At 71.2% G+C, this 56,750-nt stretch carries 48 protein-coding genes and 1 tRNA gene; 13 read left to right on the top strand and 36 right to left on the bottom strand.

Translation table 11 applies throughout. From position 1 onward, the window contains the following. Window positions 1–226 precede the first annotated feature (226 nt). Window positions 227–787 carry a hypothetical protein gene (locus AB0B39_RS31930; RefSeq protein WP_357497994.1) on the bottom strand — a complete coding sequence of 187 codons (561 nt, stop codon included), beginning with the start codon at window positions 785–787 and terminating at the stop codon, window positions 227–229. Window positions 788–2,011: 1,224 nt separating this feature from the next. Here AB0B39_RS31930 and AB0B39_RS31925 point away from each other — a divergent pair. After that, window positions 2,012–2,308 (top strand): DUF1540 domain-containing protein, encoded by a 297-nt coding sequence (locus AB0B39_RS31925; protein WP_234588739.1) that lies wholly within the window; start codon window positions 2,012–2,014, stop codon window positions 2,306–2,308. A 15-nt stretch (window positions 2,309–2,323) separates the two neighbouring features. Here AB0B39_RS31925 and AB0B39_RS31920 read toward each other — a convergent pair whose 3' ends face one another. Further along, window positions 2,324–4,324 (bottom strand): protein meaA, encoded by a 2,001-nt coding sequence (locus AB0B39_RS31920; protein ID WP_357576140.1) that lies wholly within the window; start codon window positions 4,322–4,324, stop codon window positions 2,324–2,326. 151 nt (window positions 4,325–4,475) lie between these two features. Here AB0B39_RS31920 and AB0B39_RS31915 point away from each other — a divergent pair, with 151 nt between their 5' ends. Both AB0B39_RS31915 and AB0B39_RS31910 read left to right on the top strand, forming a co-directional pair. Next, the gene (locus AB0B39_RS31915; protein WP_234588737.1) at window positions 4,476–5,327 is read left to right on the top strand and encodes an ABC transporter ATP-binding protein; all 852 of its coding nucleotides are present in this window, start codon (window positions 4,476–4,478) and stop codon (window positions 5,325–5,327) included. After that, a complete protein-coding gene (locus tag AB0B39_RS31910; RefSeq protein WP_234588736.1) occupies window positions 5,324–6,169 on the top strand; it encodes an ABC transporter permease in 846 nt (281 codons plus the stop codon). The genes AB0B39_RS31915 and AB0B39_RS31910 overlap by 4 nt, the downstream gene beginning before the upstream one ends. 40 nt (window positions 6,170–6,209) lie before the next feature. Here AB0B39_RS31910 and AB0B39_RS31905 read toward each other — a convergent pair whose 3' ends face one another. Then, window positions 6,210–7,058, bottom strand: a complete 849-nt coding sequence (locus AB0B39_RS31905; RefSeq protein ID WP_234588735.1) for a 3-hydroxyacyl-CoA dehydrogenase family protein — start codon at window positions 7,056–7,058, stop codon at window positions 6,210–6,212. A 210-nt stretch (window positions 7,059–7,268) separates the two neighbouring features. Between AB0B39_RS31905 and AB0B39_RS31900 the strand changes: the two genes are divergently transcribed. Continuing rightward, entirely contained in the window at window positions 7,269–7,913 is a 645-nt protein-coding gene (locus tag AB0B39_RS31900) for a hypothetical protein (RefSeq protein ID WP_357576139.1), read from the top strand. On the opposite strand, the gene AB0B39_RS31895 is transcribed toward AB0B39_RS31900, so the two are convergent. Then, a complete protein-coding gene (locus AB0B39_RS31895; RefSeq protein ID WP_357576138.1) occupies window positions 7,904–9,349 on the bottom strand; it encodes a serine/threonine-protein kinase in 1,446 nt (481 codons plus the stop codon). The two genes, AB0B39_RS31900 and AB0B39_RS31895, sit on opposite strands and share 10 nt — an antisense overlap. Window positions 9,350–9,393: 44 nt before the next feature. On the opposite strand from AB0B39_RS31895, the gene AB0B39_RS31890 reads away from it, so the two are divergent. Then, window positions 9,394–9,942 (top strand): RNA polymerase sigma factor, encoded by a 549-nt coding sequence (locus tag AB0B39_RS31890; protein WP_357496017.1) that lies wholly within the window; start codon window positions 9,394–9,396, stop codon window positions 9,940–9,942. Between the two features lie 50 nt (window positions 9,943–9,992). Here the strand turns inward: AB0B39_RS31890 and murA are convergent, their stop codons facing one another. Further along, entirely contained in the window at window positions 9,993–11,435 is a 1,443-nt protein-coding gene (gene murA, locus AB0B39_RS31885) for a UDP-N-acetylglucosamine 1-carboxyvinyltransferase (RefSeq protein ID WP_357496015.1), read from the bottom strand. On the opposite strand from murA, the gene AB0B39_RS31880 reads away from it, so the two are divergent. Beyond that, window positions 11,434–12,006 (top strand): cob(I)yrinic acid a,c-diamide adenosyltransferase, encoded by a 573-nt coding sequence (locus AB0B39_RS31880; protein ID WP_357576137.1) that lies wholly within the window; start codon window positions 11,434–11,436, stop codon window positions 12,004–12,006. The two genes, murA and AB0B39_RS31880, sit on opposite strands and share 2 nt — an antisense overlap. Window positions 12,007–12,376: 370 nt before the next feature. Here the strand turns inward: AB0B39_RS31880 and AB0B39_RS31875 are convergent, their stop codons facing one another. From AB0B39_RS31875 to glyA, 13 genes are all read right to left on the bottom strand, one after another. Then, window positions 12,377–12,832 carry a DUF2550 domain-containing protein gene (locus AB0B39_RS31875; protein WP_357496012.1) on the bottom strand — a complete coding sequence of 152 codons (456 nt, stop codon included), beginning with the start codon at window positions 12,830–12,832 and terminating at the stop codon, window positions 12,377–12,379. A 12-nt stretch (window positions 12,833–12,844) separates the two neighbouring features. After that, window positions 12,845–13,126 (bottom strand): F0F1 ATP synthase subunit epsilon, encoded by a 282-nt coding sequence (locus AB0B39_RS31870; RefSeq protein ID WP_234588727.1) that lies wholly within the window; start codon window positions 13,124–13,126, stop codon window positions 12,845–12,847. 89 nt (window positions 13,127–13,215) lie between these two features. Beyond that, window positions 13,216–14,358: an LCP family protein gene (locus AB0B39_RS31865; protein WP_357496010.1), complete on the bottom strand. Its 1,143-nt coding sequence runs from the start codon at window positions 14,356–14,358 to the stop codon at window positions 13,216–13,218. A 221-nt stretch (window positions 14,359–14,579) separates the two neighbouring features. Next, window positions 14,580–16,016, bottom strand: coding sequence for a F0F1 ATP synthase subunit beta (gene atpD, locus AB0B39_RS31860; protein WP_357496008.1), 1,437 nt, complete (start codon window positions 16,014–16,016; stop codon window positions 14,580–14,582). Beyond that, entirely contained in the window at window positions 16,016–16,945 is a 930-nt protein-coding gene (locus AB0B39_RS31855) for a F0F1 ATP synthase subunit gamma (RefSeq protein ID WP_234588723.1), read from the bottom strand. The genes atpD and AB0B39_RS31855 overlap by 1 nt, the downstream gene beginning before the upstream one ends. 4 nt (window positions 16,946–16,949) lie before the next feature. Continuing rightward, window positions 16,950–18,602: a F0F1 ATP synthase subunit alpha gene (atpA, locus tag AB0B39_RS31850; protein WP_234588722.1), complete on the bottom strand. Its 1,653-nt coding sequence runs from the start codon at window positions 18,600–18,602 to the stop codon at window positions 16,950–16,952. 141 nt (window positions 18,603–18,743) lie between these two features. Continuing rightward, window positions 18,744–19,565, bottom strand: a complete 822-nt coding sequence (locus AB0B39_RS31845; protein ID WP_357496004.1) for a F0F1 ATP synthase subunit delta — start codon at window positions 19,563–19,565, stop codon at window positions 18,744–18,746. Then, a complete protein-coding gene (locus tag AB0B39_RS31840; RefSeq protein ID WP_112584053.1) occupies window positions 19,565–20,104 on the bottom strand; it encodes a F0F1 ATP synthase subunit B in 540 nt (179 codons plus the stop codon). Before AB0B39_RS31840 ends, AB0B39_RS31845 begins: the two co-directional genes overlap by 1 nt. A 32-nt stretch (window positions 20,105–20,136) precedes the next feature. After that, the gene (locus AB0B39_RS31835) at window positions 20,137–20,364 is read right to left on the bottom strand and encodes an ATP synthase F0 subunit C (RefSeq protein WP_074314047.1); all 228 of its coding nucleotides are present in this window, start codon (window positions 20,362–20,364) and stop codon (window positions 20,137–20,139) included. Between the two features lie 63 nt (window positions 20,365–20,427). Next, a complete protein-coding gene (gene atpB / locus AB0B39_RS31830; RefSeq protein ID WP_357496002.1) occupies window positions 20,428–21,225 on the bottom strand; it encodes a F0F1 ATP synthase subunit A in 798 nt (265 codons plus the stop codon). An 11-nt stretch (window positions 21,226–21,236) separates the two neighbouring features. Beyond that, a complete protein-coding gene (locus tag AB0B39_RS31825; protein ID WP_124773539.1) occupies window positions 21,237–21,473 on the bottom strand; it encodes an AtpZ/AtpI family protein in 237 nt (78 codons plus the stop codon). A gap of 193 nt (window positions 21,474–21,666) precedes the next feature. Then, complete coding sequence (locus AB0B39_RS31820) at window positions 21,667–22,092, bottom strand: hypothetical protein (protein ID WP_234588719.1); 426 nt, start codon at window positions 22,090–22,092, stop codon at window positions 21,667–21,669. Further along, on the bottom strand, window positions 22,085–23,374 hold the full coding sequence (gene glyA, locus AB0B39_RS31815) for a serine hydroxymethyltransferase (protein WP_308195402.1): 1,290 nt from the start codon (window positions 23,372–23,374) through the stop codon (window positions 22,085–22,087). Before glyA ends, AB0B39_RS31820 begins: the two co-directional genes overlap by 8 nt. Window positions 23,375–23,409: 35 nt before the next feature. Between glyA and AB0B39_RS31810 the strand changes: the two genes are divergently transcribed. Then, window positions 23,410–24,873 carry an SDR family oxidoreductase gene (locus AB0B39_RS31810; protein WP_357576136.1) on the top strand — a complete coding sequence of 488 codons (1,464 nt, stop codon included), beginning with the start codon at window positions 23,410–23,412 and terminating at the stop codon, window positions 24,871–24,873. Window positions 24,874–24,891: 18 nt separating this feature from the next. On the opposite strand, the gene AB0B39_RS31805 is transcribed toward AB0B39_RS31810, so the two are convergent. From AB0B39_RS31805 to prmC, 4 genes are all read right to left on the bottom strand, one after another. Next, window positions 24,892–27,006, bottom strand: coding sequence for a transglycosylase domain-containing protein (locus AB0B39_RS31805; protein ID WP_357495996.1), 2,115 nt, complete (start codon window positions 27,004–27,006; stop codon window positions 24,892–24,894). A 106-nt stretch (window positions 27,007–27,112) separates the two neighbouring features. Continuing rightward, a complete protein-coding gene (locus AB0B39_RS31800) occupies window positions 27,113–27,724 on the bottom strand; it encodes a phosphotyrosine protein phosphatase (RefSeq protein WP_234588716.1) in 612 nt (203 codons plus the stop codon). Next, window positions 27,725–28,372, bottom strand: coding sequence for an L-threonylcarbamoyladenylate synthase (locus tag AB0B39_RS31795; protein ID WP_234588740.1), 648 nt, complete (start codon window positions 28,370–28,372; stop codon window positions 27,725–27,727). Further along, complete coding sequence (gene prmC / locus AB0B39_RS31790) at window positions 28,372–29,319, bottom strand: peptide chain release factor N(5)-glutamine methyltransferase (protein ID WP_234588715.1); 948 nt, start codon at window positions 29,317–29,319, stop codon at window positions 28,372–28,374. Before prmC ends, AB0B39_RS31795 begins: the two co-directional genes overlap by 1 nt. A gap of 72 nt (window positions 29,320–29,391) precedes the next feature. On the opposite strand from prmC, the gene AB0B39_RS31785 reads away from it, so the two are divergent. Further along, a complete protein-coding gene (locus AB0B39_RS31785; protein WP_357576135.1) occupies window positions 29,392–30,939 on the top strand; it encodes a GGDEF domain-containing protein in 1,548 nt (515 codons plus the stop codon). 30 nt (window positions 30,940–30,969) lie between these two features. Here AB0B39_RS31785 and prfA read toward each other — a convergent pair whose 3' ends face one another. Together prfA and rpmE are read right to left on the bottom strand one after the other, a co-directional pair. Beyond that, window positions 30,970–32,058: a peptide chain release factor 1 gene (gene prfA / locus AB0B39_RS31780; protein ID WP_234588711.1), complete on the bottom strand. Its 1,089-nt coding sequence runs from the start codon at window positions 32,056–32,058 to the stop codon at window positions 30,970–30,972. A gap of 126 nt (window positions 32,059–32,184) precedes the next feature. Further along, window positions 32,185–32,409 carry a 50S ribosomal protein L31 gene (rpmE, locus tag AB0B39_RS31775; protein WP_007464546.1) on the bottom strand — a complete coding sequence of 75 codons (225 nt, stop codon included), beginning with the start codon at window positions 32,407–32,409 and terminating at the stop codon, window positions 32,185–32,187. A gap of 275 nt (window positions 32,410–32,684) precedes the next feature. Here rpmE and AB0B39_RS31770 point away from each other — a divergent pair, with 275 nt between their 5' ends. Beyond that, window positions 32,685–33,581, top strand: coding sequence for an AAA family ATPase (locus AB0B39_RS31770; RefSeq protein ID WP_357576134.1), 897 nt, complete (start codon window positions 32,685–32,687; stop codon window positions 33,579–33,581). Between the two features lie 48 nt (window positions 33,582–33,629). On the opposite strand, the gene AB0B39_RS31765 is transcribed toward AB0B39_RS31770, so the two are convergent. The 10 genes from AB0B39_RS31765 to argS form a co-directional block, all read right to left on the bottom strand. Then, window positions 33,630–37,142 (bottom strand): phosphodiester glycosidase family protein, encoded by a 3,513-nt coding sequence (locus AB0B39_RS31765; RefSeq protein WP_357576133.1) that lies wholly within the window; start codon window positions 37,140–37,142, stop codon window positions 33,630–33,632. A gap of 320 nt (window positions 37,143–37,462) precedes the next feature. Further along, entirely contained in the window at window positions 37,463–39,652 is a 2,190-nt protein-coding gene (rho, locus tag AB0B39_RS31760; RefSeq protein ID WP_357576132.1) for a transcription termination factor Rho, read from the bottom strand. Window positions 39,653–39,947: 295 nt separating this feature from the next. After that, entirely contained in the window at window positions 39,948–40,889 is a 942-nt protein-coding gene (gene thrB, locus AB0B39_RS31755) for a homoserine kinase (RefSeq protein WP_357576131.1), read from the bottom strand. A gap of 65 nt (window positions 40,890–40,954) precedes the next feature. Further along, a complete protein-coding gene (locus tag AB0B39_RS31750; protein ID WP_357576130.1) occupies window positions 40,955–42,199 on the bottom strand; it encodes an MFS transporter in 1,245 nt (414 codons plus the stop codon). Between the two features lie 11 nt (window positions 42,200–42,210). Next, entirely contained in the window at window positions 42,211–43,026 is an 816-nt protein-coding gene (locus AB0B39_RS31745; protein ID WP_357576129.1) for a polysaccharide deacetylase family protein, read from the bottom strand. A 159-nt stretch (window positions 43,027–43,185) separates the two neighbouring features. After that, a complete protein-coding gene (locus AB0B39_RS31740; RefSeq protein WP_357576128.1) occupies window positions 43,186–46,485 on the bottom strand; it encodes an efflux RND transporter permease subunit in 3,300 nt (1,099 codons plus the stop codon). A gap of 119 nt (window positions 46,486–46,604) precedes the next feature. Beyond that, window positions 46,605–47,654, bottom strand: coding sequence for a threonine synthase (thrC, locus tag AB0B39_RS31735; protein ID WP_357495978.1), 1,050 nt, complete (start codon window positions 47,652–47,654; stop codon window positions 46,605–46,607). A 135-nt stretch (window positions 47,655–47,789) separates the two neighbouring features. Then, window positions 47,790–49,100 carry a homoserine dehydrogenase gene (locus AB0B39_RS31730; protein ID WP_357576141.1) on the bottom strand — a complete coding sequence of 437 codons (1,311 nt, stop codon included), beginning with the start codon at window positions 49,098–49,100 and terminating at the stop codon, window positions 47,790–47,792. 8 nt (window positions 49,101–49,108) lie between these two features. Further along, window positions 49,109–50,494: a diaminopimelate decarboxylase gene (gene lysA / locus AB0B39_RS31725; RefSeq protein ID WP_238687368.1), complete on the bottom strand. Its 1,386-nt coding sequence runs from the start codon at window positions 50,492–50,494 to the stop codon at window positions 49,109–49,111. Between the two features lies 1 nt (window position 50,495). Beyond that, entirely contained in the window at window positions 50,496–52,163 is a 1,668-nt protein-coding gene (gene argS, locus AB0B39_RS31720) for an arginine--tRNA ligase (protein WP_234585883.1), read from the bottom strand. A 97-nt stretch (window positions 52,164–52,260) separates the two neighbouring features. On the opposite strand from argS, the gene AB0B39_RS31715 reads away from it, so the two are divergent. From AB0B39_RS31715 to AB0B39_RS31700, 4 genes are all read left to right on the top strand, one after another. Then, entirely contained in the window at window positions 52,261–53,061 is an 801-nt protein-coding gene (locus AB0B39_RS31715; protein WP_357576127.1) for a DUF3105 domain-containing protein, read from the top strand. Between the two features lie 8 nt (window positions 53,062–53,069). Then, the gene (locus tag AB0B39_RS31710; protein WP_357576126.1) at window positions 53,070–53,738 is read left to right on the top strand and encodes a DUF305 domain-containing protein; all 669 of its coding nucleotides are present in this window, start codon (window positions 53,070–53,072) and stop codon (window positions 53,736–53,738) included. Between the two features lie 370 nt (window positions 53,739–54,108). Continuing rightward, window positions 54,109–54,804, top strand: a complete 696-nt coding sequence (locus AB0B39_RS31705; RefSeq protein WP_234585888.1) for a winged helix-turn-helix domain-containing protein — start codon at window positions 54,109–54,111, stop codon at window positions 54,802–54,804. 91 nt (window positions 54,805–54,895) lie between these two features. Then, window positions 54,896–54,970 (top strand) — tRNA-Arg (locus AB0B39_RS31700). A gap of 137 nt (window positions 54,971–55,107) precedes the next feature. Here the strand turns inward: AB0B39_RS31700 and AB0B39_RS31695 are convergent. Both AB0B39_RS31695 and AB0B39_RS31690 read right to left on the bottom strand, forming a co-directional pair. Continuing rightward, window positions 55,108–56,475, bottom strand: a complete 1,368-nt coding sequence (locus AB0B39_RS31695; protein ID WP_357576125.1) for an integrase — start codon at window positions 56,473–56,475, stop codon at window positions 55,108–55,110. Next, on the bottom strand, window positions 56,472–56,693 hold the full coding sequence (locus AB0B39_RS31690) for a helix-turn-helix domain-containing protein (protein ID WP_357576124.1): 222 nt from the start codon (window positions 56,691–56,693) through the stop codon (window positions 56,472–56,474). Before AB0B39_RS31690 ends, AB0B39_RS31695 begins: the two co-directional genes overlap by 4 nt. Between the last annotated feature and the right edge of the window lie 57 nt (window positions 56,694–56,750).

The raw sequence follows: 56,750 nt of genomic DNA, 5'->3' as shown, positions 1-56,750 counted from the left end.
CCGATCTGCTCCCGCTCCAGCGGACTCAACCTCGACGCCATAACCACCCCAACGACGATCACGAAAGGGTGTTGCAACCATCGGTTGAGCCCGCCCTGATGACGGGAACTGTCCAAGATCTCTCTCGGGCACGACGGTGGCCGGCACCCCGGGGTTCGGGGTGCCGCCAGGTATGCCGATGGCCGGCGCCCGTTGTCGGGTGCCGGCCATCGGTCGGTGCGGTGGGTCAGCTGTTCCAGTGCTGGGCAACCAGGTCGGTGGCCTGCTGCTCCCACTGGGCGTACGCGTCCGGGTACGCCGAGACCTGCACGGTCTGCGCGGCGTCGGTCAGCGGCATGTCCTGCCAGCCGTCAACCTGGCGCAGGCCCTTGAGGAACGCGGTCGTGGAGTACTCCGGGTTGGTGATCTGCTCCGGCGTGCCCCAACCACTGGTCGGGCGCTGCTGGAACAGGCCCAGCGAGTCGTGGTCGTTGGCGTCGCCGAGGTGACCCAGGTTCTCCAGCTTCGACTCCTGCAGGCTCGTCGCGATCGAGATGACCGCAGCGCGCTCGGGCAGGCCGGCCTTCTTCGTGGCGGCGATGATCGCCTTGACGTTGCCGGTCTGCTCACCGTTCAAATCGATGTGCGACTGCGCGCCCTGCGGCTTCGGCGCCGTGGTCTGCACGGCGACGGCGGCGGGCTTGGCGTCGACGGGGTTGGCGTGGGCGGCGATCGGGCCGGCGAAGACTCCACCGGCGAACGCGAGACCGGCCACGGACAGCATGCTCTTACGCAAGATCGTGTTCATGGGGGTAGCTCCTTCGGGGGTAGGAACACCCGCCTCACCGCCGGGGAGCGGCGACGCGGATGTGAGCACCTCGTCCGGCGCTGCACAAAACAAGGGGAAAAGATGTGGGGGGGGCCTGCGGGCTGATCGCCTCGTAGCGCCCGGGGGCGGCAGCCGGCGAGCGGGGGGCTCGCGGCGCCTGGACGGTGTGTAACGACCCGCGATCCGGGGTCATTCCCGGCGGCCTGCGAGGGGGGCTCGCGGCGCCGGACCCTGTGTAACGACCCGCGATCCGGGGTCATTCCCGGCTGCCCGCGAGGGGGGCTCGCGGCGCCGGACCACGTGTAACGGCCGACCGTCCGGGGTCATTCCCGCGGCGGCCCGCGAGGGGCTCGCCGCGCCGGACCGTGTGTAACGGCCGGCTGTCCGGGTCATTCCCGCGGCGGCCCGCGAGCGGGGCTCGCGGGGCCCGGACCGTGTGTAACGGCCGCCGGGCTGGGGTCATTCCCGGGCCCTCGCCGGGGCCCCGGGGCGGGGTCACGGGTTGTTCGGGTGGTCTGCGACGACCCGGCCCGACCGGCCATTTCCCACCCGGTCGAGCGGACGGGGGCGGGCCGTGGTCCTGCGATCGTCAGGGTATGCAACGACCCCCGGCCCGCCACGATTCCGGCCCACGGATGCGACCGGTCACAACCCAGCGACCGCCCAGAAACGGACATCCCGCCTATTCCGACGCAGCGGACGCGGCGGACGCGGCGGACGGGGTGTGGCTGGGTGGTGATCGACTCGGGTTCGCCGATATCGGGGTATCCGGGACCGGTTGATACCCCGATATCGGCGAACCCGTGTTGATCACGCCCGTTTCGGCCTGCCGAAACCGGCAGACACCCCGACATGGCCGACCGCGCGCTTCGATCACGCCGACCGGTCGACACCCGACATCGGGGACCTCGTGTCGATCACCTCGGTGCGGGACATCCGGCGGCTTTGACACCCGACATCGGTGATCCCGCGTCGATCCCGGCCCGCCGGTTGGCACCCGACACCGGCGAGCACGTGTCGATCGGGTCCGACATGGGATATCCAGGCGCTGGCACCCGACATCGGGGACCTCGTGTCGATCTCGTCGGCGCGGGTACCCGGCCCGGACGCCGGGGGCCACGGCTGATCGTCAGGCGGACATATCGGGCCTTCGGCGACTGACAAATGCCTAGGATCGTGACAAGAAGCCTAGAGGAGGTCGGCATGACCACAGCGATGGAGATGCCCCGGGTCCAGGAATGTGTGGTCGCGGCATGTGCGTACAACCAGGGCGGTGACTGCCACGCCTTCGCGATCACCATCGGCAGCATGGACCACGCGCACTGCCACACCTTCGTCGAGTCGCCCGTCCGGGGCGGGGTGGACGGCCTCACCGCCCAGGTGGGTGCTTGCCAGCGTTCCGACTGTCGGCACAACGAGCAGTTGGAGTGCCACGCGTCGTCCATCAAGGTCGGCCCGGACAACGACATGGCCGACTGCATGACGTACGCCAATCGCTGACCCGCGAAGGCGGGCTCAGGGCAGGTCGTTGGCCTGCCGGATGACAGTCACCAGGTCGTCGATGATGCCGGTGAGGGCGAAGTCCTTCGGGGTGAAGACCCGGGCCACGCCCGCCGCCCGCAGGGTGTCCGCGTCACCGGCCGGGATGATGCCGCCGACCACCACCGGCAGGTCCGCCCGGCCGGCGGCGCGCAGCCCGTCGAGGACGGCGGGTACGGCGGCCAGGTGTGAGCCGGACAGCACGGAGAGCCCGACCAGGTCGACGTCCTCCTCGACGGCGGCGGCCACGATCTCCCCGGCGGTCAGCCGGATGCCCTGGTAGACGACCTCGAAGCCGGCGTCGCGGGCGCGTACCGCGATCTGCTCCGCGCCGTTGGAGTGCCCGTCCAGGCCGGGTTTGCCGACCAGCAGCCGCAGCCGGCCGGTGCCCAGCTCACGGGCGGTGGCGGTGACGCGCTCCCGCACTGCCGCGAGGCCCGGGTCGCCTCCGCTGCCGGTGGCGCCGGCCAGGCCGGTGGGCGCCCGGTACTCGCCGAAGACCTGGCGGAGCGCGCCGGCCCACTCGCCGGTGGTCACCCCGACGCGCACGCACTCCAGGGTGGCCGGCATGAGGTTGGCGGTGGTCGCGGCGTCCGCGCGGAGCTGGGCCAGCGCCGCGTCGACGGCGTCGTCGTCCCGACCGGCACGCCATTGACGTACGGAGGCGACGGCGGCCGCCTCGACCGCGGGGTCGACCTGTTCGACTGCCTCGGCGCCGGCTGCGGTGAGCGGGGAGGGCTCGGTCTCGGCGTACCTGTTGACGCCGACCACCACGTCGGCGCCGGACTCCATCCGGCGGCGGCGTTCGGCAAGCGAGGCGACGAGCGCGCTCTTGAGGTAGCCGGTCTCCACAGCGGCTACCACGCCGCCCAGTTCCAGCACCTTGTCCAGCTCGGCGCGCGCTCCGGTGACGATCTCGTCGACGAGTGCGGTCATGACGTGCGAGCCGGCGAAGAGGTCGGGATATTCGAGCAGGTCAGACTCGTACGCCAGGACCTGCTGCATCCGCAGCGACCACTGCTGGTCCCAGGGGCGGGGCAGGCCGAGCGCCTCGTTCCAGGCGGGCAGTTGCACGGCGCGGGCGCGGGCGTCGCGGGACATCGTCACGCCGAGCATCTCCAGCACGATGCGCTGGATGTTGTTCTCCGGTTGCGCCTCGGTGAGGCCGAGGGAGTTGACCTGCACGCCGTAGCGGAACCGTCGCTGCCGCGCCTCGGTCACCCCGTACCGGTCCCGGGTGATCTCGTCCCAGAGCACGCCGAACGCGCGCATCTTGGCGATCTCCTCGACGAAGCGCACCCCGGCGTTGACGAAGAACGAGACGCGCTGCACCACGTCACCCATCCGCTCGGCGGGCACCTGGCCGGAGTCGCGGACCGCGTCGAGGACGGCGACGGCGGTGGCCAGGGCGAAACCGACCTCCTGTACGGGAGTGGCGCCGGCTTCCTGGAGGTGGTACGAGCAGATGTTCACCGGGTTCCACCGGGGCATCTCCCGCAGCGTGTACGCCACCACGTCGGCGGTGAGCCGCAGGGAGGCCGCCGGCGGGAAGATGTACGTCCCCCGGGACAGGTACTCCTTGATGATGTCGTTCTGGGTGGTGCCGGCGCAGCGGGCCAGTTCCGCGTCCTGTTCGAGGCCGACGGTGCCGTACAGGGCCAGCAGCCACATCGCCGGGGCGTTGATGGTCATCGAGGTGTTCATCTCGGCGAGCGGGATGCCGTCGAAGAGTGCCCGCATGTCCCCGAGGTGGGCCACCGGCACGCCGACCCGGCCGACCTCACCGGCGGCGAGTTCGTGGTCCGGGTCGTACCCGGTCTGGGTGGGCAGGTCGAAGGCGACCGACAGGCCGGTCTGCCCCTTGGCGAGGTTGCGGCGGAAGAGCGCGTTGGTGGCCGCGGCCGACGAGTGACCGGCGTACGTGCGCATCACCCACGGGCGGTCCCGCTCGGGCAACCGGCTCGGCGTCTCATCCATGGCCGGAGTCTAAGTTACCGTTCAGTAAAAGGAGCTGTGGAAAACCACACAGGTCCATGTCGCGGACGACCGGGTCCGAACGGCTCGCGGTGGCGCTGACCGCCACACCCTGGGCAGCGGGGTGTGGCGGTCAGGGCGCACACTGGACGGCATGCATGACGAGCTGGCCATCTCTGTCCGAGGGCTGCGCAAGGCGTACGGCGACAACGTGGCCGTGGCGGGCGTGGATCTCGACGTCCACCGCGGTGAGGTGTTCGCGTTGCTCGGCCCGAACGGCGCCGGCAAGACCACCACGGTGGAGATCCTGGAGGGCTACCGGCGTCGCGACTCGGGCGAGGTGACGGTGCTCGGCACGGACCCGGCCCAGGCCGATCCGGGCTGGCGGTCCCGCGTGGGCATCGTGCTGCAGGGCACCGGGGAGTTCGACGAGCTGACGGTGGCCGAGGTGGTCCGGCACTTCTCCGGCTTCTATGCCGACGCCGACGACCCGGACAAGGTGATCGAGCGGGTCGGGTTGGCCGACAAGGCGAAGGCCCGGACGCACACCCTCTCCGGCGGGCAGAAGCGCCGCCTGGACGTGGCGCTGGGCATCGTCGGCCGCCCCGAGCTGCTCTTCCTCGACGAGCCGACCACCGGCTTCGACCCGGAGGCCCGCCGCGAGTTCTGGGAGCTGATCCGCGACCTCGCCGCAGCGGGCACCACCATCCTGCTCACCACCCACTACCTGGACGAGGCCGAGGCCCTCGCCGACCGGGTCGGCGTGATCGCTGGCGGTCGGCTGGTCGAGGTGGCCGCTCCCAACCTGCTGGGCAATCGGCAGGAGGCCCTGGCCACGGTCTCCTGGCGTACCCCGGAAGGGACGGTGGAGAGCGCGCAGAGCGCGACGCCGACGGCCTTCGTGGCCGACCTCGCCGTGCGTTACGGCGGTGAGGTCCCCGGGCTGACGGTGACCCGGCCGACTCTGGAGGACGTCTACCTCACCATGATCGGACACGCGCGATGACGACCACGACCAAGCCGGCGACGCCGGTCGCCACGACCCGCGGCCGGCGGCCGGGTGCGGCTGCGCTCGCCCTGCGCCAGGGCCGGTTGGAGACCACCCAGTTCCTGCGCAGCCGGGAGTCGGTGGTCTTCACGATGGGTTTCCCCATCATCATGATCCTGATCTTCGCGTCGATCTTCCACGGCACGATCGGCGGCGGGGTCAAGTTCACCCAGTACTTCATCACCGGCATGATCGCGACCGGTCTGATGACCGTGAGCTTCCAGAACCTGGGCATCTGGATCCCGGTCGAGCGGGACCGGGGGGTACTCAAGCGTTACTGGGGCACGCCGATGCCGAAGTGGGTCTGGTTCGCCGGCAAAGTGATCATGGTGGTGGTGATCGGCATCGCCGAGACGGCGCTGCTGTTGGCCGCCGCGGTGGCGCTGTTCGACCTCGACCTGCCCAGCACCGCCGAGAAGTGGTTCACCTTCGGCTGGGTAGCCGTGCTCGGGGTGACCGCGTGCACCCTGTGCGGCATCGCGATCTCGTCGCTGGCCCGCAGCGCCCGCAGCGGCTCGGCGGTGGTCACCCCGATCGCCCTGGTGCTCCAGTTCATCTCCGGGGTGTTCTTCGTCTTCACCGACCTGCCCACCTGGATGCAGCAGGTGGCGGCACTGTTCCCGCTCAAGTGGATGTGCCAGGGGCTGCGCGCGGTCTTTCTGCCCGAGAGCTTCGGCGCGCAGGAGCCGGGCGGGTCGTTCGAGCTGGGCCGGGTGGCGCTGGTGCTCGCCCTGTGGTGCGTGATCAGCCTGGTGGTCTGCCTGACCACCTTCCGCTGGACCACCAAGCGCGACGGCTGAGCGGTCGACCGGGGCGGGTAACCGCCCCGGTCGTCGCGACTCAGTACGTGTAGAAACCCTTGCCGGTCTTGCGGCCCAGGTCGCCGGCGGTGACCATGCGCTGGAGCAGCTCCGGCGGGAAGAACTTCTCGTCCGCCGTGTCGGTGTAGATGTTCTTCGAGGCGTGCAGCAGCACGTCCACGCCGGTCAGGTCGGTGGTGGCCAGCGGGCCCATGGCGTGCCCGAAGCCCAACCGGCAGGCGGTGTCCAGGTCCTCCGCCGACACCACGCCGGACTCGACCAGCTTGACCGCCTCGACCACCAGTGCGGAGATCAGCCGCGTGGTGACGAAGCCGGCGATGTCCCGGTTGACCACCACGACCGTCTTGCCGATCTCCTCGGCGAAGGCCTTCACGGTGGCCAGGGTCTCGTCGCTGGTCTTGTAGCCGCGCACCAGCTCACAGAGCTGCATCATCGGCACCGGCGAGAAGAAGTGGGTGCCGACGACGGCCTCGGGCCGCTCGGTCACCGCGGCGATCTGGGTGACCGGGATGGCCGACGTGTTGGTGGCGAGCACCGCGTCGGACTTGCAGATCTTGTCCAGCGCACGGAACACCTCGTGCTTGATCTCCAGCCGCTCGAAGACCGCCTCGACCACGATGTCCGCGTCCGCCGCCGCCTCCAGGTCGGTGGTCGGGGTGATCCGCGCCAGCGTCGCCTCGACGTCGGACGCCTCGATCTTGCCCTTCTCGGCGAACTTCTCCAGCGACTTCCGGATGCCGCCGATCCCCCGGGTGGTGGCCGCGTCGTCCAGGTCGCGCAGCGTCACCTGCCAGCCCGCCTGCGCCGCCACCTGGGCGATGCCGGAGCCCATCAGCCCGGCCCCGACGACTGCGAGTCGACCCGCCATCTGCTTCTCCCTCGCTGCGATTGAGTGCCTGCCTGCACCCTAGTCCGCGAGCCTGAACGATGACTAAGGGCTCCGGAAGAACGGATCTCGTCGGGTGCCAGCCGCCGCGCCCGTGTGACGGATGCACGACTCGCCAGAGCGAACAAACTTCCGGTTGGGTGCATCGAACCCTACGACAACCCAACAGGCAGACACAGCCAGGAGCTCATGATGCGCGCAACGTCGATGGTCGGAACCCTCACCTGCCTCCTGCTCGCGGCGGGGTGCTCGTCACCCGCACACCAGGACGGCAACGCCGCGCCGGCCGGCTCGCCCGAGCCGACGACCAGCGCGGCCACCACCGGCACGCCCACCCCGTCCACCCCGCCCAGCTCGCCCCCGTCGTCCCCGTCGTCCCCGTCGTCCGCCCGACCGGCCAGCGACCCGACCCGCCCGGCGTCGCTCGTCCTGGGCCCGGACGGCATCGGTTCGCTCAAGCTCGGCATGACCCGTCAGCAGGCCACCGGAACGGGCCTGCTGCGGACCTTCACGAACAACGCCGGCGGCTGCGCGCCGGCGCACCTGCGGGCCGCCCCGACCGGGGATGAGGTCGTCCTCCTCTCGCCGACGCTGGGAATCGCCACAATCGACGCGTACGCGGGCATCAGGACGCCCGAGGGAGCGCGGATCGGCATGTCGAGCGCCGAGATGCTGCGGATCTACCCGACGTGGAAGGCAGCCGACGGAGACGCGACGAACGGTCGCGGCACCGCCAAGACCCCCGGCAACAGCAAGGCCGTCTACCGCATCGAGACGAAGAACGGCAAGGTCATCAGCCTGACCCTGCAGTACGCGAACCAGGACTGCTACGAGTAGGCGGACCCGAAACGGCCGGCCTGCGGCGCCAGCGCGCTGGACACCCGCAGGCCGGCCAGGATCTCGTCGGTCAGGTCCTCATCGCCGACCTGCTTGATCTGCAGGTAAACGCCACAGCGGCGCTGCGGCACGGCCAACACCACCTCGCTGAACGACACCGAAGCGCCACACGACGTCCACCGTCGTACCAGTGCCCTGTCCCCACCCACGTCCACTGTGCGGTCGGGCTGCCGGACGCAGGAGGCGTGGCTGGGCAGCGCCGGTTCCGGACCCCCGGCGAGCAGGGACCTGCTCGCGCCGACGAACACGCCGGGCATCCCGCTCGCCGGATCCGGCCACACAGCGAGATTCGGGGCGACCACGACACCCGGCGCCTGGCCGGCGGGAAGTCGCAGCACCGAAGGATCCCAGCCGGCGTCCTTCACCTGACCGGCCCAGCTCGCCGGCACCGCGACCGACAGAGCACCGGAGGCGTCGTCCACGCGCACCCAACCGGACCGTGCCGACGGCGTGGAACTGGAACCCGTGGTGGCCAGCAGCGCGGTCAGCGCGACACCGACGCCGACGACCCGCCCCACCTGCCGTACGAACCGGCCACGGCCCGCGTCCCGCTCCAGCGACGCGATGACCCGGTGCAGTTCGTCGCGCATCACGGCGGCGGACGCCCAGCGTTGCCGCGGGTCGGGATGCAGCGCCCGTCGCACCAGGTCGTCCACTTCGGAGGGAAGGCCGGGACGAAGCTGGGACGGCCGGAGCGCTGTGCGCCCGGCCCGGCCCGAACGGTTGCCGTTGGACCGTGCCGGCTCGGGAGCGCGGCCGGTCACCATGTGGTAGGTCGTCGCGCCGATCGCGTACACGTCGGCGCGGATGTCCAGACCACCACCGGCGGTGGCCTGCTCGGGTGGCATGTAGCCGGGTGTGCCGGCCGCGATCGTGAACCCGGACGCGTTGGCGAGCGCCTTGGCCAGACCGAGGTCGGCGACCAGCACCCGATCCCGGTCCGCAGCCGGCTGAAACAACACATTGGACGGCTTGAGATCCCGGTGCAGAACGCCGCCCTCGTGCAGCACCGTGACGGCGCTGGCGATGTCGGCCGCGATGAGCAGGGCCTCGCGTACGGGCAGCGGCCCCGAGACGAGTCGGTCCGCGAGGGTGCCGCCAGCCGCGTACGGCATCACCAGGTACGGCCGTCCATCAGGCAGCTCACCGACGTCGAGCACACGCATGAGCAGACTGGAATCCGTCCGCCGCATGATCCGCGCTTCCTGCTCGAACCGCTCCCGCAGATCGGTGTGGTACGACCAATTGTCCGCCAGCACCTTGATCGCGACGGAAGCGTCCAGAGCATCGTCGGCGCCGAGCCACACGGTGGCGAACGCTCCGGAGCCGATCCGCCCTACCACGCGGTATCGACCGATCTTGCCGGGTACTGACACGCCCGTATTATGGCCGACAAGACGCTGAGGAACGGGGCCTGAGCTTGTCAGACGATCTTGCTGTCGAGGATCTCGCCGGCCGTGCCGCCCGGGGCGACGCCGCCGCACTTGACATGTTGCTGGCCAGGATCGAGCCGCAGGTCATGCGGCAGTGCCTGCGCCTCCTCCCCTGCCGCCAGGATGCCGAAGAGGCGTGCCAGGATGCCCTCCTGCAGGTCGCCCGCAAGATCGACAGCTTCGCCGGCCGGTCGAAGTTCTCCACCTGGCTGCACATCGTCACGGCCAACTGCGCCCGTCAGACGTACCGCAGCCTCAAGCGCCGGGCCGATGAGCAGTCCACGCCACAGCTCCCGCTCGACGCCGCCGACCCGCGCACCACAAGCGTGATCGCGGGTTCCCGACTCGACCTGCTGGACGCGCTGGAACGACTGGAGGCCCACCGACCCGAACTGGTCGCCCCTCTGGTGCTGCGCGACCTGTGCCAGTTGACCTACGACCAGATCGCCGACCACCTCGCCATTCCGGTCGGCACCCTGAAGTCACGCATCCACGACGCACGACGGCACGTGCGCGCCTCGCTTCAGGCCACCTGACACTGCGCCACCCACAGCGGCGTCGGCCCGGTGGAACGCCGGCCAGGGCGTCAGATCTCCAGCGACGGCTCGTCCGGCGCGGTGCCCCGCTCCACAGCCACACCGAGCGCGCGCAGGTCGGCCACGAAATCCGGGTACCCCCGGTCGACGTGGTGCACGTGGGACACCTCGGTGGGTCCGTCCGCGCACAGGCCGGCGATGATCAGCCCGGCGCCGGCGCGGATGTCGGTGGCCCGGACCGGCGCTCCGGAGAGCCGTTCCCGCCCCCGGACCACCGCGTGGTGCCCGTCGGTCTTGATGTCCGCGCCGAGCCGCATCATCTCGTTGGCGAACATGAACCGGCCGTCGAAGATGTTCTCCGTGATCAGTGAGGCGCCGTCGCTGACCGCGGCCAGTCCGATCGCCATGGGCAGCAGGTCGGTGGCGAAACCGGGGTACGGCAGCGTCACCACGTCCACCGCCCGGGGCCTGTCGTCCATGCGCACCCGGAAGCCGTCACCGTGCGTCTCGACCAGGCCGCCGGCCGCGACGACCTTGTCCAGCGCGACCTCCAGGTAGGCCGGGTCCAGCCCGGTCACCGTCACGTCGCCGCGCGTCATCGCGGCGCCGAAGGCCCAGGTGCCCGCGACGATCCGGTCCCCCACTGTGGCGTGCCGCACCGGGCGCAGGCCGGCCACGCCGGTGATCCGCAGGGTGGACGTGCCGGCGCCGGAGATCCGCGCGCCCATCTGGTTGAGCATCGTGCAGATGTCCACGATCTCCGGCTCGCGGGCCGCGTTGTCGATCATCGTGGTGCCCTGTGCCAGCACGGCCGCCATCACCAGGTTCTCGGTGGCGCCCACGCTGGGGAAGTCCAGCACGATGTCCGCGCCGCGCAGCCCGTGCGGAGCCTCGGCGATCACGAAGCCGTGCTCGCCGGAGATCTCCGCGCCCATCCGGGTCAGCCCGGAGATGTGCATGTCCAGTCCCCGCGAGCCGATCGCGTCGCCGCCGGGGTGGGCCACCCGCACGTACCCTCGGCGGGCCAGCAGCGGTCCCAGCACGCAGATCGATGCGCGCAGCCGCCGGACCAGGTCGTAGTCGGCCTCCGCGCCGGGTTGCTCGGGCACGTCGATGGTCACCGAGCGGGACCGGGCGACCCCGCCGCGGGCCACCATGGGATCGACGGGGTCGTCCGCGTCGAACCGGACGTCGCAGCCCAGCCGTCGCAGCACCTCCCCCATGATCGCGATATCGGTGATCCGGGGAACATTGGTGATCACGCTGCGCCCGGGTGCGAGCAGCGCGGCGGCCATCAGCTTCAGGGCCGAGTTCTTGGCGCCGACGACGTGTACGGTGCCTGCCAGCCGGGCGGCACCGCAGACCCGGATGACGTCGACGTCGTTGACCGCCGGGTCACCGGCGTCGCCGGGACCCACCACCGCGGGCCAGCCGGCTGTCGCCTCCGGCCGTGCGGGGATCGTCAGGTCCGGTATCCGTAGGCTGTGCGTCATGGCCGTCCACCTCACGCGCATCTACACCAAGGCCGGCGACGCCGGCATGACCAGGCTGAGCAACAACGAGCAGGTCCCGAAGACCGATCCACGGATCGCCGCGTACGCGGATGTCGACGAGTGCAACGCGGCGATCGGTGTCGCGCTCGCTCTCGGCCAGCTCGACGAGGAACTGCGGGGCGTGCTGGCGTCGGTGCAGAACGACCTGTTCGACGTCGGCGCCGACCTGTCCACCCCGGTCGAGTCGGAGCCGAAGTATCCGCCGCTGCGGGTGACCGAGGAGTACGTCGAGCGCCTGGAGGGCTGGTGCGACGAGTACAACGCACGCCTGAGCACGCTCGACTCCTTCATCCTCCCCGGCGGCACCGCGGGCGCGGCGCTGCTGCACGTGGCGCGGACCATCGCCCGGCGTGCCGAGCGGGCGGCGTGGGCGCTGGTCAACCACGATCCGGACCGGACCAGCCCGCTCCCGGCAAAGTATCTCAACCGGCTCTCCGATCTGCTCTTTATCCTGTCAAGAACGGCAAATCCGGCGGGAGACGTGCTATGGGTGCCGGGCGGCAAGCGCTGAACGTCGACGCTGTGCAGGCGTGGGTTCCCCATCTGACCGCGCCCACGCGTCGGCGCAGCCGACTCCTCGGACAGGGCTGCGCTCCAAGGCGGAGCTGACTCCGGTCAACGCCCTGATCAACCCCGGTTCCTTGACGTCGGGGTGTCCCCGCCACGAGGACACCCCGGCATCAGGAAAGTCGAGTCGATCAACGCTGGGGCAGGACGCAGCTGCATCGGTAACGGCAGCTGACAAAAGGACGGCGCCAGAACGACGCACAGCGCCGGGAACGGGTTTCCGGGGCAGCCCGCCCGGCGCAGGGATCAAGCCTGACCGCCCGGAGCCGGGCGGGCTGCCCCGGAAACCCCAAGAGCAACCACCGAAAGGCGGGTCAGGCAGCCGGCCAGTCCTGGGAGGCCATACGCGGCGAGACCGCCCCCGGAGGGGCGGCCTCGAGCCAGGAGAGGAAACCGGTCACGGTAGATCGCGCCATGGCGATCTCCACCGGTGCGTGGTGACTGGTACAGCGGAGGATCACCCAGTCGGCCGGCATGGAGAGCCGCTCCTGCCCTTCGGGCAACCGGCGGCGCTCGACCGCGAGATCCTTGCGGGAGAGAACCCGCTTGGGACGGAGCGCGAAGCTGAACATCCGATACCAGCGCAGCTCGTCACCGGCGAACCGACCGAAGCCGGGCGACCAGCCACGCCCGTCGAGCACCGTGGTGACCCGGACGCTGAGCCGGATGATGCCACCGCTGCGGGTCACGACGGCCCGCCGGACGAAGAGCACGAGAAGCGCGACGAGGATGACGGCGACGCCGATCCCGAAGCCCTCGACGATCTCCATCCGCGGTGTGACTCAGCGGCTCTGCGCGGAAACCGGGGTAGCGCTCTCGGCCAGCACGGTGACGCCTTCGGCGCTCACCGAGAGGAAGCCGCCGGCCACCTCGTAGGAGACCTGCTCACCGCCGGCCAGCTTGATGCGGACCTGGCCGGGCTCGGCGAGCTGGCCGAGCAGCGGCGCGTGCCCCGGCAGGACACCGAGCTCGCCCTCGGTGGTCCGGGCGACGACCATCTCGGCCTCACCGGACCAGACCTTCTCCTCGACGGCGACGAGCTCGACGTGAAGCTGCTGTGCCACGCTGTCTCCTTGCTGCGGCGACGGATTGCCGAAAGTCTAGTCGTGCGGGTGAGCCACCCCCAACGCGGGTGGGGAGAGCTGCGCCACGGCTACTTGGTCTTGTTCTGGAATTCCGGGTGCTCCAGCAGGAACGGGTCCAGTTGTTCATTGTGCAGGGCGGTGAAGAAGTCCGGGACACCTGCCTGGAACTGCTCACCCTTGTAGGTCTTGCCCTCGAAGACCGGACCGCCGGGGAGCTTGATCATCTGGATGGTGTCCGGACGGATGTTCTTTAGGGCCAGCCCGTAGTCGACCACGCTGTTGCCGCGCCCGTTGAAGATCAGCGACTGGCCTGCGGCGCGAAGCACCTTGTCGAGCTTGATCGGGTTGGCGACCACGTCGGCACTGAAGGCCTGGCCGACCATCGCCTTGACGAACTGCTGCTGGTGGCGCTGCCGGCCGTAGTCGGCGTCCGGCACACCGTTCTTCGGGTAGCGCTGCCGGACGTAGTCCAGGGCCTGCCACCCGCTGAGGTGGTGGTTGCCCTTCTTGTAGATCGCCTGCGGGCCGACGTAACCCTCGCCGCGCGTGTTGCCCGGTCGGGGCTTGCCGTCCGGCTGCTTGTGCTCGGACTTCACGTCCCGCTCGACGTACATGTCGACGCCGCCCATCGCGTCGACGATCTTCTGGAAGCCGGTGAAGTTGATGATCGCGCCGGCGTCGAACCGCTTGATGCCGGTCACCCGCTGCACCGTGGTGGCCAGCAACTCGAAGCCGCGCGCCGCGTCGGGGTTGCCGTTGGGCACTCGACTGCCGAACGACATCGCCGCGTTGATCTTCGTCGTCTCGCCGGGGAAGTTGGCCTTCTTGAACGCCGGGATGTCGACGTAGAGGTCGCGCGGCAGCGAGAAGAGGTAGGCCCGGTCCATCGACGCGGGCACGTGCAGCACCATGATCGAATCGGCCAGCGGCGCCGCCGTCGGCGTACGAGGGTCGATGCCGACGAGCAAAAGGTTGAGCGGACCCTTGATATCGCTCTTCTTCTCCTTGGCGCCCGCCGCCTGGTCACCGAAGAGGTCGGCCTTGCCGACGGCGCCCTCGTAGCGGGCCATCAGCACCTCGCTGCCGACGAGAACACCGCCACTGAGCATGGCCAGCACCAGACCGAACACGGTGCACACCTTGGCCCAGCGCGGCACGCCCCGCCAGATGGACGACTTGCGGCCACTCTTGCCGGCCTTACCCACGCGCATCTCCGTTCGTTACGCCCACGAAGAGGAGACGGGCGCACGTCGTCGAAAGGTTGCAGAAGTCAGCGCTCGTTCAGGTGAACGCGCGAACCGACCGTATCTCGCGTGCCGCCGGAGTGACGACAACGGGTAACGGGACCGCGACGATGATAAGGCGTGAAGATGAACAAAAGACTGCCCCGACGTTGCCGGGGCAGTCTTTTGCGGTACGGATGAGCGGGCTGTCAGCCCTTCATCAGCTCCTCAGCCTTCTTCTCCAGGTCCTCGAGACCGCCGCACATGAAGAACGCCTGCTCGGGGAAGTGGTCGTACTCGCCCTCGCTGATCTTGCGGAACGCCTCGATGGTCTCCTTGATCGGGACCGTCGAGCCCGGCACGCCGGTGAACTGCTCCGCCGCGTAGGTGTTCTGCGAGAGGAAGCGCTCGATCCGCCGGGCACGGGCCACAGTGATCTTGTCTTCCTCGGAGAGCTCCTCGATACCGAGGATGGCGATGATGTCCTGCAGGTCCTTGTAGCGCTGCAGGATCCGCTTAACCTCGGTGGCGACCTGGAAGTGCTCCGGACCGACGAACTCCGGGGCGAGGATCCGGGACGAGGACGCCAGCGGGTCCACGGCCGGGTAGATGCCCTTGTCGGAGATCGACCGCTCCAGGTTGGTGGTCGCGTCCAGGTGGGCGAACGTGGTGGCCGGAGCGGGGTCGGTGTAGTCGTCCGCCGGCACGTAGATCGCCTGCATGGAGGTGATGGCCTGGCCCCGGACGGAGGTGATCCGCTCCTGGAGCTCGCCCATCTCGTCGGCAAGGGTCGGCTGGTAACCCACGGCGCTCGGCATGCGGCCGAGCAGGGTGGACACCTCGGAACCGGCCTGCGTGAAGCGGAAGATGTTGTCGATGAAGAGCAGCACCTCCTGCTTCTTCACGTCCCGGAAGTACTCAGCCATGGTCAGCGCGGAGAGCGCCACCCGCAGCCGGGTGCCCGGCGGCTCGTCCATCTGGCCGTAGACCAGCGCGGTCTTGTCGATGACGCCGGACTCGGTCATCTCGGCGATGAGGTCGTTGCCCTCACGGGTGCGCTCACCCACGCCGGCGAACACCGAGGTACCACCGAAGTTGCGGGCGACACGGGTGATCATCTCCTGGATGAGCACCGTCTTGCCCACGCCCGCGCCGCCGAACAGGCCGATCTTGCCGCCCTTGACGTACGGGGCGAGCAGGTCGATGACCTTGATGCCGGTCTCCAGCATCTCGGTCTTCGGCTCCAGGTCCGCGAAGGCCGGGGCCTTGCGGTGGATGCCCCACCGGTCGTCGGCCTCGAACGTCTCGCCCTCTTTGAGGTTGAGCACCTCGCCGATCGCGTTGAACACCTTGCCCTTGACCGCGTCGCCCACCGGCACGGTGATCGGCTCGCCGCGGTCACGCACCTCAGCGCCGCGAACCAGGCCGTCCGTCGGCTGCATCGAGATCGCGCGGACCAGGTTGTCACCCAGGTGCTGGGCAACCTCCAGGGTCAGCGTCTTCTCACCGCCGGACAGGTTCACGTCGACGTTGAGCGCGTTGAACAGGGCCGGCATGGCGTCGCGCGGGAACTCGGCGTCGACGACCGGGCCGATGACCCGGACCACGCGACCCGTGGCCGTCTTGGTCTCTACTGGTGCAGTCATCACACTTCACTTCCCGACGCGGCCAGCGCGTTCGCGCCGCCGACGATCTCGCTGATCTCCTGGGTGATCCCGGCCTGCCGGGCCGAGTTCATCTCACGCGTGTACTTGTCGATCATGTCTTCGGCGTTGTCGGTGGCGCTCTTCATCGCTCGCCGCCGTGCCGCCGACTCGCTCGCCGCCGACTCGATCAACGCCGCGTAGATCCGCGTGTTGATGTACCTCGGCAGGAGCGCGTCGAGCAGCGCCTCCGCCTCCGGCTCGAACTCGTACGCCGGCAGCAGCCCCTCGGAGCGCGGCCGATCCTCGACCTGCATCGGCCCGAGGATCTTGGCAACCGGGGTCTGCGTCATCAGCGAGTGGAACTCGGTGTAGACGATGTGCAACTCGTCGACGCCGAGCACCCCGTCCGCGCCGGCCCCGCCGTCGACGTCGTCCGCACCTGCGGTGAACGCCTTGATCAGCGTCTCACCCACCATGCGGGCGTCCTCGAACGACGGCTGCTCGCTGAACCCCGTCCAGTTCGCCTCGATCGGCCGGTCGCGGAACCGGTAGAACCCGACGCCCTTACGCCCGATGACGTAGAGCACCGGCTCCTTGCCGTCCGCCCGGAGCCGCGCGATGAGCGACTCCGCCGTCTTGATCGCGTTGGAGCTGTAGCCGCCGGCCAGGCCACGGTCGCTGGTGACCAGCAGGACGCCCGCCCGCCGCACCCGCTCACGCGGGGTGAGCAGCGGGTGGTCGATCCGCGCGTTGGACGCCAGCGCCGTGAGCACACCGGTGATGGCCTGGGCGTACGGCAGGGACGCCTGCACCCGGGCCTGGGCCTTGGCGATCCGGCTCGTCGCCACGAGCTCCATCGCCTTGGTGATCTTCTTCATCGACTTCGCCGAGCGGATCCGTTGACGAAGAACGCGTACCTGGGCCGCCATCGGATCAGCTCTCGGCCGGGCGGTCGGTCGTGCCGTCGCGGAAGCGGGTCACCGTCTCGCGGTTCTGCTCACCCTCCAGCGGCGCGGCCGGCGCGTCGTTGACCTTGCGCTCGTCCGCCTTACCGAGGAAGACCTGCTTGAACTCGGTGATCGCGGTGTCCAGGGAGCCGATGATGTCGTCGCCCCACTGGTTGTCGGCGATCGACGCCAGCACACCCGCGTGCTTGTGCCGCAGGTACTGGAGGAACTCCGACTCGAAGCGCCGGATCTCCCCCACCGGGATGTCGTCCAGCTTGCCCTCGGTGCCGGCCCAGACCGTGACGACCTCTTCCTGCACCGGGAACGGCGAGTAGTTCGGCTGCTTGAGCAGCTCGACAAGCCGGACACCGCGGTCCAGCTGGGCCCGGGATGCCTTGTCCAGGTCGGAGGCGAAGGCGGCGAACGCCTCCAGCTCGCGGTACTGGGCCAGGTTGAGCCGCAGCGAACCGGCGACCTTGCGCATCGGCTTCACCTGCGCGGCGCCACCGACCCGGGAGACCGAGGTGCCGACGTTGATCGCCGGACGGACGCCCTGGTTGAACAGGTCGGTCTCCAGGAAGATCTGGCCGTCGGTGATCGAGATGACGTTGGTCGGGATGAAGGCCGAGATGTCGTTGGCCTTCGTCTCGATGATCGGCAGACCGGTCATCGAGCCGCCACCCAGCTCGTCGGAGAGCTTCGCGCAGCGCTCCAGCAGGCGGGAGTGCAGGTAGAAGACGTCACCCGGGTACGCCTCGCGGCCCGGCGGGCGACGCAGCAGCAGCGACACGGCCCGGTACGCCTCGGCCTGCTTGCTCAGGTCGTCGAAGACGATCAGGACGTGCTTGCCGCCGTACATCCAGTGCTGCCCGATGGACGAGCCGGTGTACGGGGCGATGTACTTGAAGCCGGCCGGGTCGGACGCCGGGGAGGCCACGATGGTGGTGTACTCCATCGCGCCGGCCTCCTCCAGCTGGCCCTTGATCGAGGCGATCGTGGAGGCCTTCTGGCCGATGGCGACGTAGATGCAGCGAACCTGCTTCTTCGGGTCGCCGGTCTTCCAGTTGTCCCGCTGGTTGAGGATGGCATCCAGGGCGACTGTGGTCTTGCCGGTCTTGCGGTCGCCGATGATCAGCTGCCGCTGACCCCGACCGATCGGCGTCATCGCGTCGATCGCCTTGATGCCGGTCTGCAGCGGCTCGAACACCGACTGCCGGGACATCACGTTCGGAGCCTGCAGCTCCAGCTCGCGGTAGCCCTCGTCGGCGATGTCGCCGAGACCGTCGATCGGCTGGCCGAGCGCGTTGACCACGCGGCCGAGGAAGGCGTCGCCGACCGGAACCGAGAGCACCCGGTCGGTGCGCTTGACGCGCTGCCCCTCCTCCAGCTTGGCGGAGTCACCCAGGACGACGACGCCGATCTCCCGGACGTCGAGGTTCAACGCCACGCCGAGCGTGCCGTCCTCGAACTCCAGGAGCTCGTTGGTCTTGGTCGAGGGAAGGCCCTCGACGTGGGCGATGCCGTCGCCGGTGTCGGCGACGGTGCCGACCTCCTCGCGGGAGACGTCGGACGAGTAGGAGGAGACGTAGCGCTCCAGGGCGCCGCGGATCTCCTCCGTCGAGATGGTCAGCTCGGCCATCCTCTGCTTCCTTAAAATTCAGGGGCCCGGGATACCTAGTACCAACCGGTCCGAATGGCGTCTGTCAATCCAGGCGTTGGGCGGCGGAGCCACCCCGGCACTGTGCGGCGGAGCCGCTCAGCCGCGGGGCGGCGATGCCGTTCAGCGCTTCGCGAGCGCGTTGCGGGTCTCGTTGAGGCGGCGCAGGATCGTGCCGTCGTACAGGTCGGAGCCGACCCGGACGCTCACGCCACCGAGAACGGCGGGGTCGACCGTCTGCTTGACGGAGACCTCTCGACCGTATATCGCGGTGAGGCTCGCACCCAGCCGACGCTCGTCCTCGTCACTCAACGGGGCCGCGACGGTCACGTACGCCACCTGCCGGTCCCGCCGGTCGGCGGCCAGTTCGACCAGCCGGGTGAGCGCCCCGATGAAGGAGCGTCCACCGAACCCGCTCAGCGCCACCTCGACGAGGCGGACGGTGACCGGGTGGGCCTTGTCGGCGAGCAGCTCACGGGCCAGGGTGGCCCGCCGCTCGACCGGGGCGGCCGGGTCGGCCAACGCGTTGCTCAGCGCCGACTGACCCGTCACGACCTGACCGAAGCGGAACAGCTCGTCCTCGACCTCGCCCAGCTCGCCGGCGGAGTCGGCGCTGGCCAGCAGCGCCTCCACGCCCAGGCGTTCGGTGCCGTCGAGCAACTCCGACGGCGCCGACCAGCGGCCGGAGACCAGCGACACGAGCAGGTCGAGCGCGTCGGCGCCGATCCGCCCGCCCAGCATGTCGCCGAGCAGAGCGCCGCGGTCCGCGCCGGAGCGGGCCGGCTCGGACAGCGCCCGGCGCAGCCGCGGCTCACGCCGCAGCAGGGTCGCCACGGAGAGGATGGCGTCGGCGGTGGAGGCCACCGCCGACGGCTCCGCGCCGCGGACGTACGCGTCGAGGCGCTCGGCCGCGACCTTGTACGACTCCCGGCTGGCGGCCTGCATCAGCGGGCCCCCGTGCTCTCGAGGCCGCTCAGGAACCGGTCGACGGTGCCCTTGCGTCGCGCCTCGTCGGCCAGCGACTCGCCAACGATCTTGCTGGCCAGGTCCACCGCGATCGTGCCGACCTCGGCACGCAGCTCACGCACGATGGTGGCCCGCTCGGCGGCGAGCGCGTCCTTACCGGCCTGGATGACCCGGTCTGACTCTTCCCGCGCCTTGGCGAGGATGTCCTGCCGGATCCCCTCGGCGTCGGCCCGCGCGTCGTCACGGATCTTGGCGGCGTCGGTGCGGGCCTCAGCGAGCTGGGCCCGGTACTGCTCAAGCAGCTGGTTCGCCTCGGCCTGGGCGGCCTCGGCGCGCTTGATGCCACCCTCGATCGCGTCGACCCGGGCCTGGAACGTCTGCTCCATACGGGGGAAGACGAACTTCATCAGCACGAAGCAGAGCACGGCGAAGGCGACAGTGCCGACCACGATCTCTTGCCAGATCGGAATGATCGGGTTGTGGTCTGACTCACCACCCTCGGCGGCGAGGAGGAACAACATGGGTGACCTCCCGGTCGGAAGGGGTGGAATCAGCCGGCCCAGATGAAGCCGAAGGCGATGCCGAACAGCGCCAGCGCCTCGATGACGGCGAAGCCGATCCAGACGTACGGCAGGGTCATGCGCGACGACTCGGGCTGCCGGGCGGTCGACTGGATGTAGGCGGCGAAGACCAGGCCAACGCCGATGCCCGGGCCGATGGCCGCGAGGCCGTAGCCGATGGCGGCGGTGCTGCCCTCTACCGCGGCGACGTAATCCATTAGTGGTTCCTCCTGGTTATCACGCGTGACTCTCACGCGGGACGACAACGGTTGGTGCGTGGATCAGTGCTCTTCGGCGAGCGCGCCCTGGATGTAGCTGGCGCTCAGCACCGTGAAGACGTAGGCCTGCAGGACGATGACCAGCGCCTCGAGAAGGGTCAGCGCCACGGTCATCACCCAGGAGACCACCGATACGGGCGCCAGCCAGGCGTTGGCGTTGAGCATCGCGAAGCCGCCGAGCGTGAAGACCAGCAGGAGCATGTGGCCGGCGAACATGTTCGCGAAGAGACGGACGGCCAGCGAGAACGGCCGGATGATGAAGGTCGAGAACGCCTCGATCGGGATCAGCAGCGGCAGGATGTACCACGGTGCCGGCGGGATCAGGGCGTGCTTGAAGTATTTGCCGAACCCGTGGTGCCGGATGCCGATGTAGTTGAACAGCACGTAGCTGATCACCGCGAGGATCGCCGGGAAGGCGATGTGCGAGTTCGGCGAGATCTGGAAGAACGGGATGATCGCGAACGCGTTCGTCAGCAGCACGAAGCAGAAGAGCGTCGTGAAGTAGGGGGCGAACCGCACGCCCTGGTGCCCGATCATGTCGACCGAGATGTTGTTGCGCACGAAGCCGTAGATCGACTCGGCGAACCACTGCTTCTTGGTCGGCACCAGCTTCGGGTTCCGATAGGTCGCCAGGAAAAAGATGATCAGGACGCCGACCGCGAGCCAGATCATCAGCGTGAACTTGGTGAACCACGGCGCGTTCTCCGCGCCCCAGGGCACGATCGCGGGCAGGTAGAAGTCGTCCACGCTGGGTGGGAATGCCGCCTGGCCCGCTGCCAGGACGTTCGCCTGTCCGAACACCGCGTCCCTTCCTAAGTAGGCGTGCCGAGTCGGCGGATGACCAGGATGACTCCCCCAGCCATGCCGAGCACGAAGCCGATCCCGGTGGCGACGCCACCGGTGTCGAGCCACTGGTCGACCAGCCAGCCGATGAAACCCCACACGAGCATGCCTCCGATGAGGTAGCTGAGCGCGGTCCAACCCTGACCGGCGCCGGACGGATAGTCGTCCGGTTCACCGGCGGGGCGGGGGGTTTGGTCATCAGCCATGACGGGGCGAACGATATCAGCCGGGAAGACGAGGCTGTGCCTCACCCCCCGCACAACCATCGTTGTGTGGGCATCTCGTGGGCGCCGTCGTCTGTGGGCACGCTACTCCCCTTCCGCCCGTCGGAAAATGACCGGAGGCCGACACATTGCGGCGCGTCCGCTGGTTGGGACGGCGGGCCGGCCGATCGCCAGGTCAGTCCCGTGGCCGGTGGGCGTACACCCTGGTCAGCCACCAGAGGTGCACCGCTGTCCACACTGCCACCCCGGCGACGATGCCGAGGCAAAGAGGAATCAACCCGGCCCAGCCGGTCGAGGCCACCGCCACCAGCACGACACCCAACAGGGTGAACTTCAGCACGTACAGGCCCACGCCGAGCGGCAGCAGCAGCTGCGGGTTGACCTGGTCCGCCCGGGCCAGCACCACCGTGGTCAGCGTGTAGCTGAGCACCGTGACGCCCACCCCGGCCGCCGCGCCGAACGCTGCTGTCGCGCCGCCGGTCACCGCGCCGACGACCGCCGCGACAACGGCCAGCGCCAGCGACGCGCCCAGGAGCACCGGCAGGTGCCGCAACCGCCACCGCCGGTCGGCGGCGGGCTCGACCACCCCGGGCTCAGCCACGGGGGTACGCCGGGAAGGCCGCGGCCAGCTCGGCCACCTCGGCGCCGATCCGGGTCAGCGCGTCGGCGCCACCGGGTGCGCCCGGGTCGGCGCGCACCGCACGCGCGATCAGGGCGGCCACCTGCCGCAGCTCACCCTCGCGCATCCCCTGGGTGGTGACGCTCGGCGTGCCCACCCGGATGCCGGAGGCCACCAGCGGCGGCTGCGGATCGTATGGGATGGCGTTCTTGTTGAGCGTGATCGCGGCGGCGTCGCACCGGGCCTCGGCCTCCGCGCCGGTCACCCCCAGCTCCCGCAGGTCGATCAGGGCCAGGTGGCTGTCCGTGCCGCCGGACACCGGGCGCATCCCCTCGTCGGCCAGCCCGGCCGCGAGCGCCTGCGCGTTGCTGACCACCTGGCGGGCGTACGTCTGGAACTCCGGCTGGGCGGCCTCGCGCAGCGCGACCGCCTTCGCCGCCACCGCGTGCATTAGCGGGCCACCCTGGGTGAACGGGAAGACCGCCTTGTCGATCCGCTGGGCCAGCGACTCGCGGCAGAGGATCATGCCGCCGCGCGGGCCACGCAGGACCTTGTGGGTGGTGGCGCAGACGACGTCGGCGTACGGCACCGGGGACGGAATGGCCCGCCCGGCCACCAGGCCGATGAAGTGCGCGGCGTCCACCATCAGGTACGCGCCGACCTCGTCGGCGATCTCCCGGAACCGGGCGAAGTCGATCAGCCGGGGGTACGCGGTCGCGCCACAGATGATCAGCTTGGGCCGGTGCGTCCGGGCCAGGTCGCGTACCTCGTCGTAGTCGATCAGCTCGGTGTCCGGCCGGACCGGGTAACCGACCGGGCGGAACCACTTGCCGGAGAAGTTCACCCGGCTGCCGTGGGTGAGGTGCCCGCCGTGCGGCAGGTCCATCGCCAGCACCGTGTCCCCCGGCTGCACCAGCGCGGCGTACGCGGCCAGGTTGGCGCTCGCCCCCGAGTGCGGCTGGAGGTTGGCGTGCTCGGCCCCGAAGAGCTCCTTGGCGCGGGCGATGCCGATCTCCTCGGCCCGGTCCACCTCGGCGCAGCCGCCGTAGTAGCGCCGGCCCGGGTAGCCCTCGGCGTACTTGTTGGTGAGCGTCGATCCGAGCGCGGCCAGCACCGCCGGCGAGGTCAGGTTCTCGCTGGCGATGAGCTGCAGGCCGCCGCGCAACCGGTCCAGTTCGCCGAGGACCACAGCGGCGATCTCCGGATCAGTGGCCCTGAGCTGCGCGAAATCCGGCCCCCAGAAGGTGCTCGTCTCGGTCTCCACAGCGAACGAGTCTAGGGGGCCGCAGACTGGGAGCCGTGAGATGCCTCGTCACCGGAGCCACCGGATACATCGGCGGGCGGCTGACGCCGCTGCTGCTCGCCGACGGGCACACCGTGCGTTGCCTCGCCCGCAAGGCGGTACGGCTGCGTGACGTGCCCTGGGCCGCGGCGGCCGAGATCGTCGAGGGCGACCTGAGCCACCCGGAGACGCTGCCCGCCGCGTTCGCCGACGTCGACGTCGCGTACTTCCTGGTGCACTCGCTGGGCCGCGAGGACTTCGAGGCCGCCGACCGGGAGGCGGCGACCAACTTCGCGGCGGCGGCCCGCGCTGCCGGCGTACGCCGGATCGTGTATCTGGGCGGGCCGGAGCCGGCGGCCGACGCCGAGGTCCCCTCGCCGCACCTGCGGTCCCGCGCCGAGGTGGGTCGGATCCTGCTGGCCAGCGGGGTGCCCACGGCGGTGCTCCGCGCCGCAGTGATCATCGGGTCCGGCTCGGCGTCGTTCGAGATGCTGCGCTACCTGACCGAGCGGCTGCCCGCAATGGTCACCCCCCGGTGGGTCGGCAACCGGATCCAGCCGATCGCGGTCCGCGACGTGCTGCGCTACCTGGCCGGCTGCACCACGCTGCCGCCGGAGGTCAATCGCGGCTTCGACATCGGCGGTCCGGACGTGCTCACCTTCCGCGACATGATGCAGCGGTACGCCCGGGTGGCCGGTCTGCGCCGGCGGATCATCGTGCCGGTCCGCCCGCTCACCCCGTCGTTGTCCTCGCACTGGGTCGGGCTGATCACCCCGGTGCCGAACAAGATCGCCCGACCGCTGGTGGAGAGCCTGATCCACGAGGCCGTGGCGCACGAACACGACATCGCCCGGTACGTGCCCGACCCACCGGACGGCCTCACCGGGTTCGACGACGCGGTGGCGTTGGCGCTGGCCAAGGTGCGCGACGCCCAGGTGGAGACCCGCTGGTCCACCGCGAGCGGTCCGGACGCGCCGGCCGAGCCGCTGCCCACCGACCCGGACTGGTCCGGTGGCACCGCGTACACCGATTTCCGGGAGCAGACGGTGGACGCGTCACCGGCGGCCCTCTGGCGGGTCATCGAGGGCGTCGGCGGCGAGCACGGCTGGTATTCGTTCCCCCTCGCCTGGTCGGTACGCGGCTGGCTGGACCGGCTGGTCGGCGGGGTGGGGCTGCGGCGGGGCCGGCGTGACCCGCACCGCCTCCAGGTCGGCGAGGCGCTGGACTTCTGGCGGGTGGAGGAGATCGTCCCGGGTGAGCTGCTGCGGCTGCGCGCGGAGATGCGCCTGCCCGGCCGCGCCTGGCTGGAGATGCGGGCGCTGCCCGCCGACGACGGACGCAGCCGCTACCAGCAGCGCGCGGTCTTCCTGCCCCGCGGGCTGGCCGGACACGCCTACTGGGGGTCGGTGGCCCCGTTCCACGCGGTGGTCTTCGGCGGCATGGCCCGCAACATCGCCCGCAACGCCGAACAGGCGCCCTGACCCGCCCGCCGGGACCGGTCAGTTGCCGGTGCGGGCGCCGGTGACCTGGAAGGCGGCGCGTTCGCTCGGCGGGACGAAGTCGCGTACCGGCTGGTCGCGCAGGGCGACGCCGAGCACCTCCCCCACCGCGGTCACCATCTGGGCCTGCACCGCCTGACCGACCGCGTCACGCGGGTCGTCGGGGTTGGCCGCCATCGAGGCGACCGCCAACTGCGGGGTGAAGGCCACCACCGTCTCCGTCTCGTACCGCTCGGAGCTGCCGGTCTTGCCGGCCACCGGGCGGCCCAGCCGGGAACGCAGGTCGGGCGCCGTGGCTCCGTCGCACCGCCCGTACATCGACTGGTCGCCCACCGGGCAGCGGGCCGCGTCCGCCGCCGCACGCGCCACGTCGGCGTCGAGCGCCTGTCGACAGTCCGGCTTGGCGGCGTCCACCGGCCGGCCGGCCGAGTCGCTGATCGAGACCACCGGCAGCGGCGCGCACCACGTCCCCTCGGCCGCCACCGTGGCGTACGCCGTCGCCAGGTCCAGCGGGGTCGTCGCGGCCACGCCCAGGGTGAACGGGCCCCAGTCCTTCGCGCCGTAGCGGGCCAGCCGCTCGTCGGAGTCGGCCCGCAGCACGATGCCGAGCCGCTCGGCCATCTCCACCACCCGGTCGGCGCCGACCCGCTCGGTCAGCCACGCGAAGTACGTGTTCACCGACCTGCCGAACGCGGTCCACATGGTGCGCGGGCCGTCCATCGACGAAGGGTTGGCGTTCGACGGGCACCAGCGGCCGTCGCAGCTGCCCGCCCCCGTCACCGGGAACCGGGTGAGCAGTTGGGTCGGCGCCGTGAACTCGGTCGACAGCGGCAGCCCGGACTCCAGCGCGGCAAGCATGGCGAAGAGCTTGAACGTCGAGCCGCCCTGGTAGCCGTCGATGGCCCCGCCGCCGGCGACGAGCTGGTTGACCGTGTTCGGGTGGTTCTTCTGCCCGACCGGGTTGTCCGCGACGCTGTAGGTGCGGTTCACCGACATCGCCAGCACCCGGCCGGTGCCGGGCTGCACCACGGCGGTCGGCACCGCCCGCGCCTCGGTCGGGCGGTAGATCTTGAGCACCTGCTGGGTGGTGGCCCGCTGCACGGCCGGGTCCAGTGACGAGACGATGGAGAAGCCGCCCCGGCGCAACGTGCGCTGCCGCTCGTCGGCACTCGACCCGAACGCCGACTGGCTGCTCCACCAGCGGGTGAACCAGTCGCAGAAGAAGCCCCAGTCGTTGTGCCCGTCGGGCACCCCCGTGCAGTCGTTCGGCGTCTCGCTGGGGCGCAGCTGCAACGGCTCGGCCTGCGCGGCCGCCGCCGCGTCGGCCGGCACCTGACCGGTCTCGACCAGCCGCTCGAGCACGTACGTCCGTCGGCCCAGGGCGGCGTCGGCGTCCCCGTTGATCGGGTCGTCGCTGTCCGGCGAGCGGACCAGCCCGGCCAGCAGCGCGGCCTGGGCCAGGGTCAACTCGGCAGGCGAGCGGGAGAAGTAGCGCTTGCTGGCCGCCGCGATCCCGTACGCCCCGGCCCCGAAGTAGGCGATGTTGAGATAGCGGGTGAGGATGTCCTCCTTGCTCAGCTCCCGCTCCAGCGCCAGCGCGTACCGCATCTCCTGGAGCTTGCGGGCGGTGGTGACCTCGGTGGCCGCCTGCCGCTGCCGCTCGGTGAGCCGGGGGTCGCTGCTGAGCACGTTGCGGACGTACTGCATGGTCAGGGTGGAGGCGCCCTGCCGGGTCTTGCCGTCCCGCTTGTTCACCGTGAAGGCGCGCACCACGCCGCGCAGGTCCACCCCGCTGTGCTGGTAGAACCGCACGTCCTCGGCGGCCACGATGGCCTGGCGCATCACCGGGGCGACCTCACGCAGCGGAACGTCCACCCGGTCCTCCTGGTAGAAGGACGTGATCAGGGTGGTGCCGTCGTTGGCGTACAGGTTGGAGCGCTGGGCGGTGGGCGGCGTGCGCAGCGTGCTGGGCAGCTCCGAGTAGGGCGTGGACAGGGCGCTGAAGCCGATTCCGAAGACCAGGGCCGCGGGTAGGGCGGCTCCGGCCAGCACCAGACCGGCCAGCACACCGGCGATCACCACGGTCATCAGTTTGTCGAGTCGGGCCCGGATCATCAGCTCTCCCCGCAGGAGCCGGTCACGCTAGGACCCGTTCAGAATGACCCGGAACGCCCCTTTCGCCCCTGGTTTTCCCCAAACCCGGAGGAAACTCGCACGACGCTCAGGGCAGCAGCGCGGCGGCCAGCGGGTGGACCGTCTCCTCGATCTCGTCCGCGACCCGGGTGAAGCACTGGTCGCCGCGCCCCCAGGGATCGTCGAGATCGTCGGTGGGCAGCGCCGAGGCGCCCAGCCGGTTGTCGTGCGCCGCCGCCACCACCGCCACGCCCCGGGCGTACACCGCCTCCGGGGTCGCCTCGGCCGCCGGCAACGCGGCGGCGTCCACCGCGGCGAGCAGCCGGCCGAACTCACCCAGCACGAAGGTGCGGGCCGCCGCGTCCGGACGGAGCGCGACCACGTACTCCTGCTGGTCGGCCGTTGCCGTCAGGATCAGGTCGGCGGCGTCGATGTGGTCCGAGCGCAGCTTGCGCGCCGCGAACCCCTCGACGGCGCCGCCACGGTCGATGACCTGTCGCGCCGCCGGGGGGTTCATCTCCTCGCCCGCGTGCCAGCCGCCGGTGCCGGCGCTGTGGCTGTGCACCAGCTCCTCGGCGGCGGCCGGGTCCTGCGCACGCCGGGTCAGCCGCTCCCGCACCGCGAGGGCGAGCAGTCGCTCGGCCATCGGCGAACGACAGATGTTGCCCATGCAGACGTGCAGGACGGTGAACGGGGGCACTCAGGCCCCCTGGACGTCGAGGAGGTCCGGGACGACGTCGCGCAGCTTCTCCAGCGGGATCGCGCCGGCCCGCAGCAACTGCGGCACCTCGCCGGTCAGGTCCACGATCGTGCTCGGCACCGGATCCGGGCAGGGCCCGGCCTCCAGGTACGCACGCACCGAGTAGCTGAGCTGGTCACGTGCCTCCTCGGCGGTCACCGCCGCCGGCTGCCCCGTCTTGTTGGCCGAGGAGACCGCCATCGGCCCGGTCTCCCGCAGCACCTCCAGGGCGACCGGGTGCAGCGGCATCCGCACCGCCACCGTGCCCGTCTTGTCGCCCAGATCCCACTGCAGGCTCGGCGAGTGCTCGACCACGATCGTCAGCGCACCCGGCCAGAACGCCTCCACCAGGTCCCGTGCCGCCGTGGGCAGCGAGAAGACCAACCCGTCCAGGGTGTGGCGCGAACCGATCAACACCGGCGGCGGCATCTGCCGGCCCCGGCCCTTCGCGTCCAGCAGCGCCTTGACCGCGTAGGGCGTGAACGCGTCCGCGCCGATCCCGTAGACGGTGTCCGTCGGGAGGACGACCAGCTCGCCGTTCTTGACCGCCTCGATGGCCGCAGCGATGCCGCGGTCCCGATCGGCGGGCGACCGGCAGTCGTAGAGCATCACGAGGAGTCAGTCTGCCACGCCGGCCCGGACCCGGTGTGCTGGCCGTCCGCCCGTCGGGACGCGGTGGCGTAACGAGGGCGGCCGGTGAGGTCCGGATGCTCCGTGACGGCCTCGAAGCGGCCGTCGGAGGCGAACAGCGCCGGCACCGCCACGTCGTGCGTGTCGTCGTGCTCGACCCCGATGACGCCGCCGGGACGCAGCAGCGCCGCCGCCCGGCTGATCACCGGCCGGATCACCGCCAGACCGTCCAGGCCGCCGAAGACCGCCTCCGCCGGATCGTGCGCGGCCACCTCCGGCGGCACCACCACCTCCACCGGCACGTACGGCGGGTTGCAGAGCAGCACGTCCACCCGTCCCACCAGGTGCTCCAGCAGGTCCGGCGCCGTCACGTCGGCCTCGACCACCTCGATCGGCCGGTCGCCCGCGGCGGCCCGCTCGGCGGCGTTGCGGCGCAGCCACACCAGTGCCGCCGCGGACCGCTCGACAGCGATCACCCGCGCGCCGGGCAGCTCCTGCGCCACCGCCAGGGCGATCGCGCCGGTGCCGCTGCACAGGTCCACGACCAGCGGCCCGGGTCTGCCCCGGCCCTGCTCGACACCCCAGCCCGCCAGCAGCTCCGTCTCCGGGCGGGGCACGAAGACGCCCGGACCGACAGCCAGGTCCAGATGCCGGAATCCGGCCCGACCCGTCAGGTGCTGCAACGGCTCCCGACCGGCGCGACGGCCGACCAGCTCGTCGAGCCGGGCCAGCTGGGTGTCGTCCAGGTCGTCGGCGAGCGCCAGCCGACCCCGGGGCACCCCCAGCACGTACGCCGCCAGCAGCTCGGCCTCCACGCGCGCCGGACCCACCCCGGCGGCGGCGAGCGCCCGCGCCGCGCGGGCGACCGCGGCGGACGGACGGGTACGGCCTGTCCCTTCGGGGGGGTGTTGCGGCAGAGTGGTCACGCGACAATCATGAGGCGTCACGGACGACGCCACGAACGGGTGCGTCAAGACGCACACGGCAGGAGGTTGTGGGTGGGCTGGCTCGACCGGGTCGAGGACCAGGTTGACACCCTCACGCAGGCGCGGGCTTTGCAAGAAGCAAGTCGCTCCGCGGAGTCGTACGCGTTGCTGGAGCGGGTGATCCGCACCACCACCGACCCGGCGGCCCGTGCGGACGCCCTGGTGCAGCGCCTCTCGGCGCTGATCAATCTCGGTCGGACGGCGGAGTTCACCAGGGCCATCGAGGAGGCGTCGGCGGCCGTCCGCGATCTCGCCGAGCCCTACCTGCACGGGCACCTCAACGCGCTGGCCGCGCTCGCCGCGCACCATCAGGGCGCACTGGACCGCTGCGTCACCCACCTCGTCAAGGCCGCCCGGGCGCTCGGCGCCGTGGAGGACCCGGACCGGGACACCGCGTGGGGCTGGCACGACCTCGCGATGGCCTACAGCTACCTCAGCTTCCACGGCTACGCCCTGGGCGCGATCGAACGCGCACGGCAGCTCGGGGTGACCGCCGGAATCCCGGAGGAGACGTTCGCGGCACCGGGCATCCGACTGCGCAACGCGGTGGCCCTGGACCACAACGGGGACAGCGACGGCTGCCTGCGGGTGCTGCGGGACGTCGCCGCCGACCTCGCCCGGTTCGTCCGCAGCGGGCGGGCCAGCCGACTGCGCCCGAGCAGCCTCGCCGCGTACGGATACTCGGCGGCACGTCAGGCCGCGCTCGGCGACCCGCTGGAGCCGACCGGCGAGACCCAGCCGCCCCACCTGCTCAGCCACGGCGGGGACAGCGCCCGTGCGCGGGACATGCGACAGCTCGGCATGGTCTGCCTGGCCGTCGCGGACGGTCGACCCATCGAGGCGGTCGCCCGGCTGGACACCATCCGGGTGTCCACCGAGACGCTCGGCGCGGCCGAACCGGCCCGGCTGCGCAGCATCGCGCTGGCCCGCGCCGGCGACCACTCGGCGGCGCACCGGGCGGACCGGCTGGCGTTCCGGCTCGCCGCGCAACGCAACGACCGGCTGCGGGACGTCTACATCGACGGCATCGCCGCCCGGATCGACCACGAGGAGATGCGTCGGGAGGCCGCCCGGTACGAGGGCGAGGCGCTTACCGACCCGCTCACCGGGCTGCCGAACCGGCGCAGGCTGGAGCGGTACATCACAGCTGTCGTCACCCGGGGCGAGCGGGTCGTCATCGGCGTCTGCGACCTGGACGGCTTCAAGGCGGTGAACACCCGCCACGGGCACCACTCCGGCGACCTGGTGCTGCAACGCATCGCCGGGGTGATCAACCGGGTGATGCGCCGGGGCGACTTCGTGGCCCGCTACGGCGGGGACGAGTTCGTGGTGGTGCTCCCGGAGACCGGCATGACCGAGGCCGCCGAGGTGGCCCGCCGGATCGAGGCGGCGGTACGCAACGAGGACTGGGAGTCCCTGGTGCCGGGCACCCCGGTCGGGGTGAGCATCGGCTTCGCGGAGGTCTCCGGCGGCGGCGGGTTGCGCGACGCGCTCAGCGTCGCCTTCGAACAGGCCGACCGGGAGATGCTGCGCGCGAAGTCCCGCCCCCGCGCAAGCTGACCCGCTCAGGGATCGGCAGCGGGGGTGTGGTCAGCGGCGGGTGAGTTCGGTGTCGCCGGCCAGCCGGGCGGCGCGGTCGGCCTCGGCCAGGGCGTCCAGCACCCCGTCCAGGTCGCCGGCGAGCGCCAGGTCCAGGTTGTACGCGGTGTAGCCGATCCGGTGGTCGGTGATCCGGTTCTGCGGGAAGTTGTACGTCCGGATCCGCTCCGAGCGGTCCACCGTGCGAACCTGGGCCTTGCGGGCGTCCGAGGCGGCGGCGTCGGCCTGCTCCTGCGCGGCGGCGAGCAGCCGGGCCCGCATGATCCGCATCGCCTGCTCCCGGTTCTGCAACTGGGACTTCTCGTTCTGGCAGGAGACGACGATGCCGGTCGGCAGGTGGGTGATCCGTACCGCCGAGTCGGTGGTGTTCACCGACTGGCCGCCCGGGCCGGACGAGCGGAACACGTCGATGCGCAGGTCGTTCGCGTCGATGGTGACGTCGACGTCCTCGGCCTCCGGCAGCACCAGCACCCCGGCCGCGCTGGTGTGAATCCGGCCCTGCGACTCGGTGACCGGGACGCGCTGCACCCGGTGCACGCCGCCCTCCCACTTGAGCCGCGACCAGACGCCGTTCCCACCCTCGGGCACGCCCTTCGTCTTGATCGACAGCGACACGTCCTTGACGCCGCCGAGATCCGAGTCCTGCGCGTCGATCACCTCGGTGATCCAGCCGTGCCGCTCGGCGTACCGGGTGTACATCCGCAGCAGGTCGCCGGCGAACAGCGCCGACTCCTCGCCGCCCTCACCGGCCTTGATCTCGACGATCACGTCCTTGGCGTCGTGCGGGTCACGCGGGATGAGCAGCTCGGCGAGACGCTCCTCCAGCCCCGGCAGGGACGCAGCGATCGCCTCGGTCTCGGCCGCGAACGAGGGATCCTCGGCGGCCAACTCGCGGGCCGCGGCCAGGTCGGCGCGCGCCTGCTCCAGCTCACCGGCGGCCTTGTGCAGCGGCACCAGCTCGGCGTACCGGCGGCCCACCCGGCGCGCGGTGGCCTGGTCGGCGTGGATGGCCGGGTCGGCCAGCCGCTTCTCCAGCTCCGCGTACTCGTCGAGGAGGCCGGCCAGACGCTCGCTGCTCATGCTGCGGATGCTCCTTCGACGGTGCGACACCGGGCCGGCCCGACAGCCGACGGCGCGTGGAAACAGGCGAAACGCGGACGGCGCCCGCGTCCGGCAGAAAACCGGACGCGGGCGCCGAACGGGGAGTTACTTGGCCTTCTTGGCCTGAACCTTGGCGTACTTCTGCTGGAACTTCGCGACCCGGCCGGCGGTGTCGAGAACGCGCTGCTTACCGGTGTAGAACGGGTGGCAGGCGCTGCAGGTCTCGACGTGGATCGCCCCGCCCTTGGCGGTGCTACGGGTCGTGAACGTGTTGCCACAGGAGCAGCTGACCTCGGTGGTCACGTACTCCGGGTGGATGTTTGCCTTCATCTCGCCTCGGTCCTCTCGTTGGTGGTCGCCGGGTCGCCGTCATCGCTCGTCGCGCCGTACACGACGGGCTCGGGCGTGAACCGGAACCGGTGGCCGATTGACCAGTGTGCCATGGGCCTGAGCCAACCCGGCAAGCGGGCCGCACACCTCGTCCGGCATCGTCAACACGTGCCTCCCCGTCCGCATTCCCGCCGCCCGGACGGGCATTCGCCCACCCGGCGGACCACCGCCAGGTACCCCGCCGGGGGTACGCCCGTCGAGCCCGAGGGGCGCCCATGACCCGCCTGATCGCCACCCGGGGACTGCCCGCCTCGGGCAAGACGACGTTCGCCCGCACGCTCCAGCCGTCAGTCGTCCGGGTCAACCGGGACGACCTGCGCCGGATGCTGCACGGCGAGCGGCTCTTCACCCAGTGGGCCGAGGCGCAGGTGACAGTCGTACAGCGGGCCCAGGTCGAGGCGTTGCTGCGGGCCCGGGCGGACGTCTGCGTGGACGACACCAACCTGCGCTCGCGGACGTTGCGCGACTGGGCCGAGCTGGCCGCCCGCCACGGCGCGGATTTCGAGGTGCACGACTTCACCGACGTACCCCTTGACGAGTGCCTGCGCCGCGACGCCGCCCGCCCCGCGGCCGAGCAGGTCGGGGGCGAGGCCATCCGTCGGCTGCACGAGCGGTACCTGGTGGGCCGGGCCCTGCCGTTGCCGGTGCCGCAGGCCCGCACGGGGCGCCCCGCCGTCGTGCACCCGCCGTCGACCGAACCACCCGAGATCGTCCTGGTGGACATCGACGGCACCGTCGCGCTGGCCGTGTCCCGCAGCCCGTACGACATGACCCGGGTGGGCGAGGACGAACCGAACACTGCGGTGATCGCGGCGGTCCGGGCGATGCACGCGGCCGGGTACGGGGTGGTCTTCTGCTCCGGGCGGGACGCCTCCGCGCGGGCGGCCACCGAGGCGTGGCTGGCCCGGCACGTCCGGGTCCCGTACCTCGGCCTGCACCTGCGGGCCGTCGGCGACTCCCGCAAGGACTCGATGGTGAAGCGGGAGATCTACGACCGGGAGATCCGGGACCGTTACCGGGTGGCCGGCGTCTTCGACGACCGTGTCCAGGTGGTCCAGATGTGGCGAGCCCTCGGCCTCACCGTGTTCCAGGTGGCCGAGGGCGACTTCTGATGTGCGTCCGGACGGCCCCCCGCGCGTACGGGGGGCCGTCCGGACGGTTCACCGGGTGAGGGCGACGGTGGCCTCGGCGAGGACGCCGTTGACGGCGACGGTGAGGCGTACCGGGGCGCCGGGCCGCAGTGCCGTCAGGGTGCCGGTGGCCGGGTCGAACCGGGCCGTGTGCCAGGGACGCACCCCGGCCGCCCCGCCGATGTGCACCGCGGGCGAGGCGGACCAGTCCGCGCTGACCGGTGCGGCCACCGGGACCGTACGCCCGCCGGGTTGGGTCAGCGTGGCGGTGACCGTCGCCGGGGCGCCTACCGCGACGCTGGCCGGGGCGTTCAGCGCGAGCCGGTCGGTGTGGGCGTGGAACTCCGCGTCCACCCAGCGTGGCCCCTCGGCGAGCGGGTCGCGACGGGCCCGGTCGGCCTCGGCCGGAGTGACCGGATCGACACCGAACTCCGTCCAGCCGGTGAACCCGCCCTGGTCGGCGGGGGTCGACGGCGTCTTGCCCGAGTTGCCGTTGATCACGTACGGCACCCCGTCGACCCGGTCGGCGTGGAAGGTGCCGACGTGCCCGCCCACGAACAGCGCGCCCTTGCCGGTGCGGTGCTGGAAGTCGGCCAGCCACTGTTCCAGCAGCGCCGCCTCCTTGCGGTCACCGAGCCGGCTGGCCTGCGCCGGGCTCGGGTCCCGCGGCGGGTGGTGGTGCAGGACGACGACCGAGCCGACGCGCGGATCGGTGGCCGCCGCGTCAAGCGTCTCGCGCAGCATCCGTACCTGGTCGAAGCCGCCACCCCGCAGCGTCCCGGTGGACGAGTTCAGCGTGACGAACCGGGTGCCGGCGTGGTCGAACACCCGTGAGGTGGCGCCGAACGCGGCAGCGAAGTTGCTGATCGGGGCACCCATGATCTCGTGGTTGCCGGGGACGTAGTACCAGGGCAGCGCGTCGCCCAGCTCCTCGTCGAGGATGCGCCGGGCCAGCGCGAAGTCGGCCGGATAGGCCGTGTCCACGAAGTCACCGTTGATCAGCAGGAAGTCCGGCCGGGCGGCCTTCACCTCGCGCAGCGTCCGCCGGGCCTGGGCGACCAGGTCGCTGTCCGGGTCGGCGGCGACGAACTGGGCGTCGGAGAGCACCGCGAACCGCCAGGGGGCACCGTCCACCGTGCCGTCGCGGACCACCACCCGATCGGTACGCGGGGCCACTGCCGGCACGTCGATCGTCGGCGGCACCTTCGCCACCAGGTCATCGATGATCACTTCGCTGCGGTACTGCGCGGCGGCGTTGGTCTCGGCCACGTAGAAGCGGCGCACCCGTACCGGGTACTGCACGCCGGCCGGCACCGCGAACTCCACGTACCGCCAGCCGGTCCAGGTGATCAGCGGGCCGCGCAGCACGTGCTGGGTGTCCTGCGCGTCGTGCAGGTGCAGGCTCGGCCACTCCCCGGTGCCGTTGCCGTGGATCCACATGCCGAAGGCCTGCGGCTGGCCGGGGACCTCGATCCAGGCCGGCGGGTCGGCGTACGCGGCCCGGGTGCCGGTGGACTGGCTGAAGTCGTACGACATCTTCAGGCCGGTGCCGGTGTGACCCGGTGCCGGCGCGACCGAGCCGCTGGCCCGGGCCTGGCTGAACCGCCAGGACGCCGCGTCGTCGAAGCCGGCGACCGGCACGTCGGTCAGCCCGACCGTGACCGGCAGGACGGTGCTCGTCCGTCCGACGCGGACGGTCACCAGCGCGGAGCCGGTGTCGCGCAGGGCGGTGACGGTGAGGTTGCCGTCCCGGTTCGGCGTGATCCGCAGCAGGTCGCGGTCGTAGTCGAGGGTGAGGTCCGCCGGCTCGATCGGCGCGGTGTTGCCCTCGGCGTCGTAGCCGACCACTCCGACCAGGGCGTTGCCGTCCCGGCCGGTCAGCCCGATCCGTGGCACCGTGGCGCCGAGCCGGGTCAGCGGGCCCAGGACGGTCAGGCCCAGCGAGCCGGTCGCCCGACCCCGGGCGGCGGTGATCGTGCTGGTTCCCGGAGTGCCGGCGTGGAAGACACCGTCGCGGTCGACGCGGCCACGTACCGCCGGGGTCGCCCGCCAGGTGGGCGCACCCGCCGCCGGGCCGTACGTCTCGTCGTAGCCGGCCGCGGTGAGGGTGCGGGTCAGCCCGGGGAAGACCCGGTCGGGCCGGCCGCCGCGCACCGGGGAGACGCCCGGGGCGGCGGTGGGGTCGCTGGCCGTCTCGACCCAGTAGCCGGTGAGCCGGCCGCTGCCCTTGGGCGCGTAGATCGCCAGGCCGTTGGGCACCGCCCGTTCGCTGCCGTCGGAGGGGCCGTTCTCCACCTGCACGGTCGACGCGCCGGGCTCCCGGGCCAGCAGCGTGGACGATCCGCCACCGTCGAGGTTGAGCGCGTCCCGGGCGCCCAGCTCGGCCATCATCCGGCCCGTCTCGGTCTGCGTCACGCCTCGGCTGTCGACCTGCCGACCGTCCACCGTCAGCATGATCATCTTTCGGCCGTCGGCGCTGAACCCGACAGCCGTACGCGGGGCGAGGGTCGCGTCGGCGATGCTCTGCACGACGCCGTCGCGGACCAGGACGTTGCCGCCCCCGACCGCCGCGTGCAGGGCGCTCCCGTCGGACGACTTCGGCCGCCAGGTCACCGAGACCGGGTCACCGACGTGCAGCCCGGCCAGCGCATCCGCTCCGGCGTCGCGACCGAGCAGCACCGTGCTGCCGGCGACGACCGGGCCGCTGCCGGCCACGCCGGCCACCGTGGCCACCCGGCCGCCGGTCACGGTCACCTCGACCACCCGGGCCGCGCCCTCCACGGCCCGCTGGCGGGAGTACGTCCCCCACAGCTCGGTGAACGCGCCGATGCCGCCGGCCTGCACCATGTTGTTGAACTGGGTCAACGCCACCGGCCCGGTGGGCAGGGTGGCGCTGCCGTCGAAGTTCACCTCGACCACCCGACCGATCCCGGTGGCGGTGACCGCCACGGCGTTGGGGTGACCGCCGACCGCCGACTGGATCAGCTCGCCGTCGCGGATGCCGACGCCCTGTGCGGCCCCCGAGTTGTTGATGTCGAAGAAGTCACCGTTGACCGCGGCGACCGCCCGCGAGTCGTCCACCGCCTTGCGCAGCGGCTCGGCCCGGCTGACCGCGCCGGAGTTGACGTAGTCGACCGTGGACCCGCCGGCGAGGTCGGTGGTGAGCGCGTCGGCGCGCAGCCAGCCGTCGGCGTCGTACCTGTCGAAGGAGGTGAGCTGCACGCCCGGCGCGACCGGACGGGTGGCCTTCGTGGTGTCCAGTCCGCCGGCCGGCTCCAGCCCGCCAGCGGCGGCGGCCGGGGCGGTCGCGGCGGTCGCGGCGGTCGGGTCGGCGGCGAGGCTTACCGAGTCGGCCGGGTGGGACGACGCGGCGGGTGCGTCCTCGGCGGCGGTGGCCGGGAGCGCGGGCGGCGACGCCACGGGCCGGGCGGCCACGGACGGCGCCGGCGGCGCGGCGGTGGCCGGCGGCGACACGGCCAGGGCGAGCAGCGGCGTCAGCAGCAGGACACCGGTGCGACGGGCGGATCGTCTGCGGGTACGCATGGACGACAGTCAACCCGGCAGTGAATAGAAGTTTCAAGACCTGTCGACTGAAGCGAAGGAAAATTCCGCCACCCCCCGGCTCCTGGCTCCCGCCGAACCCCCTCTGGTGGCGTGCGAGCAGGGTCGGCCGCCCCCTCTCGCTCCCCTTTGCTCTGCTTCAACGGAGGCAACACAAAGCGCCCCGAAGTGTTGCGCCGGTTGAAGCAGAGCAAAGGACGATGAGCGGGCACGACCAAGGGGCACGGCCGCGATGGGCGGGCACGACCAAGGGGCACGGCCGCGATGGCCGTGCCCCTTCGTCGTCGGTCAACCGGGAACGGTTACTCCCCCGGCGTCGACTTCGCGATCTGCATCAGGAACTCGATGTTGGTGCGGGACTGCTTGAGCCGGTCCAGCAGGAGGTCCATCGCCGCCTGCGAGTCCAGCGAGTGCAGCACCTTGCGGAGCTTGTGGATGATGGCCAGCTCCTCGGGCGCGAGCAGGACCTCTTCCTTGCGGGTGCCGGACGGGTTGATGTCGATGGCCGGGAAGGTCCGCTTGTCGGCGATCTTCCGGTCCAGCTTCAACTCGGCGTTGCCGGTGCCCTTGAACTCCTCGAAGATGACCGTGTCCGCCATGGACCCGGTCTCCACCAGCGCCGTGGCGATGATGGTCAGCGACCCGCCGTTCTCGATGTTGCGGGCCGCGCCGAGGAAGCGCTTCGGCGGGTAGAGCGCGGTGGAGTCGATACCACCCGACATGATCCGGCCGCTGGCCGGCGCCGCCAGGTTGTACGACCGACCGAGCCGGGTCACCGAGTCGAGCAGCACGACGACGTCGTGGCCCAACTCGACCAGGCGCTTGGCCCGCTCGATCGCCAGCTCCGCCACCGTCGTGTGGTCCTGCGGCGGACGGTCGAACGTGGCCGCGATGACCTCGCCCTTGATCGACCGCTGCATGTCGGTGACCTCTTCGGGCCGCTCGTCGACCAGCACCACCATGAGGTGGCACTCCGGGTTGTTCCGGGTGATCGCGTTCGCGATCGCCTGGAGCACCATCGTCTTACCCGCCTTCGGCGGCGACTGGATGAGTGCCCGCTGGCCCTTGCCGATCGGCATGACCAGGTCGATGACCCGGGTGGTCAGGATGTGCGGCTCGGTCTCCAGCCGCAGGCGCTCCTGCGGGTAGAGCGGCGTGAGCTTGTAGAACTCGGGTCGCCGCCGCGCCTCGTCCGGCTCCATCCCGTTGATCGTGTCCAGCCGCATCAGCGGGTTGTACTTGTCCCGCCGCTGGTCACCGGTGTTGCCGCCGTCGCGGGCCGCGCGAACCGCGCCGGTGATCGCGTCACCGCGGCGCAGGCCGTACTTCTTGATCTGGGACATCGAGACGTACACGTCGTTCGGGCCGGCCAGGTAACCGGTCGTCCGCACGAAGGCGTAGTTGTCGAGCACGTCGATGATGCCGGCCACGGGGACGAGTACGTCGTCCTCGCCGACCTGCGGCTCACGGCCACCGGTGTCACCACCGGTCTCCGCCCGCTCGCCACGGCCGCGCCGACGGTCCCGGAAGCGGCTGCGCCGGCCACGCCGACCGCCGCCCTCGCCGTCGTCGTCGTCGTTGTCCCGCTCGACACGCTGACCACGGTCGTTGCGGTCGGCGCGCTCCGAACGGTCGTTGCGCTCGGCACGCTCGCCCCGGTCGTTGCGCTCGTTACGGTCGCCCCGCTCGGCGCGCTCGGCACGCTCGCCCCGGTCGTTGCGCTCGGCCCGTTCACCACGGTCGGCACGCTCGCCCCGATCGTTACGCTCGCCCCGCTCACCGCGATCGTTGCGCTCACCGCGATCGTTGCGCTCGGTCCGCTCGGTCCGTTCGGTGCGCTCGGCCCGCTCGCCACGGTCGGCACGCTCGCCCCGATCGTTACGCTCGCCCCGCTCACCACGGTCGGCACGCTCGCCACGGTCGGCACGCTCGGCGCGGTCGTTGCGCTCGGCGCGGTCGCGGCGGTTCTCGCCACGGTCGGACCGCTCGCCGGCCTCCACCTCGTCGGTGCGGGCCTCAGCGGGACGGACCTCGGAGGAACGCGCCTCCGCGGCGCGCGGCTCGGAGGTGCCAGCCTCGGCGGTACGGGATTCGGCCGGGGCCGTCCGGCTGCGCCGGGTACGGCCACGGCCCTCGGTCGCGGTAGCCGGCTCGGCCGGCGTCTGGTCGGTGCTGCGGCTCTCGGCCGCCGGGCGATCCACGGTCTCCCGCACCTCCTCACGGGCCGGAGCGGCCGCAGCCGCGACCTCGGCTCGCGGTCGAGGGGTCCCGGCGGCGTTGCCGCCCTGCCGCTCGGAGATCGCGGCGATCAGCTCACCCTTGCGCATGCGAGCCGTGCCGGAGATGCCGAGCGACGCAGCCAGGCTCTGCAGCTCTGGCAGCAGCATCGCCGACAGACCGGTGCCGCTGCGCCGACGACGGGCGGGAGCGGCAGCGGTGGCATCGCCAGCGACGTTGGAAACATCCGACGTCACGTCGGTGGTGTCGCTCAATGGATTCCTTCCCTCGATAAGGCCGGGACTGCCCGGAGTCGGAACTCAGGTGGCCGGGCGGCCTCGGTGCACCCGCCTCGCAAGGACGCGTCGCGGGAGTCTGTGACACAGCAGCCGGTGGTTTCCCGACCCACCAAAAGTCGGTGGGCAGGTCTCGCCGTCTGCGGCGACCTGTGGAAACTGCGGTGCGGCGTGGGCCTTGGCAGGGGTGACGGGCTGACCGCCGAGAGCTTCGGGGGTGCGCCGCCCCGCAGGAGATCGCGTGCTTCGCGGCTGTGCTAGGTCTAGAGCGTAATCAACTCTTCCGACCTGCGGCAACAGGGTCCCGCTCGGCGTGTCCAAGTCTACCCCGGGCGACCCGGGCGCCGCTGACGTCTATCGGTAACTGCCAGATCTGCCAGTCTGTTCCCACCTCGAGGCTCGGCGGCGGCGCGCTGAGCGCCAGCACACTCGGCCCGGCCCCACTGACCACAGCCGCCACACCCGCCGCTCGCAACTCGCTGACCAGGGCCGATGTGCCCGGCATCCCGGGTGCCCGGTAGTCCTGGTGGAGGCGGTCGACGGTCGCCGGCAGCAACAACGCCGGGTCGGTGGTGAGCGCGTGCACCAGCAGCGCCGCCCGCCCGGCGGTCAACGCGGCGTCGGCGTGGGGCACGGTGGCCGGCAGCGCGGCCCGCGCGGTAGCGGTCAGGCCGCGCTCGGCCGGCACGAAAACCGTCGGTCGTACGCCGGACGCGACCGGCAGGGACACCGCGCGGGCACCGCCCGGCTCGGACCAGGCCACCGTGAAACCGCCGAGCAGACACGGGGCGACGTTGTCCGGATGGCCCTCGATCTCGGCGGCCAGCCGGAGCACGCCGGGCTCGTCCAGCCGGTGCTCGCCGTCGGCGACCAGGGCACGGGCCAGCAGCACCCCGGCGACGATGGCGGCCGACGACGAGCCCAGGCCGCGCGCCTGCGGGATCCGGTTGACGCACTCGACGCTGAGGCCCGCGGGCTGCGCGCCGAGAACGTCGAAGGTGGCCCGCATGGCCCGCACCACCAGGTGCCGATCGTCGGCCGGCAGCTCACCGGCGCCCTGGCCGCTGACAGTCACCTGGACGCCGGCGGACACGACCTCGGCGGCCAGGTCGTCGTAGAGCCCGAGGGCGAGCCCCAGCGCGTCGAAGCCCGGACCGAGGTTGGCGCTGGTCGCGGGGACCCGGACCCGGACCGGCCCGTCGGTGAAGTTCGGCACGCGCCCATGCTAGGGCCCGGCACCGACGATCCGGTCGGTCGCCCGCACCATGGGACCGCCGGGGTTCAGCCGGCCGGGTCGGGAACCGGTTCGGCGACCGGGTCGGTCAGCGACAGCCGGCGGGTGGCGATCCGCCAGCCGACCGCGTACACGAGGGTCACCAGTCCGCAGCCGGCCAGCACCACCCGTTCGTCCACCACGTCCACCACCAGGGCAACCGCCAGTTGACTCACCGAGATGGCCAGCGTCGCGAGCATCATGTCGGTGGCGAAGACCCGCCCGCGCAGCCGGTCCGGCACCTCGCCCTGCAGGGCGAAGTTCGACATCACCCAGTTGCTGCCGCCCGCGAAGTGCGCCACGAAGACCAGCAGCAGCACCAGCGGGAACCAGCGCACCACCGACGTGCCCAGGTAGGACAGGCCGTACAGCGACATGGACAGCGCGAGCCCGGGCAGCAGCCAGGATCGGTTGGTCAACACCCGCCGCATCAGGATCGGCCCGACCAGCGCGCCCGCTCCCCGGACCGCGAAGAGCAGGCCCGCGCCCAGCGAACCGACCCCGTAGACGCCGGCGAGCAGCGGAAACACGGTCAGCACACCGTTGCCCAGGCCGACCGCCGACTTGACCGTGACCAGCGCCAGCACCCGCGGCCGGTGCCCGATGTAGCCGAGCGCCTCGCGGACCGCCGACCAGGTCCGCTGCGCCGGCACCTCCGGGTCCCGGGCCGCCTGCAACGGCCGGCGGATCCGGGTGGCGAGGCCCGCGGCCGCCGCCAGGCCGACCGCCGCCACCCAGAAGCAGACGTACGGGCCGGCAGCCGAGCTGAGCACACCACCCAGCGAGGCGCCCACCACAGTCATGGTGCCCCAGGCCGAGCCGGCCACGGCGTTACCGGCGGCCAACTCGTGCGGCTCCAGGACGTTGGGGAGCGCGGCCTGGGCGGCCGGCGAGTAGAACGCCTTGGCGACCGCGACGGCACCGATCGCCACCAGCGCCAGCCACGCCGTACCGCGGTCGCGGACGCCGAGGAGCAGCAGCACGCCGGCCAGCGCGGCCACGTTCGCGGCGATCATGATCTTCCGCCGGTCGAAGCGGTCGGCGATCGTGCCGGTGTACGGCAGCAGCAGCGCCACGATGCCGGTGTCCACCGCCAGCACCAGGGCGCCCCAGACCCCACTGCCGGTCAGCTGCGGCAGCAGCACCAGCAGCGGCACCATGACGAACCAGTCAGCGCCGAAGACCACCAGCTCGGCGAGGAAGAGATTGCGAAAGCTCCGATTGCCGGTAAGGACCGAGAGGGTGGACGCCACGGAGCGGGACCCTACCCGGTCGGTGTGGGGGCCACACCGGGTCCCAGCAGCGCCGAGACGGTGACGAAGGTGTAGCCACGCGCCCGCAGCCCGGCGATCATGTCGGGCAGGCCGTGCAGCGCGACCAGACGTCTCCGGTCACCGACGTCGTGCCCGAGAACGATCGTCCCCGGCCGCACGTTGGCCACGATCCGCCGGGCGTGGCCGGCCGGGTCGTCGGGAAACTCCCGCTCCACCATCTGCAACGACCAGAGCACCAGCCGGTAGTTCAGCCGCGATGCCGCATGCAGCACCGCACCACCCAGGTGGCCGTACGGCGGGCGGACCAGCCGCGGTGGCCGGCCGGTCACCTCCGCGATCGTGTCGTGGCTGCGGCGCAGGTCGTCGTACGCCGCGGCGGCGTCCAGCCGGGCGAGGTCCCGGTGCGCCCAGCTGTGGTTGCCCACCTCGTGCTCGCCGAGCCTGTCGCATACGAGGTGGGCGTGCTTCCGGGCCTGAGCGCCGACCAGGAAGAACGTCGCGGGCACCCGGTGCTGGGCGAGGGTGTCCAACACCATGGGCGTCCACTGTGGCGCCGGCCCGTCGTCGAAGGTGAGCGCGACCAGCCGCTGCGTGGTCGACCCCGACCAGATGACCGGCACCACGCCCGAGCCGACGTCCTGCGGCCCGTTGCCGACGGTGGCGCTGGCCGGGCCGCCGGCGAGCGGCAACCGCCGATGGGTGAGCCAGACGTCGGTGACGCCCGCCCCGGCGGCCGCCCCGGTCACCACGAGCGCCCCCCGGCGCAGCAGATCGCGCCGGGACCACCCGTGCGCGCTCTCGGTCATCCACCCGCCCCGCTCGCCGTCACCTCGCCATGCCTACCTGGAGTATGCAAGATGTGACGCAAAGTGCAGCATCGGTCGACCGATCGGAGTGTCCGCGGCCGCACGGCCGAACGCCCCCGGCAGGCGAACCTGCCGGGGGCGTTACGGGTCGTCGTCCGACTACTCGGTCGGCTCGGTCGGCTCCGACGGGGGCAGCGGCGAGGTGCGGCTCCGGGGCAGCCGCAGCACCTCGAACTGGTCCGTGCCGTCCACCAACGCGCCCGACGGGGCGGGGCGGGCCGCCGCCGGCTGCGTGCCGTCGGCCGCCGTCGACACCGGTGCGCCCGTCGGCACGGCCACCTGGTTCGGGCCGTCCGCCTCGACGCCCTCCGGCCCGGTCGGCTCGGTCACCGCCGGCTCACCGGATCGCCGCCGACGGCGACGCTCCCGCAGCGACTCCTTGGTGCGCTCGACCATCGTGTAGAGCGTCGGCACCAGGATCAGCGTCAACAGCGTCGAGCTGAGCAGACCACCGATCACCACGACCGCCAGGGGCTGCGAGATGAAGCCGCCCTCGCCGGTCAGCCCGAGGGCCATCGGCAGCAGCGCGAAGATCGTCGCGACCGCGGTCATCAGGATCGGGCGCAGCCGGCGCCGGCCACCCTCGACCACCGCCTCCCGGACCCCCATGCCCTGCGCCCGGTACTGGTTGATCAGATCGAGCAGCACGATCGCGTTGGTCACCACGATGCCGACGAGCATCAGCACACCGATCAGCGCTGGCACTCCCAGCGGCGTCCCGGTGGCCAGCAGCAGACCGATCGCGCCTGTCGACGCGAAGGGGATGGAGATCAGCAGGATCAACGCCTGGGTGAGGCTCCGGAACGTGGCCACCATGATCAGGAACACGATCGCGATGGCGGCCAGCACCGCCAGGCCCAGGTCGCCGAAGGCATCCGCCTGATCGGCGCTGACCCCACCGATGGTGAAGCTCGCCCCCGGCACGTCGATGCCGTCGAGCCGCTTCTGCAACTCCTTGGTGGTCGCACCCAGGTTCGAACCGGTCGCGGCGCCGGTCACCGAGACGCTGCGCTCACCGTCGATCCGCGTGACCTGCTGCGGTCCCTCGGCCTGGGTGACGTCCGCGATGTCGTCCAGCTTCACCGGCCCGACCGGAAGTGCCCGCAGCTGCTCCAGCGACACCGGAGCGGCCGCGCTCAGCCGCAGCACCACGTTCTGCTGGCGGCCGTCGAGCGCCACCTGCCCCAACGGAGCGCCACGGAACGCCTGCGACACGAGCTGACCAACGGCGGCCTCGGTGAGGCCCACCCGACCGGCGGCGACCCGGTCGACTGTCACGTCGACCCTCGGCACCCGCGCGGCGAGGCTCGTGGTGACGTCCTCGACGTCCGGGACACCGGCCATCGCCGTCCGGGCCTCCTCGGCGGCGCGGGTCAGCACCTCCGGGTCACTGGCCTGGACGATCACCTCCAGCTGGCTGGTCGAGGCCTCCTGACCACCGCCGAAGCTGACCTCGCCCAGGCTGGTGCCGATCTTGTCGAACTCCCGGCGCAGCTCCTCACGGACCTGCTTGGCGTCGGTGTCGCCGTCGAGCGCCAACGACCAGCTCGCGACGTTGTTGCCTCCGCCGCCCGCCCACGGGTTGTCGCCGCCACCGGCGGTCACCTGGTAGGTCTCGACCCCGTCGATCCGCCCGAGGACCGCCTCGACCTGCTTCGCCGCCGCGTCGGTGGCGGCCAGGCCCGTGCCCGCCGGCAGTTCCTGCCGGAAGCTGAGCGTGTCCTGACCGGAGTCGTCCAGGAAGTTGGTTTCCAGCTTCTGCGCCAACCCGAAGGTGCCGAAGAGCACCAGCAGGCCGACCCCGATGGTGATCCAGCGGGTCGACCGCTTGCGGGTGGCGAACCCGATCACCGGCAGGTACGCCCGCTGCAACGGGTTGCGCAGCTCCTTCTCCTCGGCGTCGCGGCGCACCGCCTCGTCGTCGACGGTCCCGCCGCGCGGCTTGAGGAACCAGTACGCCAGCACCGGGATCACCGTCAGCGAGACCAGCAGCGAGGCGAGCAGCGCCACCGTCACGGTGATCGCGAACGGCGCGAAGAGCTGTCCTACGAACCCGCCGACCAGGGCGATCGGCGCGAACACGGCCACCGTCGTGAGGGTGGACGCGGTCACCGCGCCAGCCACCTCGCGGACACCTGTGATGATCGCCTGGCGCTTCTCCTCGCCGTACTCCAGGTGTCGTTTGATGTTCTCCAACACCACGATCGAGTCGTCCACCACCCGGCCCACGGCGATTGTCAACGCGCCGAGGGTGAGCAGGTTGAGCGAGTAGTCGCCGATCCACAGGGCGAGCAGCGCCACCAGCACGGAGAGCGGGATGGAGACCGCGGTGACCACTGTCGAGCGCACCGACAGCAGGAAGACCAGGATGACGATGACCGCCATCACGAGGCCCAGCAGGCCCTCGGTGGTCAACGACTTGATCGACTTCTCCACGAACGGCGCCTGGTCGAAGACAACTGTCAGCTCCGCACCGGAGGCCTTCTTCAGGTCGGCGAGCCGGTCCTGGATCTCGTGGGAGATCTCCACCGCGTTGCCGTCCGGGGCCGCGGTGACGGCGATGCCGAGGCTGTCCTTGCCGTTGGTCCGGGTGATCGCGGTGGCCGGGGCGAGCTGCTGCTCGACGGTCGCCACGTCACCGAGACGAACCGGTGCCGCGCCGGGCGCGATGATGATGCCGCGCAGGTCGTCCAGGGTCACGACCGGCGTCCCGACCTGCACCGGCAGCGCCAGGCCGCCGTCGGTCACCGCACCTGCCGGCACCGACACGCCGTTGGTCTTCAACGCCGCGCCGATGGCGGTCGGCTGGACCTTCGCCGCGGCCAGCTTCGCCGGATCCGGGGTGACCACCACGACGTCGTCGCGGGTCCCGGTCACCTCGACCGTGCGGACTCCGTCGATGCCCTCCAGCTCCGGCACCACAGTCGCGCGCAGCTTCTCGGCGAGCGCCCGCTCGTCGGCGCCGCCGGCCGCGGCCAGCACCACCGCCGGCAGGTCGTCCGTGCTGCCAGCGATGACCTGCGGGTCGACGCTCTCCGGCAGCTGGGCGTCGATCCGGCTCAGCGCGGTCTGCATCTTGTTGACCACGTCGTCCAGGTCGGTGCCGAACTCATACTGCACCTGGACGGTGGCCGCCCCCTCGCGGGACGTGGAGGTGACCTTGTCCAGCCCCGGGATGCCCTGCAGGGCGTTCTCGATCGGCTCGGTCACCTGCGACTCGACGATCTCGGGACCGGCACCGGGATAGGGCGCCACGATGAACGCGGCCGGGAACTCGAGCGACGGCAGCAGTTGCTGCTTCAGCGACGGCACGGCGAACGCTCCGAACGCCGTAATCACCACCGCGATGAGGGCGACCAGCCCTCGGTTGGCGAGGCTGAATCTGGCGAGCAGCGACATCGGCCTGGCTCACTCCTGAAAGAGAATGCGGGCGGGGATAGGTGAAAGTGTGCCGGACTCGATCACCTGGACCCCCGCCGCCCCCAGGGGCGGCCCACCGCCGGTGGGTCGTACCGCTCTCAGGCCAGGTCGAGGGCGCGGGCCGCAGCCAGCGGGTCGTTGCCGATGGTCACCGGGGCGGGCGCGGTGGAGATCGCCCACTCCGGATCCTTCAGGCCGTGACCGGTCACCGTGCAGACCACCGTCGAGCCGGCCGGAACCGCGCCCGCCGCGGCCTGCTGGAGCAGGCCGGCCACGCTGGCCGCGCTGCCCAGCTCGACGAAGACCCCCACCTCGCGGGCGAGCAGCCGGTACGCGGAGAGGATCTCCCGGTCGGTCACCGCCGCGATCAGACCGCCGGAGGCGTCCCGGGCGTCGAGCGCCTTGGTCCAGCTCGCCGGGTTGCCGATCCGGATGGCGGTGGCGATCGTCGACGGCTCCGGCACGACCTGGCCGGTCACGATCGGCGCCGCCCCGGACGCCTGGAAGCCGTACATCTTCGGCGCCCGCGTGGTCGTGCCGGCGGCGTGCTCCTCGGAATATCCCATCCAGTACGCGGAGATGTTGCCGGCGTTACCGACGGGCAGGCAGTGGATGTCGGGGGCGTCGCCGAGCGCCTCGACGATCTCGAAGGCGGCGGTCTTCTGGCCGTGCAGCCGGTCGATGTTCACCGAGTTGACCAGCGCGACCGGGTGATCCTGGGCCAGCTTGGCGGCGAGCGCGAGGCAGTCGTCGAAATTGCCGCTGACCTGGAGCAGCTTCGCCCCGTGCACCAGCGCCTGGGCCAGCTTGCCCAAAGCGATCTTGCCCTGCGGCACCAGCACCGCGCAGGTCAGCCCGGCGCGGGCCGCGTACGCCGCGGCGGAGGCGCTGGTGTTGCCGGTGGAGGCGCAGATGATCGCCTTGTTGCCCGCCTCGACCGCCTTGGAGACCGCGAGGGTCATCCCCCGGTCCTTGAAGGAGCCGGTCGGGTTGGCGCCCTCCACCTTCAGGTAGACGTCGCAGCCGAGCCGGGCCGAGAGCACGGGCGCCGGCAGCAGCGGGGTGTTCCCCTCGTGCAACGTGACGACCGGCGTGGCCGCGGTGACCGGCAGCCGATCCCGGTACGCCTCGATCAGACCCCGCCACATGTCGCTCTCCTCGCCTCTACCTCTGCACCGACCCGAGCATCAGGCCACCCTGGACCACCCTGCCGCAGCCATCGAGGGCACACCCCGGGTTACCCACCTGGCGGGACGGGCGGGCCGCCCCGGTGGTTCAACGACTCAGGCGCCGCCCTCGACCCGCAGCACACTCGTCACCGACCGGACGATGTCCAGCCCGCGCAGCTCGACCACTGTCGCGGCGAGCGCGGCGTCCGGCGCCACGTGGGTGACGATGACCAGCTCGGCGTCGCCGTCCCGGCCGGGCATGCCGCTCGCCGAGCCCTGCCGGACGGTCGCGATCGACACGTCGTGCCGGGCGAACACGCCCGCCACCGCGGCCAGCACACCCGGACGGTCGGCCACGTCCAGGCTCACGTGGTAGCGGGTCAGCGCCTCGCCCATCGGCCGCACCGCCAGGGCCGCGTACGCGCTCTCGCTGGCCGCGCGCACCCCGGCGAGCCGGTTGCGGGACACCGCCACCACGTCGCCGAGCACGGCGCTGGCGCTCGGTGCGCCACCCGCGCCCCGGCCGTAGAACATCAGTTGCCCGGCCGCGTCCGCCTCGACGAAGACCGCGTTGAACGCGTCGCCGACGCTGGCCAGCGGGTGGCTGCGCGGGATCATCGCCGGGTGGACGCGGACACTCACCGTCTCCTGACCGGCCGCGTCGACGCCCCGCGCGGCGATGCAGAGCAGCTTGATCGTGCAGCCCATCGCCTGGGCGCTGGCCATGTCCGCGGCGGTCACCTCGGTGATGCCCTCGCGGTGCACGTCGGCGGCGCCGACCCGGGTGTGGAACGCCAGCGAGGAGAGGATGGCGGCCTTGGCCGCGGCGTCGAAGCCCTCGACGTCGGCGGTCGGGTCGGCCTCCGCGTACCCCAGGGCGGTGGCCTGCTCCAGGGCCTCCGCGAACCCGGCGCCTGTCGTGTCCATCGCGGAGAGGATGAAGTTGCTGGTGCCGTTGACGATGCCGGTGACCCGGTTGATCCGATCGCCGTGCAGCGACTCGCGTAGCGGGCGCAGCAGCGGGATCGCGCCGGCGACCGACGCCTCGTAGTAGAGGTCGCCGCCGCCCTCGGCCGCCGCCTCGTGCAGGGCCACCCCGTCCTCGGCGAGCAGCGCCTTGTTGGCGGTGACCACGCTCTTGCCGGCGCGCAGCGCCTCGACCAGCCAGTCGCGAGCCGGCTCGATGCCGCCGACCACCTCGATCACCACGTCGACGTCGTCCCGTTTGATCAGGCCGAGCGTGTCGGTGGTGAACAGGGCGTCGTCGACCGGAAGGTCACCGCGGTCGCGGCCGAGCCGGCGGACGGCGATGCCGGCGAGCTCCAGTGGAGCGCCGATGCGGGCGGCCAGGTCGGCCGACTGCTCGTGCAGCAGCCGGACCACCTCCTGGCCGACCGTGCCGCAGCCGAGCAGTGCCAAGCGCACAGGTGACGTCATCCCACATCCAATGCCAGCAGATCGTCTTCGGTCTCCCGCCGGACGATCAGACGCGCCTGGCCGTCGCGGACCGCGACGACCGGCGGCCGGGGCACATGGTTGTAGTTGCTGGCCATGCTCCGGCAGTAGGCGCCGGTGCCGGGCACCGCGACAAGATCTCCGGGCTGCACGTCGGCGGGCAGGAATTCATCCTTCACCACGATGTCCCCGGACTCACAATGCTTTCCCACCACGCGGGCGAGCAGCGGCTGCGCTGTCGAGGCGCGCGAGGCCAGCGTCGCCGAGTAGGACGCGTCGTAGAGCGCGGTGCGGATGTTGTCGCTCATCCCGCCGTCGACGCTGACGTACGTGCGGAGGCCGTCGAGGTCCTTGACCGTGCCCACCTCGTAGAGGGTGAACACGGCCGGACCGACGATGGCCCGGCCCGGCTCGATCGACAGGTGCGGCACCGCCAGGTTCTCCGCCGCGCACTCCGAGTCGACGATCTTGCGCAGCCGCTTGGCCAGGTCCTGTGGGGTGGCCGGGTCGTCCTGCGTGGTGTACGCGATGCCGAACCCACCGCCCAGGTCCAGCTCGGGCAGCTCCACCCCGCGCGCGTCGCGGATCTGCGCCTGCAGGGCGAGCACCCGGCGGGCCGAGACCTCGAAGCCGCTGGCGTCGAAGATCTGCGAGCCGATGTGCGAGTGCAGGCCGCGCAGCTCCAGCACACCCTCGTCGAGGATCTTGAACGCGGCGTTGGCTGCCGCGCCGCCGGCCAGCGAGAAGCCGAACTTCTGGTCCTCGTGGGCGGTGGCGATGAACTCGTGGGTGTGCGCCTCGACGCCGACCGTCACCCGGACCAGCACCCGGGGCCGCACCCCGCGCTCGCGGGCCAGCGCGGTGAGCCGGTCGATCTCGGTGAACGAGTCGACGATGATCCGACCCACCCCGGCGTCCAGCGCCCGGCCCAGCTCGGCGACCGACTTGTTGTTGCCGTGAAAGCCGATCCGCTCCGGCGGCATCCCCGCCGAGAGCGCGGTGGCCAGCTCACCGCCGGTGCAGACGTCCAGGTGCAGGCCCTCCTCGGCGATCATCCGGACCACCGCGCGGCAGAGGAACGCCTTGCCCGCGTAGAAGACGTCCTCGGTCGGGAAGGCCGCCCGGAAGTCACGGCAGCGCGAGCGCAGGTCGGCCTCGTCGAGGACGTACACCGGGGTGCCGAACTCGGCAGCGATGTCGCGGACGCTCAGGCCCGCGACGGCGACCGCGCCGTCCGCGCCGCGCGTCACGCTGCGCGGCCACAGCGCCGGCACGAGGTCGTTGACGTCGGCCGGGGTACGCAGCCAGGCCGGCCCCTGGTTGCTGATGTCCGCGTGCAGCGCACCAGCCTCGTGAGCCCGCATGTCACATCCTCTCGGGTGCGGATACGCCGAGCAGGTGCAGGCCGTTGGCGATCACCGTGCGGGTGGCGTTGTTGAGCCAGAGCCGGGCCCGGTGCCTGTCGGTGACCTCCTCGTCGCCCAGCGGCAGCACCCGGCAGTTGTCGTAGAAGCGGTGGTAGGAGGCGGCGACGCTCTCCTCCAGGTAGCGGGCCACCCGGTGCGGCTCGCGCAGCTCGGCGGCGGTGGCGACCACCGCCGGGAACTCGGCGAGCGCCTTGAGCAGCTCGTTCTCCTTCTCGTGGTCGAGCAGCTCGGGGCGGAACGCCTCGGCGTCACCCGGGACCAGCCCCACCTCGGCGGCATTGCGGGCCACCCCCGCCGTCCGGGCGGCCACGTACTGCACGTAGTAGACCGGGTTGTCGCGGGTCGCCCGGGTCCACAGCTCGATGTCGATGTCGATCGGGGAGTCGCTGGAGTAGCGGGCCAACGCGTACCGGGAGGCGTCCACGCCGATCGCCTCGACCAGGTCCTCCAGGGTGATCACCGTGCCGGCCCGCTTGCTCATCCGCATCGGGGCGCCGTCGCGCAGCAGGTTGACCAGCTGCCCGATGAGGATCTCCAGGTTGCGCTCCGGGTCGTCGCCGAAGCAGGCGGCCATCGCCTTCATCCGGCCGATGTAGCCGTGGTGGTCGGCGCCGAGCATGATCACGACCCGCTCGAAGCCGCGCTCGCGCTTGTCGAGGTAGTAGGCGCAGTCCGCGGCGAAGTACGTCCACTCGCCGTTGGACTTGCGCAGCACCCGGTCCTTGTCGTCACCGAAGTCGGTGGTGCGCAGCCAGGTCGCGCCCTCGGACTCGTAGACCCGGCCCTGCTCGCGCAGCCGGGCCAGTGCGAGGTCCAGTTCGCCCCGGTCGTGCAGGTCCTTCTCGTTGAAGTAGGTGTCGAACTCCACCCCGAAGTCGCGCAGCGACGAGCGGATCTCGTCGAACATCAACGCGACGCCCTCGACCCGGAACACCTCCTGGGCGGCGGCGTCGTCGAGGGTCAGCACGTCGGGCCGGCGGGCCTGCACCTCGGCGGCGATCTCGGCGATGTACGCGCCGCCGTAGCCGTCCTCCGGCGCGGGCTCGCCCTTGGCGGCGGCGAGCAGCGAGCGGGCGAACCTGTCGATCTGGGAGCCGGCGTCGTTGAAGTAGTACTCCGTGCCCACCTCGGCGCCGGTGGCCCGCAGCAGCCGGCTCAGCGCGTCGCCGACGGCCGCCCAGCGGACCCCGCCGATGTGCACCGGGCCGGTCGGGTTCGCCGAGACGAACTCAAGGTTGATCTTCTCGCCGGCGAGCCGGTCGCTGCGGCCGTACTCCGCGCCGGCCTCGACGATCAGGCGGGCGAGCTGGCCGGCGGCGGCGGCGTCCAGCCGGATGTTCAGAAAACCCGGACCGGCGATCTCCACCGACTTGATCCCCGGCGCCCGGCCCAGCTCGTCGGCCAGAGCGGTGGCCAGCTCGCGCGGCGGGACGCCCACCTTCTTGCTCAACTGCAGAGCGAGCGTGGAGGCGTAGTCGCCGTGCTCGGGGTTCCGAGGTCGCTCCACTACCGTGTGCTCCGGCAGCGCGGCGTGATCCAGACCACGGTCGGTGAAGACGGCGTGGGCGGCGGTGAGGACGACCGAGGCGAGTTCTGCAGGAGTCACCCAACCATGTTATCGGGGGTAGACTCGGGCACTCGGCGGCAACCCTGCGCGTCATCCGGCCCGCCACTCCCCTGACCGACCGACCTGACGAGGCACGATGAGCATCAGCACCCCGGGCGGCCCTGAGCGCCGCCCGACCGTGGTCAGCACCGGCAAGAAGCCGGCCGCGGGCCGGCCGGCGTCCGGCGCCAAGGCCGGCACCGGCAAGCCGGCCGGCACGCCACGGGCAGGCGGCAAGGGCCCCCGCAAGCCGGTCACCCCGGTCAAGGTGAGCCAGGGCCGGGCCTGGGGCCCGATCGCGCTCTTCGTGACCGTGGGCGTGCTGGCCGCCGGCATCATCGGCTACGGCGCCTGGGCGTCGTTCCAGGGCTCCAAGCCGTGGGACAAGCGGGCGAACTCGATCGACGGCATCGTCAACTACCGCAAGACCGATCCGGACAGCCTGAAGTACGAGGCGCACAAGTCCGGCCCGCTCACCTACAAGTACTCGCCGCCCGTCGGCGGCGTGCACAACGCGGCCTGGCAGAACTGCATGGGTGACGTCTACGACGCCCCGATCGCCAGCGAGAACGCGGTGCACAGTCTTGAGCACGGCGCGGTCTGGATCACCTACCGCCCGGGCCTGCCGCAGGACCAGATCGACAAGCTCGCCGGCAAGGTGCGCGGCGTCGAGAAGACGATGCTGAGCCCGTACGAGGGCCTGGACAAGCCGATCTCGCTCCAGGCGTGGGGCTACCAGCTCAAGGTCGACAACGCCGACGACAAGCGGATCGACGACTTCATCAAGGACCTGCGGGTGAACGCCTCCGTCGAGGGCCCGACCGCGCTGTGCAACACGGGCATCACCGCCACCGGCACCACGCCGCGTGACCTCCAGCAGCAGCCCCCGACCCAGTAAGGACGGCGATGACAGCCCCCGCCACCACCGACACCGAGCACGACGACGTGGTGGCCGCCCCGGACGAGGGCGGCCACGCACCGGCGCGGCGCTACGGCGTCGCGGCGCTCGCCATCATGGTGGTGGTGGGCCTGCTGATCGGGTACGCCGGCGGCCTGCTCACCCCTCGCCTCACCCGACCCGGTGACTCGTCGGTCGAGGCGGGTTTCGCGCGGGACATGACGACCCACCACGCTCAGGCGGTGGAGATGAGCCTTGTCGCGTACCGGTCGGCGACGCTGCCCGAGGTGCGACAGATAGCCGTCGACATCGCCACCGGTCAGCAGGGCGAGATCGGCGCCATGCAGACCTGGCTGCGCGACTGGCAGCTGAGCCCGACCGGGTCGCAGCCGCCGATGTCGTGGATGTCCGACGGCGCCGCGGTCAAGGACGGGCTGATGCCGGGCATGGCCACCCCGGAGCAGATGGCCTCGCTGCGCGACGCCAAGGGCATCGAGGTGGACCGGCAGTTCCTCGCCCTGATGTACAACCACCACCTCGGCGGGATCCACATGATCGACGCGGCGCTCGCGGAGACCGACAACGCCGAGGTGGTCCGCATGGCCCAGACCATGAAGACCACCCAGCAGTCCGAGCTGAACAACCTCCGGCAGCTCCAGGCGCAGGCCAAGGGCTGACCGGCCGTACGGGCACACCGGGCCCGCGTTCCCGCCGCTCGCCGGCGTGGACGCGGGCCCGACGCCTGTCCGCACCCCCACCCCTGCCGTCCCGCCCTGCCCGTCCCGCCCTGGCTCGGGATCCGCGCAGTTTCCGGGATGTTGCTGTCTCGCAGCGCCGGGAGGCAGCAACATCCCGGAAGTTGTGCGGATCTTGGCGGCTCCGGGGCGGATTCCACCCCCTGCCGACCCACCCACCACCCCTCGGCCGCACCCTTCATGCACTTAAGTCCGGTTTGGTCGATTCGAGCGTCACGGGCGATTACGTTGCTTAGAGAGTTTTCTCCATACATATCGTGACCAGTTGTGATTCGGGCTCGTTGCCCAAGACGTGGGGGTTGCACTCAGAGACGCACGGCGCTCGGTGACCAGTTGGTGCCGACGCCACACCATCGGCGGTGACGGGGCGGTGGCAGCCGTCCGTCGCGGACAGCGGCAGGGCGAGCCGGGAACGCTCAGTCGCGAACAGGAACTCGAACTGATCGACACACTCCGGGGCGTCCACCCCGACGAGTTCGGCCTGGACGAGGAGTTGTGGACGCGGCAGAGCCTCACCACGCTCATCCAGCGCCGGTTCAACCTCCCGCTGGACGCGGGGGCGGTCGGGGCGTACCTGCGGGCCTGGGGGTTGGGTCCGCGGGAACCGCGCGAGCGGGCCTGCGGGCTCTGCGTCAGCGCGGTCGAGCGCTGGGTACGCAGCGAGTACCCGGCGATCACGCGGACGGCCCAGGAGCACCTGGCCGAGGTCTACTGGATCGGTCGGGTCCGACTGCGCGGCACCATGCCGGCGGCGGACGTGATCTCCGCGGTCTCGTCCCGGGGGCGGGTGCGCTTCATGATCACCACGCCGACCGTGGACCCGCCGCTCCCCCGCGACTTCGTGCTGCGACTCAGCGGCGAGGAGCAGCGCACGGTGCACCTGATCGTGGACGGGTCCTGGCCGCGCAACGAGTGGCCACGCCGGCTCCCCCGGCGGATCGTCCTGCACCCACTGCCCAGTTGCGGGCGGGCCATCGCAGCGGCCTGAGCACGGACGGGCCGATCACCGACACGATCGGCTCGTCCGATACCGATTCGGCGTACGCGGAGGAGGTTTGCTAGTCTTCTCCAGTCGCTGAGCCCCCGTAGCTCAGGGGATAGAGCACCGCCCTCCGGAGGCGGGGGCGCAGGTTCGAATCCTGCCGGGGGCACCATCCATGACCAGCACAAAAAGGCCCCTGACCAGGGAGAACCCGGTCAGGGGCCTTACTCGTGTGTCCGGCTGTGTCCGGCCGTCAGCGGCCCGTGGCGGGCGTCTGTGCCATATCCGTGCCAAAGATCGGCCGCTCGGTCAGTCGTGGCCGAACGCTCGTTCGACGCGTTGCCGGAGAGCGGCCTCACCGCCGTCTAGGCACTTGGCGTAGATCCTGAGTAGCACCTCTACTGACTGCCCGGCCCAGTCGGCTACCTGAGTCGGCGGTACTCCCCCGTTGAGCTGTGTCGACACGGCGGCGTGCCGCAGGTCGTAGGGGGTGCGTGCGAGCGGGGAGGCGTAGACCTCGGGTGTGAATACGGCGGCGCGCGCCCATCGCCACACGCGGTTGATTGTCCCTTTGGGCAATTCCTCCTTGTTGCGCTCCCCCACGAACAGCCGGCCATCGGGGCCGTAGCCGAATAGCTCGATGTGGGTATTGATAATCGCGGTCAGTTCGGGTGGGCAGGGAACCGTCCGCGTCTCCCCTCGGGCGCGCTGCTTGAGTTGGCGGCTATCACGGTTCTTTCCGCTGTCGGTCCATTCCCGGCCCGCGTGCGGGTTTGCTCCGTCAAGCGTGAATTCTCCCCATCCTTTCTTTGGTAGATTCAGGTTGGGCTTTGCAAGGCTAACGGCCTCCTCCGGCCGCATCGCCGCGTAGTAGAGGCAGGCATAGAAGCCGACCATGCGTGGTCCGATGCGGCCCTGCTCCCGCACCCCGTTCAGCAGCGTGCGCACCTGGATCGGATTGGCCACGGACCGTCTGTCGATTGTCGTAACGGTTCTCGGCGGCTTCCACTTCAACTGCGGGAGGGGATTCGCCGAGAGCAGCCGCCTTTCCACCGCGTATTCAATTGCCGTGTTGAAGATCTTCCGGCGGCGACTGATGACGCTTGGCGCGGCTGGTGCTCCGTCGAGTCGCACGGTGAGGCCGTCCAGCACCGGCCGTAGCACCTCCGGCCGGCTAAGGCTTGCCACATCACGAGTGTTGCGCTTCACCCAGCCGAGCACCTTCGCTACCTCGTCGGGAACACCCTCGGCGTTTCGGCGGGTGGCGTTGAAGGCCCAGCGGCCTAGCGCGTGGCGAAGTAGTTTGCTGTCCGGTCGCCCCTTTTCGTTTTTCAGCATGAGTACGGTGAGCGCCGTTAGCGCTTCGGCGTGGGTGCGCCTTGTCGTTGCGGCTACGTGCGGCCACTTCATGTCGGCGAATGAACATGCCAGCTCGTACCACGACATGGTGACTGTTTCGCGTCGCATCGTGATCGGAAGCCCTGATTCGACATCGAATGCTTCACCCTTTCGGGAAGCCGTTACCAGCCCAGAACGGAAGCTCTCCGCGAGCGCTTTCGTCTTGAACACCTCTTTACGTGGCTGGCCGGCAACCCGCCAACGAACACGGTAGGTGCTTCCCTTCTTCCCGTCGTACGTTTCGATCGACCAGATGCGTACGTCATAGGTGGTGTTCAAGCGGCCTCCTCGTAGAGCGATTCGAGCCAGGATTCGTAGTCGCGCCGCTCGATTCGGATCTCCCCGTTGGGCAGCTTTCGGGCCGGCGGACCCTTCCGCTTTGCTCGCCAGTCGTAGAAGGTCGACCGGCTAATCCCGAGGTCATCACAAACGTCGGCAATGGTGAGGTGGCGGGCGGTGCGAGGTGTCCCGCGCGCGGAGCGATTCGGGGTGGTCATGGGGGTGTCCTCCCTCGGGTGGCGTGGAGGTGACGCGCTGAAACAGAGCGGGGATGG

The sequence above is a fragment of the Micromonospora sp. NPDC049114 genome, assembly GCF_040648635.1.
GTDB lineage: Bacteria > Actinomycetota > Actinomycetes > Mycobacteriales > Micromonosporaceae > Micromonospora.
The sequence above is the reverse complement of the archived record's forward strand: the minus strand, read 5'-3'. Positions and strand labels throughout refer to the sequence as shown.

Bases quoted from the DNA above. Each gene is read 5' to 3' on its own strand.
- AB0B39_RS31880 (WP_357576137.1), top strand. From the start codon at position 11,434: ATGGCCGTCCACCTCACGCGCATCTACACCAAGGCCGGCGACGCCGGC.
- AB0B39_RS31770 (WP_357576134.1), top strand. From the start codon at position 32,685: ATGACCCGCCTGATCGCCACCCGGGGACTGCCCGCCTCGGGCAAGACG.
- AB0B39_RS31930 (WP_357497994.1), bottom strand. From the start codon at position 787: ATGAACACGATCTTGCGTAAGAGCATGCTGTCCGTGGCCGGTCTCGCG.
- AB0B39_RS31855 (WP_234588723.1), bottom strand. From the start codon at position 16,945: ATGGCGGCCCAGGTACGCGTTCTTCGTCAACGGATCCGCTCGGCGAAG.
- murA (WP_357496015.1), bottom strand. From the start codon at position 11,435: ATGACGCACAGCCTACGGATACCGGACCTGACGATCCCCGCACGGCCG.
- AB0B39_RS31905 (WP_234588735.1), bottom strand. From the start codon at position 7,058: ATGGCGGGTCGACTCGCAGTCGTCGGGGCCGGGCTGATGGGCTCCGGC.
- AB0B39_RS31805 (WP_357495996.1), bottom strand. From the start codon at position 27,006: ATGATCCGGGCCCGACTCGACAAACTGATGACCGTGGTGATCGCCGGT.
- AB0B39_RS31925 (WP_234588739.1), top strand. From the start codon at position 2,012: ATGACCACAGCGATGGAGATGCCCCGGGTCCAGGAATGTGTGGTCGCG.
- AB0B39_RS31865 (WP_357496010.1), bottom strand. From the start codon at position 14,358: ATGCGCGTGGGTAAGGCCGGCAAGAGTGGCCGCAAGTCGTCCATCTGG.
- AB0B39_RS31795 (WP_234588740.1), bottom strand. From the start codon at position 28,372: ATGCTCTACGACTGCCGGTCGCCCGCCGATCGGGACCGCGGCATCGCT.
- AB0B39_RS31740 (WP_357576128.1), bottom strand. From the start codon at position 46,485: ATGTCGCTGCTCGCCAGATTCAGCCTCGCCAACCGAGGGCTGGTCGCC.
- AB0B39_RS31825 (WP_124773539.1), bottom strand. From the start codon at position 21,473: ATGGCTGATGACCAAACCCCCCGCCCCGCCGGTGAACCGGACGACTAT.
- AB0B39_RS31920 (WP_357576140.1), bottom strand. From the start codon at position 4,324: ATGGATGAGACGCCGAGCCGGTTGCCCGAGCGGGACCGCCCGTGGGTG.
- AB0B39_RS31875 (WP_357496012.1), bottom strand. From the start codon at position 12,832: ATGGAGATCGTCGAGGGCTTCGGGATCGGCGTCGCCGTCATCCTCGTC.
- thrC (WP_357495978.1), bottom strand. From the start codon at position 47,654: ATGTGGCGGGGTCTGATCGAGGCGTACCGGGATCGGCTGCCGGTCACC.
- AB0B39_RS31910 (WP_234588736.1), top strand. From the start codon at position 5,324: ATGACGACCACGACCAAGCCGGCGACGCCGGTCGCCACGACCCGCGGC.
- prfA (WP_234588711.1), bottom strand. From the start codon at position 32,058: ATGAGCAGCGAGCGTCTGGCCGGCCTCCTCGACGAGTACGCGGAGCTG.
- atpA (WP_234588722.1), bottom strand. From the start codon at position 18,602: ATGGCCGAGCTGACCATCTCGACGGAGGAGATCCGCGGCGCCCTGGAG.
- atpD (WP_357496008.1), bottom strand. From the start codon at position 16,016: ATGACTGCACCAGTAGAGACCAAGACGGCCACGGGTCGCGTGGTCCGG.
- rpmE (WP_007464546.1), bottom strand. From the start codon at position 32,409: ATGAAGGCAAACATCCACCCGGAGTACGTGACCACCGAGGTCAGCTGC.
- AB0B39_RS31900 (WP_357576139.1), top strand. From the start codon at position 7,269: ATGCGCGCAACGTCGATGGTCGGAACCCTCACCTGCCTCCTGCTCGCG.
- AB0B39_RS31835 (WP_074314047.1), bottom strand. From the start codon at position 20,364: ATGGATTACGTCGCCGCGGTAGAGGGCAGCACCGCCGCCATCGGCTAC.
- AB0B39_RS31715 (WP_357576127.1), top strand. From the start codon at position 52,261: ATGAGCATCAGCACCCCGGGCGGCCCTGAGCGCCGCCCGACCGTGGTC.
- lysA (WP_238687368.1), bottom strand. From the start codon at position 50,494: ATGCGGGCTCACGAGGCTGGTGCGCTGCACGCGGACATCAGCAACCAG.
- AB0B39_RS31765 (WP_357576133.1), bottom strand. From the start codon at position 37,142: ATGCGTACCCGCAGACGATCCGCCCGTCGCACCGGTGTCCTGCTGCTG.
- AB0B39_RS31745 (WP_357576129.1), bottom strand. From the start codon at position 43,026: ATGACCGAGAGCGCGCACGGGTGGTCCCGGCGCGATCTGCTGCGCCGG.
- AB0B39_RS31915 (WP_234588737.1), top strand. From the start codon at position 4,476: ATGCATGACGAGCTGGCCATCTCTGTCCGAGGGCTGCGCAAGGCGTAC.
- AB0B39_RS31690 (WP_357576124.1), bottom strand. From the start codon at position 56,693: ATGACCACCCCGAATCGCTCCGCGCGCGGGACACCTCGCACCGCCCGC.
- AB0B39_RS31845 (WP_357496004.1), bottom strand. From the start codon at position 19,565: ATGCAGGCCGCCAGCCGGGAGTCGTACAAGGTCGCGGCCGAGCGCCTC.
- AB0B39_RS31710 (WP_357576126.1), top strand. From the start codon at position 53,070: ATGACAGCCCCCGCCACCACCGACACCGAGCACGACGACGTGGTGGCC.